57 protein-coding genes (2 of these 57 running past the window's edge) are annotated in these 57,671 nt (G+C 33.3%); 30 read left to right on the top strand and 27 right to left on the bottom strand.

All coding sequences use genetic code 11. The annotated features are described in order from the left end of the window. Positions 1-450: the 5' portion of a pyridoxal phosphate-dependent aminotransferase gene (locus tag WHC90_RS03680; protein WP_188599350.1), read on the bottom strand. It extends 741 nt beyond the left edge of the window; only the first 450 of its 1,191 coding nucleotides appear in the window; it begins with the start codon at positions 448-450; its stop codon lies beyond the left edge, outside the window. 200 nt (positions 451-650) lie between these two features. Here WHC90_RS03680 and WHC90_RS03675 point away from each other — a divergent pair, with 200 nt between their 5' ends. Further along, complete coding sequence (locus WHC90_RS03675; RefSeq protein WP_229664943.1) at positions 651-1,964, top strand: retropepsin-like aspartic protease; 1,314 nt, start codon at positions 651-653, stop codon at positions 1,962-1,964. On the opposite strand, the gene WHC90_RS03670 is transcribed toward WHC90_RS03675, so the two are convergent. Then, positions 1,965-2,351 (bottom strand): DUF1573 domain-containing protein, encoded by a 387-nt coding sequence (locus tag WHC90_RS03670; RefSeq protein WP_188599352.1) that lies wholly within the window; start codon positions 2,349-2,351, stop codon positions 1,965-1,967. It lies immediately after the preceding gene. A 124-nt stretch (positions 2,352-2,475) separates the two neighbouring features. Here WHC90_RS03670 and WHC90_RS03665 point away from each other — a divergent pair, with 124 nt between their 5' ends. Beyond that, the gene (locus tag WHC90_RS03665; protein WP_188599353.1) at positions 2,476-5,112 is read left to right on the top strand and encodes a valine--tRNA ligase; all 2,637 of its coding nucleotides are present in this window, start codon (positions 2,476-2,478) and stop codon (positions 5,110-5,112) included. A gap of 3 nt (positions 5,113-5,115) precedes the next feature. Here the strand turns inward: WHC90_RS03665 and WHC90_RS03660 are convergent, their stop codons facing one another. The 3 genes from WHC90_RS03660 to WHC90_RS03650 form a co-directional block, all read right to left on the bottom strand. Then, complete coding sequence (locus WHC90_RS03660) at positions 5,116-5,508, bottom strand: hypothetical protein (protein ID WP_340820260.1); 393 nt, start codon at positions 5,506-5,508, stop codon at positions 5,116-5,118. Positions 5,509-5,633: 125 nt separating this feature from the next. After that, positions 5,634-8,549 carry an FAD-binding and (Fe-S)-binding domain-containing protein gene (locus tag WHC90_RS03655; protein ID WP_188599355.1) on the bottom strand — a complete coding sequence of 972 codons (2,916 nt, stop codon included), beginning with the start codon at positions 8,547-8,549 and terminating at the stop codon, positions 5,634-5,636. Between the two features lie 6 nt (positions 8,550-8,555). Continuing rightward, a complete protein-coding gene (locus tag WHC90_RS03650; protein ID WP_188599356.1) occupies positions 8,556-9,218 on the bottom strand; it encodes a diphthine--ammonia ligase in 663 nt (220 codons plus the stop codon). Between the two features lie 152 nt (positions 9,219-9,370). On the opposite strand from WHC90_RS03650, the gene WHC90_RS03645 reads away from it, so the two are divergent. Together WHC90_RS03645 and WHC90_RS03640 are read left to right on the top strand one after the other, a co-directional pair. Then, positions 9,371-11,869 carry a M14 family metallopeptidase gene (locus WHC90_RS03645; protein ID WP_188599357.1) on the top strand — a complete coding sequence of 833 codons (2,499 nt, stop codon included), beginning with the start codon at positions 9,371-9,373 and terminating at the stop codon, positions 11,867-11,869. Between the two features lie 148 nt (positions 11,870-12,017). Then, complete coding sequence (locus tag WHC90_RS03640) at positions 12,018-12,176, top strand: YqaE/Pmp3 family membrane protein (RefSeq protein ID WP_188599358.1); 159 nt, start codon at positions 12,018-12,020, stop codon at positions 12,174-12,176. On the opposite strand, the gene WHC90_RS03635 is transcribed toward WHC90_RS03640, so the two are convergent. From WHC90_RS03635 to WHC90_RS03595, 9 genes are all read right to left on the bottom strand, one after another. Continuing rightward, positions 12,173-12,511, bottom strand: a complete 339-nt coding sequence (locus tag WHC90_RS03635) for a tRNA-binding protein (protein ID WP_188599359.1) — start codon at positions 12,509-12,511, stop codon at positions 12,173-12,175. The genes WHC90_RS03640 and WHC90_RS03635 overlap by 4 nt on opposite strands. A 10-nt stretch (positions 12,512-12,521) precedes the next feature. Next, positions 12,522-12,986 (bottom strand): DUF962 domain-containing protein, encoded by a 465-nt coding sequence (locus WHC90_RS03630; protein ID WP_188599360.1) that lies wholly within the window; start codon positions 12,984-12,986, stop codon positions 12,522-12,524. A gap of 34 nt (positions 12,987-13,020) precedes the next feature. Further along, a complete protein-coding gene (locus WHC90_RS03625) occupies positions 13,021-13,551 on the bottom strand; it encodes a YfiT family bacillithiol transferase (protein WP_229664944.1) in 531 nt (176 codons plus the stop codon). A 1-nt stretch (position 13,552) separates the two neighbouring features. After that, on the bottom strand, positions 13,553-14,230 hold the full coding sequence (locus WHC90_RS03620) for a tetratricopeptide repeat protein (RefSeq protein ID WP_188599361.1): 678 nt from the start codon (positions 14,228-14,230) through the stop codon (positions 13,553-13,555). Between the two features lie 137 nt (positions 14,231-14,367). Next, positions 14,368-15,411 carry a M28 family metallopeptidase gene (locus WHC90_RS03615; RefSeq protein ID WP_188599362.1) on the bottom strand — a complete coding sequence of 348 codons (1,044 nt, stop codon included), beginning with the start codon at positions 15,409-15,411 and terminating at the stop codon, positions 14,368-14,370. Positions 15,412-15,483: 72 nt separating this feature from the next. Continuing rightward, positions 15,484-16,284: an ABC transporter ATP-binding protein gene (locus tag WHC90_RS03610; protein WP_188599363.1), complete on the bottom strand. Its 801-nt coding sequence runs from the start codon at positions 16,282-16,284 to the stop codon at positions 15,484-15,486. 19 nt (positions 16,285-16,303) lie between these two features. Beyond that, entirely contained in the window at positions 16,304-17,338 is a 1,035-nt protein-coding gene (locus WHC90_RS03605; protein ID WP_188599364.1) for a FecCD family ABC transporter permease, read from the bottom strand. A gap of 13 nt (positions 17,339-17,351) precedes the next feature. Continuing rightward, a complete protein-coding gene (locus WHC90_RS03600) occupies positions 17,352-18,995 on the bottom strand; it encodes a phosphoethanolamine transferase (protein ID WP_188599365.1) in 1,644 nt (547 codons plus the stop codon). Then, complete coding sequence (locus tag WHC90_RS03595) at positions 18,995-19,576, bottom strand: non-canonical purine NTP diphosphatase (RefSeq protein ID WP_188599366.1); 582 nt, start codon at positions 19,574-19,576, stop codon at positions 18,995-18,997. Before WHC90_RS03595 ends, WHC90_RS03600 begins: the two co-directional genes overlap by 1 nt. 94 nt (positions 19,577-19,670) lie before the next feature. Between WHC90_RS03595 and WHC90_RS03590 the strand changes: the two genes are divergently transcribed. Further along, positions 19,671-20,546 carry a hypothetical protein gene (locus tag WHC90_RS03590; RefSeq protein ID WP_188599367.1) on the top strand — a complete coding sequence of 292 codons (876 nt, stop codon included), beginning with the start codon at positions 19,671-19,673 and terminating at the stop codon, positions 20,544-20,546. A gap of 135 nt (positions 20,547-20,681) precedes the next feature. After that, complete coding sequence (locus WHC90_RS03585; protein ID WP_229664945.1) at positions 20,682-21,485, top strand: helix-turn-helix domain-containing protein; 804 nt, start codon at positions 20,682-20,684, stop codon at positions 21,483-21,485. Positions 21,486-21,487: 2 nt separating this feature from the next. Here the strand turns inward: WHC90_RS03585 and rlmH are convergent, their stop codons facing one another. Further along, complete coding sequence (rlmH, locus tag WHC90_RS03580) at positions 21,488-21,961, bottom strand: 23S rRNA (pseudouridine(1915)-N(3))-methyltransferase RlmH (protein ID WP_188599369.1); 474 nt, start codon at positions 21,959-21,961, stop codon at positions 21,488-21,490. An 18-nt stretch (positions 21,962-21,979) separates the two neighbouring features. Then, on the bottom strand, positions 21,980-22,420 hold the full coding sequence (locus WHC90_RS03575) for a DoxX family membrane protein (RefSeq protein WP_188599370.1): 441 nt from the start codon (positions 22,418-22,420) through the stop codon (positions 21,980-21,982). A gap of 90 nt (positions 22,421-22,510) precedes the next feature. On the opposite strand from WHC90_RS03575, the gene nadC reads away from it, so the two are divergent. From nadC to WHC90_RS03535, 8 genes are all read left to right on the top strand, one after another. Beyond that, on the top strand, positions 22,511-23,371 hold the full coding sequence (nadC, locus tag WHC90_RS03570) for a carboxylating nicotinate-nucleotide diphosphorylase (protein WP_188599371.1): 861 nt from the start codon (positions 22,511-22,513) through the stop codon (positions 23,369-23,371). Then, on the top strand, positions 23,371-23,943 hold the full coding sequence (locus WHC90_RS03565) for a pentapeptide repeat-containing protein (protein WP_188599372.1): 573 nt from the start codon (positions 23,371-23,373) through the stop codon (positions 23,941-23,943). Before nadC ends, WHC90_RS03565 begins: the two co-directional genes overlap by 1 nt. 96 nt (positions 23,944-24,039) lie before the next feature. Continuing rightward, the gene (locus tag WHC90_RS03560; protein WP_188599373.1) at positions 24,040-24,984 is read left to right on the top strand and encodes a YihY/virulence factor BrkB family protein; all 945 of its coding nucleotides are present in this window, start codon (positions 24,040-24,042) and stop codon (positions 24,982-24,984) included. 111 nt (positions 24,985-25,095) lie between these two features. Further along, the gene (gene hisS, locus WHC90_RS03555) at positions 25,096-26,463 is read left to right on the top strand and encodes a histidine--tRNA ligase (RefSeq protein ID WP_188599374.1); all 1,368 of its coding nucleotides are present in this window, start codon (positions 25,096-25,098) and stop codon (positions 26,461-26,463) included. 87 nt (positions 26,464-26,550) lie between these two features. Beyond that, positions 26,551-27,246 carry a GTP cyclohydrolase I FolE gene (gene folE, locus WHC90_RS03550; RefSeq protein WP_188599375.1) on the top strand — a complete coding sequence of 232 codons (696 nt, stop codon included), beginning with the start codon at positions 26,551-26,553 and terminating at the stop codon, positions 27,244-27,246. A 145-nt stretch (positions 27,247-27,391) separates the two neighbouring features. Continuing rightward, a complete protein-coding gene (locus WHC90_RS03545; RefSeq protein ID WP_188599376.1) occupies positions 27,392-27,955 on the top strand; it encodes an RNA polymerase sigma factor in 564 nt (187 codons plus the stop codon). Further along, the gene (locus WHC90_RS03540) at positions 27,924-28,532 is read left to right on the top strand and encodes a HEAT repeat domain-containing protein (protein WP_188599377.1); all 609 of its coding nucleotides are present in this window, start codon (positions 27,924-27,926) and stop codon (positions 28,530-28,532) included. The genes WHC90_RS03545 and WHC90_RS03540 overlap by 32 nt, the downstream gene beginning before the upstream one ends. 2 nt (positions 28,533-28,534) lie before the next feature. Further along, positions 28,535-29,494 (top strand): hypothetical protein, encoded by a 960-nt coding sequence (locus WHC90_RS03535; protein WP_188599378.1) that lies wholly within the window; start codon positions 28,535-28,537, stop codon positions 29,492-29,494. Between the two features lie 65 nt (positions 29,495-29,559). On the opposite strand, the gene WHC90_RS03530 is transcribed toward WHC90_RS03535, so the two are convergent. From WHC90_RS03530 to WHC90_RS03510, 5 genes are all read right to left on the bottom strand, one after another. Continuing rightward, positions 29,560-29,769, bottom strand: a complete 210-nt coding sequence (locus WHC90_RS03530; protein WP_188599379.1) for a hypothetical protein — start codon at positions 29,767-29,769, stop codon at positions 29,560-29,562. Positions 29,770-29,771: 2 nt separating this feature from the next. After that, positions 29,772-33,110 (bottom strand): preprotein translocase subunit SecA, encoded by a 3,339-nt coding sequence (secA, locus tag WHC90_RS03525; protein ID WP_188599380.1) that lies wholly within the window; start codon positions 33,108-33,110, stop codon positions 29,772-29,774. Positions 33,111-33,274: 164 nt separating this feature from the next. Beyond that, the gene (locus tag WHC90_RS03520; protein WP_188599381.1) at positions 33,275-33,496 is read right to left on the bottom strand and encodes a DUF2795 domain-containing protein; all 222 of its coding nucleotides are present in this window, start codon (positions 33,494-33,496) and stop codon (positions 33,275-33,277) included. A gap of 90 nt (positions 33,497-33,586) precedes the next feature. Beyond that, the gene (locus tag WHC90_RS03515; protein ID WP_188599382.1) at positions 33,587-34,162 is read right to left on the bottom strand and encodes a cob(I)yrinic acid a,c-diamide adenosyltransferase; all 576 of its coding nucleotides are present in this window, start codon (positions 34,160-34,162) and stop codon (positions 33,587-33,589) included. A gap of 59 nt (positions 34,163-34,221) precedes the next feature. Beyond that, a complete protein-coding gene (locus WHC90_RS03510; protein WP_188599383.1) occupies positions 34,222-34,998 on the bottom strand; it encodes an O-methyltransferase in 777 nt (258 codons plus the stop codon). Positions 34,999-35,087: 89 nt separating this feature from the next. Between WHC90_RS03510 and WHC90_RS03505 the strand changes: the two genes are divergently transcribed. Continuing rightward, complete coding sequence (locus WHC90_RS03505; protein WP_188599384.1) at positions 35,088-35,891, top strand: polysaccharide biosynthesis/export family protein; 804 nt, start codon at positions 35,088-35,090, stop codon at positions 35,889-35,891. Positions 35,892-35,894: 3 nt separating this feature from the next. Continuing rightward, entirely contained in the window at positions 35,895-38,384 is a 2,490-nt protein-coding gene (locus tag WHC90_RS03500) for a GumC family protein (RefSeq protein ID WP_188599385.1), read from the top strand. 76 nt (positions 38,385-38,460) lie between these two features. Here the strand turns inward: WHC90_RS03500 and fumC are convergent, their stop codons facing one another. Next, positions 38,461-39,858: a class II fumarate hydratase gene (gene fumC / locus WHC90_RS03495; RefSeq protein ID WP_188599386.1), complete on the bottom strand. Its 1,398-nt coding sequence runs from the start codon at positions 39,856-39,858 to the stop codon at positions 38,461-38,463. 156 nt (positions 39,859-40,014) lie between these two features. Between fumC and WHC90_RS03490 the strand changes: the two genes are divergently transcribed. Continuing rightward, a complete protein-coding gene (locus WHC90_RS03490) occupies positions 40,015-40,188 on the top strand; it encodes a hypothetical protein (RefSeq protein WP_188599387.1) in 174 nt (57 codons plus the stop codon). A gap of 77 nt (positions 40,189-40,265) precedes the next feature. On the opposite strand, the gene WHC90_RS03485 is transcribed toward WHC90_RS03490, so the two are convergent. The 3 genes from WHC90_RS03485 to prfB form a co-directional block, all read right to left on the bottom strand. Continuing rightward, positions 40,266-42,722 carry an outer membrane beta-barrel family protein gene (locus WHC90_RS03485; RefSeq protein ID WP_188599388.1) on the bottom strand — a complete coding sequence of 819 codons (2,457 nt, stop codon included), beginning with the start codon at positions 42,720-42,722 and terminating at the stop codon, positions 40,266-40,268. A gap of 114 nt (positions 42,723-42,836) precedes the next feature. Beyond that, positions 42,837-43,178: an arsenate reductase (glutaredoxin) gene (gene arsC / locus WHC90_RS03480; protein WP_188599389.1), complete on the bottom strand. Its 342-nt coding sequence runs from the start codon at positions 43,176-43,178 to the stop codon at positions 42,837-42,839. A 20-nt stretch (positions 43,179-43,198) separates the two neighbouring features. Further along, positions 43,199-44,290, bottom strand: coding sequence for a peptide chain release factor 2 (gene prfB, locus WHC90_RS03475; protein ID WP_188599390.1), 1,092 nt, complete (start codon positions 44,288-44,290; stop codon positions 43,199-43,201). A gap of 97 nt (positions 44,291-44,387) precedes the next feature. Here prfB and WHC90_RS03470 point away from each other — a divergent pair, with 97 nt between their 5' ends. Together WHC90_RS03470 and WHC90_RS03465 are read left to right on the top strand one after the other, a co-directional pair. Then, the gene (locus tag WHC90_RS03470; protein WP_188599391.1) at positions 44,388-46,781 is read left to right on the top strand and encodes a zinc-dependent metalloprotease; all 2,394 of its coding nucleotides are present in this window, start codon (positions 44,388-44,390) and stop codon (positions 46,779-46,781) included. 22 nt (positions 46,782-46,803) lie between these two features. Further along, a complete protein-coding gene (locus WHC90_RS03465; RefSeq protein WP_188599392.1) occupies positions 46,804-47,823 on the top strand; it encodes a threonine aldolase family protein in 1,020 nt (339 codons plus the stop codon). A gap of 33 nt (positions 47,824-47,856) precedes the next feature. Here WHC90_RS03465 and WHC90_RS03460 read toward each other — a convergent pair whose 3' ends face one another. Then, positions 47,857-48,498: a hypothetical protein gene (locus WHC90_RS03460; protein WP_188599393.1), complete on the bottom strand. Its 642-nt coding sequence runs from the start codon at positions 48,496-48,498 to the stop codon at positions 47,857-47,859. A 2-nt stretch (positions 48,499-48,500) separates the two neighbouring features. Next, the gene (locus WHC90_RS03455) at positions 48,501-48,995 is read right to left on the bottom strand and encodes an RNA polymerase sigma factor (RefSeq protein WP_188599394.1); all 495 of its coding nucleotides are present in this window, start codon (positions 48,993-48,995) and stop codon (positions 48,501-48,503) included. 122 nt (positions 48,996-49,117) lie between these two features. On the opposite strand from WHC90_RS03455, the gene WHC90_RS03450 reads away from it, so the two are divergent. From WHC90_RS03450 to WHC90_RS03400, 11 genes are all read left to right on the top strand, one after another. Further along, entirely contained in the window at positions 49,118-50,008 is an 891-nt protein-coding gene (locus WHC90_RS03450) for a MerR family transcriptional regulator (protein ID WP_188599395.1), read from the top strand. 54 nt (positions 50,009-50,062) lie between these two features. Continuing rightward, positions 50,063-51,532, top strand: coding sequence for a phytoene desaturase family protein (locus WHC90_RS03445; RefSeq protein ID WP_188599396.1), 1,470 nt, complete (start codon positions 50,063-50,065; stop codon positions 51,530-51,532). Further along, entirely contained in the window at positions 51,529-52,371 is an 843-nt protein-coding gene (locus WHC90_RS03440) for a phytoene/squalene synthase family protein (RefSeq protein WP_188599397.1), read from the top strand. The genes WHC90_RS03445 and WHC90_RS03440 overlap by 4 nt, the downstream gene beginning before the upstream one ends. Beyond that, positions 52,371-52,817, top strand: a complete 447-nt coding sequence (locus WHC90_RS03435; RefSeq protein WP_188599398.1) for a sterol desaturase family protein — start codon at positions 52,371-52,373, stop codon at positions 52,815-52,817. The genes WHC90_RS03440 and WHC90_RS03435 overlap by 1 nt, the downstream gene beginning before the upstream one ends. Continuing rightward, complete coding sequence (locus WHC90_RS03430; protein ID WP_188599399.1) at positions 52,818-53,522, top strand: lycopene cyclase domain-containing protein; 705 nt, start codon at positions 52,818-52,820, stop codon at positions 53,520-53,522. Further along, positions 53,506-53,976, top strand: coding sequence for a TspO/MBR family protein (locus tag WHC90_RS03425; protein ID WP_188599400.1), 471 nt, complete (start codon positions 53,506-53,508; stop codon positions 53,974-53,976). The genes WHC90_RS03430 and WHC90_RS03425 overlap by 17 nt, the downstream gene beginning before the upstream one ends. Positions 53,977-53,984: 8 nt before the next feature. After that, positions 53,985-54,530 (top strand): glutathione peroxidase, encoded by a 546-nt coding sequence (locus WHC90_RS03420; protein ID WP_188599401.1) that lies wholly within the window; start codon positions 53,985-53,987, stop codon positions 54,528-54,530. Continuing rightward, complete coding sequence (locus WHC90_RS03415) at positions 54,527-55,006, top strand: SRPBCC family protein (protein ID WP_188599402.1); 480 nt, start codon at positions 54,527-54,529, stop codon at positions 55,004-55,006. Before WHC90_RS03420 ends, WHC90_RS03415 begins: the two co-directional genes overlap by 4 nt. Next, on the top strand, positions 55,006-56,289 hold the full coding sequence (locus WHC90_RS03410; RefSeq protein ID WP_188599403.1) for a cryptochrome/photolyase family protein: 1,284 nt from the start codon (positions 55,006-55,008) through the stop codon (positions 56,287-56,289). Before WHC90_RS03415 ends, WHC90_RS03410 begins: the two co-directional genes overlap by 1 nt. Positions 56,290-56,428: 139 nt before the next feature. Next, positions 56,429-56,851, top strand: coding sequence for a DUF2141 domain-containing protein (locus tag WHC90_RS03405; protein ID WP_188599404.1), 423 nt, complete (start codon positions 56,429-56,431; stop codon positions 56,849-56,851). 34 nt (positions 56,852-56,885) lie between these two features. Beyond that, positions 56,886-57,671, top strand: partial view of a 2TM domain-containing protein gene (locus WHC90_RS03400; RefSeq protein ID WP_188599405.1) — the 5' portion only. The gene runs 579 nt beyond the window's last position; only the first 786 of its 1,365 coding nucleotides appear in the window; it begins with the start codon at positions 56,886-56,888; its stop codon lies beyond the right edge, outside the window.

Raw genomic sequence — 57,671 nt, 5'->3', positions numbered from 1 at the left:
CAATGCAAAGTTGTCTTCAATTTTAGAAACAACAGGAACTACTTTTACTCCTGAGGCTACAGAAAATCCGTTGTAGTTTGCGTAAAAAGGTTCTGGAATAATCACTTCATCATCAACATCCATAATGCTTCCAAAAGCAAAAAGCAAGGCTTCACTTCCACCAGTAGTAACAATAATATCTTCTTTTGTTACATCAATTTGATGTTTGCTATAATAGTTTGCTATTTTACTTCTATAAGCATCAGAGCCTTCAGAACGAGTATAAGCAATAGTAGTTAGTGAGTGCACAGCGACAGCGTCTAATGCTACCTGCGGTGTTTTAATATCTGGTTGGCCAATGTTTAAATGATAAACAGTCTTGCCTTGTTTGTATGCGTTTTCTGCATAGGGTACCAATTTTCTAATCGGTGATTCAGGCATTTCAAGTCCTTTCTTAGAAATAGACGGCATAGTGTAAATATTTAGTTGTTTATGTAGCGCAAATTTGCAAATTTATTTTCAAAATACGCTTTTACTAACAAATTCTTTTTAAAGCTGTCAGTTTTGAAAAATTTAAATATAGAAAAGTACTTTTCATTTAATTTTTGTATTTTACATAATCAAATATATATATGGTTTTTATAAAGAAATATTTTTACTTTTTGTTTTTCATGCTGAGCTCTTTTTTATTAAGCGCTCAAGAGGAAATCAGTTTTATTGATCCAACACAAAAAGTACAAAGTGTTCGATTTCAAGAAGTAAATAATCTTATTGTTGTGCCGGTTAATGTAAACGGCAAACAACTTTCGTTTATTTTAGATACGGGAGTTAATAAAACTATTTTATTTAATATAGTGCCAACTGATAGCTTAGAATTAAAAAATATTAAAAAGATTACTTTACAAGGACTTGGAGATGGAATGCCAATTGAAGCTCTAATTTCAAAAAACAACAATGTCGGCATACAAAATTATAAAGGCTCTAAAGAAGATATCTATGTAATTTTAAAAGACAGGTTTGACATCTCAGCAAAAATGGGTGTTACTATTCATGGTATTATTGGTTACCGTTTATTAAAAAACACAATTGTACACGTAAATTACAAGTCAAAAAAAATTAATTTTTACAATCCAGCGCATTTTAAATATTCATCGTGTAGAAACTGTGAAGAATTTCCTCTTCAGTTTTACAGAAACAAACCCTATATTGATGTAACTATTCAATTAGATACCATTGGCAATGAGAAAACTCCTGTTAAATTATTAATTGATTCTGGTGGCTCAGAGGCTGTTTGGTTGTTTGAAGGGACTAAAGATGTTATTCGTACACCTAAAAAGAGTTTTAAAGATCTTTTAGGTGAAGGTTTAAGTGGCTCTATTTTTGGTAATAAAAGTAGGCTTGAAGAAATTGCAATTGGTAGGTTTAAGATAAAAAAGCCTACGGTTTCTTTTTTAGATTCTACAGCGACTTTTAATGCACGTCAATTTAGAGGCAGAAACGGAAGCATTGGAGGTAATATTTTAAAACGATTTAAGCTTTGGATAGATTATCCAAATAAGAAAATAGTTTTTAAAAAGAATGGCTCTTTTTTCGGTGGCTTTGAATATAATATGAGTGGAATTGATGTAGTCTATGATGGACAAGTATTGATCAAAGAAAAGCTAAGAGATTACACTAGAGGAGGTCAATTTGAGCTCAATGAAGACAATATGGATTTGAGTACAGTTTCAGTTTTTGTAAACTACAAATACATGTTTAAGCCATCGTATAAGATTAATAAGATTGTGCCTGGTTCTCCAGCGGATTTAGCAGGCTTAAAAAAAGGTGACCTTTTTTTAGAAATTAATGGAAATAAGGTGCATAATTTTACCTTGAAGCGACTGTTGGGGAAGTTTCAGGAAAGAGATGGTAAACGCATTCGTTTAAAAGTAGAAAGGAATGGAGAAGTTTTAAAATTTGACTTCCGTTTAAGGAAAAGAATTTAATTATTTTTTTGCTACAAAACCTTTTATTCTCAACATTACTCTGCCGTTTTTGGCATTAGAAAAAATAGTAATCACTTTTGAAAAACCACCAGATTTACTCGTGTCATAAACCACTTCAATGCTGCCTTTTTCGTTAGGCATAATTGGTTTGTCTGGTTTGCTAGGCACCGTACAATCACAAGAGGTTTTAATATCTGTTATTATAATAGGTTCTGTTCCAACATTTTTAAAAGTAAAAACTCTTTTTCCTTCAGATTTGTAATCAACCTTTCCGTAATTTATGAGTTCTTTATCAAACTTAAAAACAGGACCTGTCAATTTTTTCTCTTGAGCGAAAAAAGAGAAAGTACAAAAGTAAAAAATACTTAGAAAAATTAATTTTTTCATGTTTTGTGAGTTTTGTGTAAAAGTAGTGTTTCTTTAAAGTATTTAAAAACTTCTATACTACTTTTTAGTTCTTAGATATAGTTGTATTTTTGTCGATTATATAGCTCAAAAACTAAGCCAAAGTATGACAATTCCATCAAAATATGATGCTAATCAAGTAGAGAATAAATGGTATGCCTATTGGATGAAAAACAATTATTTTCATTCAACACCAGACAGTAGAGAACCGTATACTATTGTGATTCCACCTCCCAATGTAACGGGAGTCTTGCATATGGGTCATATGTTAAATAATACGATTCAAGATGTTTTAATTAGACGTGCTCGTTTGCAAGGAAAAAACGCTTGTTGGGTACCTGGAACGGATCATGCATCTATTGCTACAGAAGCAAAAGTAGTAGCGAAGTTAAAAGAGCAAGGAATTGATAAAAACGATCTAACTAGAGACGAGTTTTTAGCACATGCTTGGGAATGGAAAAATGAATACGGAGGTATTATTTTAGAGCAATTAAAAAAATTAGGTTGTTCTTGTGATTGGGATAGAACGGCATTTACGATGGATCCAGCAATGTCTGAATCTGTTATCAAGGTATTTGTTGATTTGTATAATAAAGGCTTAATTTATCGTGGATACAGAATGGTAAATTGGGATCCAGAAGCTAAAACAACACTTTCTGATGAAGAAGTTATTCATGTAGAAAAACAAGGTAATTTATATTATTTAGAGTACAAAATAGAAGGGAGCACAGATACCTTAACAATTGCTACGACAAGGCCAGAAACAATTTTTGGTGATACGGCAATTTGTATCAACCCAAACGATGAACGTTTTACACATTTAAAAGGAAAAAGAGCCATAGTTCCTTTGTCTAACCGAAGCATTCCGATTATAGAAGATACCTATGTGGATATCGATTTTGGAACAGGTTGTTTAAAAGTAACACCTGCCCATGACGAGAATGATAAGGTTTTGGGAGATAGGCATCAATTAGAGGTAATTGATATCTTTAATGACGATGCAACTTTAAACTCTTTTGGATTGCATTATGAAGGGAAAGATCGTTTTGTAGTCCGTAAAGAAATTGCTAAAGAATTAGAAGAAAAAGGATTTTTAGTTAAAATAGAGCAGCATTTAAATAAAGTAGGAACTTCAGAAAGAACAAAAGCCGTTATAGAGCCAAGGTTATCAGATCAGTGGTTTTTAAAAATGGAGGAGCTGGCAAAGCCAGCAATCGAAGCTGTTTTAGGTGAAGATGCCGAAATCAATTTATATCCAAAGAAATTCGAAAACACTTACCGTCATTGGATGGAAAACATCCGTGATTGGAATATCTCTCGTCAATTGTGGTGGGGGCAACAAATTCCTGCTTACTTCTATGGTGATGGTAAGGAAGATTTTGTTGTGGCAGAAAATATTGAAGCTGCATTAGTTTTAGCGCAAAAGAAAACTCAAAACTCAAAACTTACAACTCAAAATTTACGTCAGGACAATGATGCCTTAGATACATGGTTCTCTTCTTGGTTATGGCCTATGTCTGTTTTTGATGGTATTCGCAATCCTGAGAATGAAGAAATTAAGTATTACTATCCTACCAATGACTTGGTAACAGGTCCAGATATTTTATTTTTCTGGGTAGCAAGAATGATTATTGCAGGATATGAATATAAAGACATGAAACCTTTTAATAATGTCTATTTAACAGGTTTGGTACGTGATAAAGAGCGTAGAAAAATGTCAAAATCATTAGGGAATTCTCCTGATGCTTTAAAACTAATTGAGGATTATGGTGCTGATGGTGTTCGAGTAGGATTGCTCTTGAGTTCTGCAGCAGGAAATGACTTAATGTTTGATGAAGCTTTGTGTCAACAAGGAAAACAATTTGCAAATAAAATTTGGAACGCCTTTAGGTTGATCAAAGGATGGGAGGTAGACCCTAGTATTCCTCAACCAGAAACTGCAAAAATTGGTTTGGCTTGGTACGAGGCTAAATTTCAAAAGACCCTTGCAGAAATAGAAGATCACTTTAGTAAATACCGTTTGTCAGATGCTTTGATGGCGATATATAAATTAATCATGGATGATTTTTCTTCATGGCTGTTAGAGATTGTAAAGCCTGCATATCAAAAACCTATTGATAAAACTACCTTTGATGCGATCACCAAAGTTTTAGAAAACAATTTAAAAGTATTGCATCCTTTTATGCCTTTTCTATCAGAAGAAATTTGGCAACACATTACAGAGCGTTCTTCTGATGAAGCATTAATTGTAGCAAGTTATCCAGTTCAGAGTTCTTTTGATGCTAACATTATTTCAGATTTTGATTTTACGGCAAATGTTATTTCTGGAGTTAGGACCATTAGAAAAGATAAAAATATTGCATTCAAAGATGCTGTCGAAATTTTTGTAGTAAACAATGAGAATGCACCAAAAACTTTGGATACTGTTGTCCAAAAAATAACCAATGCCTCTTCAATTACGTATGTAACTGATAGTGTTGATGGCGCTTCGTTTAGAGTAAAATCAAATGAGTATTTTGTGCCGATTTCTGTCGATAATATTGATGTAGAAGCAGAGGTAGAAAAATTAACTGCAGAGTTAAAAAGAGCTGAAGGCTTCTTGTTTGGGATCTCAAAGAAACTATCAAATGAGCGTTTTGTAAGTAATGCACCAGAACAAGTAATTGCCCTTGAACGCAAGAAGGAGGCTGATACCTTAGCTAAGATAGAGACTATAAAAAACAGTCTTTTAAATTTGAAGTAATTTTTAGTCTTTAAAGACTTGTTTTTTCCAATAGAGCATCAATAAGGCACTGATAAGGATTGATGCTAAGATGCCCTGTATAAAAAGTACAATAAGAATCAATGGAAAGCTAAAGTTGTTTTGCCAGAAGAAGAATGTGTTTTGTAAAACTTCTATAAAACTCGGTTGGATATAATTTACATAAAATATTAAAAATATTAAAGCAAAAACGATGGTAACCAAACCTGTTTTAATACCAAAAATAAGGTTGTTGCAATAGATATCTTCGTTGTTTAATAAAATATTGCTTCGAAGGGCATTGTTAATTCCAATTACAAAAAAAAGAGCATTGACAATTCTTAGTCTAGGTTGGTCGTCAAACCCAAAACCTCTTAAAAAAAAGAAATATGCAATCATGCAAGCCGTTATAAGTAACGAATTTTTAAGTAAGATTTTTGTGCGATTCATGTTTGTTTTTTCTAAGCTTTTGGTTTTGCTAATTTATAAAATAAAATAATTCTTGTAAAGAAAACACTTCTATATTAATTAGCATCTATAAAGGCCTCTTTTAATATTGAAATAGGGTGTTTTGCAATTCGTTTTGTTCCGTCAAAGATCTGATGTCTACAACTTGTTCCAGAAGCAGCAATGTCTGTTGTACTGCTGCATTTGCGTACCTTAGGAAAAAGGCTGTCTTCACCAACTTGCATACTCAATTGATAATGTTCTTTTTCGTAGCCAAAACTACCAGCCATTCCACAACAACCAGTGTTTAAAATAGTTACTGAGTAGTTGGTTGGAATATTTAACATGTCAAAACTTGCAGAGGTGCTTGATTGCGCTTTTTGGTGGCAGTGTCCATGAATTTTAAGCTCCTTTACATTCTTGGTAAACAACGCAGTATTAATCTGTCCTGCTTTTAATTCTTTTTGAATAAACTCTTCAATTGTAAAGGCATTTTTCGCAATATTTTTTGCTGCTGTTTGATTATCAGTAAGCCTTATATATTCATCTCTAAAAGTTAAAATTGCAGAGGGTTCAATGCCGATTAATGGCGTATCATCAGTAATCAGGTCTTTAAAAATGCGAATATTGTCATTGCAAACTTGTTTTGCTTCTTTTAAAAAACCTTTCGATATAAAACTTCGACCACTCTCTTTGTGATCTAAAACAGTAATACTATAGCCTAGTTTCTCTAAAACTATAATGGCATCTTTACCGATTTCAACATCGTAGTAATTGGTAAACTCATCGTTAAAAAGATATACTTTTTTAGTAGGTTTTTTATTTAAATTGATACTTCGTTTGTCAAACCAGTGCTTTAATGTTTTAGAAGCTAATTTAGGTACTGATCTTTTTTGTGAAATTCCCATTAGAGCCTTCGCCAAATTTGTACTCAAAAGAGCATTGGTTATTGAAGGAGACATACTGCCAAGCTTGTTGTACTTTACATTATTGGCAAATAACTTGCTTCGAAATGAATAACCATTGGTTTCTTGGTATTGATATAAAAACTCAGATTTTAAAGCAGCAACATCAACATTACTAGGGCATTCAGAAGCACAAGCTTTACAACTTAAGCAAAGATCAAAGACCTGTTTTAATTCAATATGATTAAATTTATTTTGTTCTTTAGAGTTGGTTAAGAACTCTCTTAGCGTATTGGCTCTTGCGCGAGTGGTGTCTTTTTCGTCTTTGGTAGCTCTGTAGCTTGGACACATGGTTCCACCTGCTTCAACTGGTTTTCTGCAATCTCCAGATCCGTTGCATTTTTCAGCGAGTTTAAGAATTCCGTCATTATCAGAAAAATCTTGCAATGTTTTAATTTGGGGTTCTTTTCTATCAACTTTATAACGAAGGTTCTCGTCCATCTTAAAAGCATCCGTAATCTTTCCTTTATTAAAAATACCCTTAGGGTCGAAGCTCTTTTTTATACGACGTAATAATTGATAATTAGCTTCACCTATCATTAATGGAATAAACTCGGCTCTTACAATACCATCTCCATGTTCTCCACTAAAAGAGCCCTGGTATTTTTTTACCAATGCAGCGGTCTCAGTTGTAATTTTTCTAAATAATACAACATCGGCCTGTTTTTTTAGGTTTAAAATTGGTCGTAGGTGTAATTCTCCAGCACCAGCATGCGCATAATAGACTGCTTTTTGCTGATATTTTTCCATGATTTTTGAGAACTCATCAATATAGCTAGGCAAATCCTTTAAGGCGACCGCAGTATCTTCAATACATGCAACTGCCTTTTGGTCTCCAATCATATTTCCTAGTAATCCCAAGCCAGCTTTTCTTAGTTTGTGAACCTTTTCTATATCAGCCCCATACACTTTAACATGATGATAACCAAAGTTGTTTTTTTCTAAATCTGCTATTAAATTATTGGCTAAGGTCTCTACATCTTCTTCTGATTCAGAACTTACTTCTAACATTAAGATAGCCTCTGGATCACCCTGTAAAAAGAACCTGTTTTGCGCTTGTTCTCTATTGTTTTTTGTGCAATCTAAGATTACTTTATCCATTAACTCACAGTTGTATAACTCGTGGTTCATGGCAGTCAAGGTTGCCTTTAAGCTTTCTTCTATGCTTGTAAAGTGCGAGCAAACCATAATGCTCTTTGAGGGTGCTACTACATCTAATTGTAAGGTGATCTTAGTAGAAAAAGCCAAGGTACCTTCACTACCTGCTAAAAGTTTAGCTAGGTTTATTGTAGGCTCTTTTCCTCCAAATAAATCAGAGTGAAGCAGTTCATCAATTGCATAGCCTGTATTTCTTCTGTGGATTTGAGCTTTCGGGAATTCTTTCTTTATCTCTTCTTGAACAGAATCGTAGATTAATTCTTTATAGATACTCCCGTATATAGTCCCTTCTAGCGTTTCTTCTTGAGTTTTGTTTATAAAATCTTCTGAACTAATCTCAGTAAAATTTACCAAAGACCCATCGCTTAAAATAGCATCAATAGCAATCACCTTGTCTCTAGTAACCCCATAGCGAATAGAAGTACTCCCAGAAGAATTGTTACCCACCATTCCACCAATCATACAACGGTTAGAGGTAGATGTGTTTGGTCCAAAAAATAGCCCATAAGGTTTTAAAAATCGATTTAGATCATCTCTAATTACACCTGGTTCTACCTCAATGGTCTTTGCTTCTAAGTCTAAGTGTCCAATCTGTGTAAAATGTTTTGAAACATCTACCACGATACCATCACCCACACATTGCCCCGCTAAAGAAGTCCCAGCAGTTCTCGGAATTAATGTACTATTATTGCCGCTTGCATAGGCAATCAACTTCTGAATATCAGTTATGTTTTTGGGGTAAGCAACGGCCAAGGGAGTTTTTCTATATACAGAAGCATCCGTTGCGTAGATGGCTTTATGCAGTGCATCAACATGCAAAGCTCCCTCAAGTATTTGTCTTAAATCGTCTAATGTGTCTTCTACCGTCATTGATGATTATTTTTCTTCTAATTTTGTGCTTTGTATACAAAGATATGCATACTCATTGTCTTCTTTTATAGTAGATGTAAGCACTATTTTTTTAGTAAAAAAAGGTGCGTTAAGCGTCATAGTATGATAGGCTCCGTTCTCCCCACAAAGATCTATGTTTTTATTTTTTTTAAGCTGATCAATTTGGTCTGTTGTAATTCTATGTCCTAGAAAATCAGTTAAATCTAAATCTTTTTTAACCAGGCTAAAAATCACTTCAAAATTATTTGAGATCAATTGGTCTAAGATACTTTCGCGTTCAAGCTTCCAAAGAGGCTTGTGTACAAGCATTCCTGATGGTTTACAACAATCTTCTATCCAATTGTTGTGATTGTCTATTTGATCGATATCACCTGTAATTAAAACATCAATATGGTGCTGCTGTTTTAAAAGTGAAATATTTTTTTGATAACTGTCTCTTATTGGTTGATCAATGACGATACTAAGATGTGGAAGATCAATAGCTTTTGCTTGTAATTTTATAAGCGCCAAAGAATGTGCTTTAAAAACAGGGTTTTTGGGAGTAAAAGTAACAAGTAACTTAATATTGTGACCCTCTAATTGACTCTTGTAAAAGGCCAAAGCACAGTCTTTTCCTCCTGTCCATAAAACAGCTGCATTCTTACTCATTTATCATTTTATCATTGATTGGTGACTACAAGTAAAATTAAGCTAAATATTAGAAACTTGTGGGTGTTTTGTTGAATAAAAATAACCCTTTGAAGTTCAATATTGTTTTTATAACTTGTGGGTTTATTTTTATAAAAATTAACAAACAACCAATGAGAAAATTTTTAGTATTAATTGCATTTTTTACTGCAAGTCTTTCTGCTCAGCAAATAGATTTGTCGTATTACCTTCCACAAAACATTAGTTACAATCAGCAAATCCCAACACCGAAGTCTGTCATAGGCCATGAAGTAGGTGAGTGGCATATTACTCATGATAAGCTAGCTGAGTACATGAAGGCTTTAGCGGCTTCTTCTGATCGTATTTCTATAGAAAACAGAGGGACCACTTATGAGGGCAGACCTTTATTGTTATTAACAATTACATCGCCAAAAAATCATCAAAACCTTGAAAATATTCGCAAGCAACACTTGGCGCTTACAGAAAATCCAAACATGGATGTGTCTAATTTGCCTATAGTGGTAAATCAAGGGTTTTCTATTCACGGAAACGAGCCAAGTGGTTCTAACGCTGCTTTAGCAGTTGCTTATTATCTAGCTGCTGGCCAAGGTAAAGAGATAGAGGACATGTTAGACAACACTATTATCTTATTTGATCCTTCATTTAATCCTGACGGATTACAGCGTTTTGCTTATTGGGCAAATACCAATAAAGCAAAAAACATCAATCCAGATCCAAACGATAGAGAGTATAGTGAAGTTTGGCCAGGAGGTAGAACCAATCACTATTGGTTTGATATGAATAGAGACTGGTTGCCTGTACAATTGGCAGAAAGTCGTGCACGTATTGAGACTTTCCACAAATGGTTGCCAAATATTTTAACAGATCACCATGAAATGGGAACCAACTCAAGTTTCTTTTTTCAACCAGGAATTCCTTCAAGAACCAATCCTTTAACTCCACAGCTTAATCAAGACCTTACTAAAGAAATTGGTAATTATCACGCAAAAGCGTTTGATAAATTAGGATCTATGTATTATTCTGAAGAAAGCTTTGATGATTTTTATTATGGTAAAGGATCTACTTTTCCAGATGTAAACGGAAGTATTGGAATCTTATTTGAACAAGCGAGTTCTAGAGGACATGCTCAAGAAAGCGTTAACGGAATTATCACATTCCCTTTTACAGTTAGAAATCAATTTACTGCAGCCTTGTCTACTTTGGCAGCTGCTCAAGCAATGCGTGTAAAGATTTTAAAGTATCAACAAGATTTTTATAAGCAAGCCTATAAAGAAGGGTCAAAAGCAAAAGCTATTGTTTTTGGAGACGAAAAAGATGCTGCAAGAACCTATCACTTAGCAGAAATCTTAAAAAGACAACATATTAAGTTTAATGAAGTAAAATCTGATTTTACATCGAAGGGAAAAACTTACAAAAAAGGATATAGTTTTATTATCCCAATGGATCAAAAAAACAACCGATTGGTAAAAGCGATGTTCCAAAAAACTACCAAATTTACCGATAGCTTGTTTTATGATATTTCTGCTTGGACATTTCCATTAGCGTTTAACTTAGATTATGAAGAAGAGGTTTCTACAAGTAGAATTGGAAAAGAAGTAACCAATTTAACTTTGCCAACTGGTAAGGTGTCAAAAATTAGCAACTACGGATATTTAATGCCATGGAACGAGTACTATTCACCAAAGGCATTAAACATGATTTTGGAAAAAGGAATCCGTGCTAAAGTTGGTTTAAAGCAGTTTAAAAACGAAAATAAAAAATACGATTACGGAACTATTTTTATTCCTGTTCAAAATCAGAGCTTAAATTCTGGTGAGTTGTATGCCTTTTTAAACAAAGTTGCCAAAGAAAGTTACTTAGATATATTTGGAACTAGCACAGGATTAAATGATGGTGTTGATTTAGGAAGTAATAATTTTAGTGATATCAGTAAGAAAAAGATTGCTGTATTAGTAGGAAGCGGAATCTCTAGTAGTGATGCAGGAGAAATCTGGCATTTGTTTGACCAACGATTTGATATAACAGTAACTAAATTAGATGTATCTCGTGTTGGAAGAGTTAATTTAAGCAAGTATTCTACAATTATCTTCCCTAGTGGAGGTGGTATTAGTAAAGCTGGAGCTGATGATTTAAAGGCTTGGGTTAGAAACGGTGGAGTTCTAATTGGTTATAGAGGAGCTGTTAGATGGTTATCATCTAATAAGTTTATGAATTTGGAGTATGTATCATCAAAATCACCAAACATTCCTGTTTCTTTTGAGAATAGAAGTTTATTGTCTGGAGCGCAGGTAGTCGGAGGTGCTATCTTTAATACAAAGTTAGATTTGTCTCATCCTATTAACTTTGGATATAAGAATGACGAATTGCCAATGTTTAGAAATTCGACAACTTTTATCAAGGCAAATTCAAGAAATTACAACAATCCAATTCAATACACAGCGAATCCTTTATTAGCTGGGTATATTTCTAAAGAGAACTTAAAAGTGATTGGTAATACTGTGCCTTTTCAAGTGCAAAGATCTGGTAGAGGAAGAGTTATCGCTTTTACAGATAACACTAACTTTAGAGCATTTTGGTTTGGAACCAATAAATTGTTAATGAATGCTATTTATTTTGCTGATAAAATGTAGTGAGCACTAGTATTCTTGTTAAGAATATAAAAAGGCAGCGTTGATCTAAACGCTGCCTTTTTTACTTTAATTTTTTAAAAAAATAGACCTAGAGGTGTAACAAAAACTAAAACTTACCGTCTTTTAAGTATATAAATATTAGAAAGCGATGAGTATCTTTAGAGTGTTGTTGGCAATAATTTTCCCACCCTTATCAGTAATAGGTAAAGGCTGTGGTTCTTTTATCATTATTTGTTTGCTTACGCTTTGCGGATGGATTCCTGGCGTTATCGGAGCTTTGGTAATCTTAAACAATCCAGATCGTTAGGATATTTGCTCACCATTTTTAATTGGTGCAGAAGCTTCAAGCAATACAACTTCATTGTTCTTGTTGTAGACTCCTAAAACCAAACACTCACTCATAAAATTTGCTATTTGACGAGGCTTAAAATTAACAATGGCACTTACTTGTTTGTTAAGCAAATCTTCTTTGGTATATAGATCTGTAATTTGAGCACTCGATTTTTTGATTCCCAAATCACCAAAATCTATTCTTAGTTGGTAGGCGGGTTTTCTTGCTTTAGGAAAATCATTGACTTCTATAATAGTACCAACTCTAATATCTACTTTTAAAAAATCATCAAAGGTTATGCTTTGTTTCATGCTAACACATTTAGTTGTTTCGTCCAATTTTTTGAAGCACCCAAAGTGGACCAATCAATAAAAATTGTAAATCCTTGATAAATGAAGGCTTTTTACCTTCAATCTTATGTCCATAAAATTGTCCAATCCAAGCAAGAACAAAAATTATTAAAGATGTATAAAACAAAGAAGTTTGCTGGCTAAGCCAATAATTTCCTGCAATTGCCAGGCAGGTAAAAAGTAGCATGTTTACAAAATGCCAAAAACCCAACCTAAGGTAAAAAAGGAGCATAAAAACAGCTACCATCGCAGCCCAGTTTTCTAAGAGAGGATTGTACAAGCCAAAACGCCCTTCTAAAAAGCTTGTAGGGATGCTCATTAACAAACCAAAGATGCTAAAAAATATTGCAGGCACACAGATAAAATGGATCGTTTTATTGGTTTGGTTTTGATGACTTACTGCATATTCATCAAACCATTCTTTTGCTGTTTTCATTAGAATAGGCTATTTTAAAACTTAAAGATAGGTATTATTTCCAATTTTTTCGAATGCAAAGCTGTTCAATATGCGCATAGTGGTGATTGCAATGCCAATGGTATACACCAATAGTTGCTTTTAAACTGTTTTTTTTGCCTGTTTCTGGATGGATAAACATCTTGTTTAAATCTGTTTCATTTAAACCTTTTAAAAGATAAGTCCATTTTGCATGTAAAGCTATAATCCCATTAATTGACAATGAGATAGGAGCTAATTTAGAGTCAAACAATTCTGCCCAGCGATCTTCATAATAGGCTTTGATTAAAGGTTGCTCTTCTGTAAGTGCCCATTTAAAACGTGTATAGCTATTGTGGTGACTATCATAGCAATGATGTACTACTTGTCTAATTGACCAACCTCCTTGTCTATACGGAGTATCTAATTGCTCTTCTGATAAATCATTTGTAAGATTTTGCAATCTTGTCGGAAAATGTTCGATTGTCGAAATCCAATTTTCTAAATCTTTTTCAGAAATATCCGTAGGGATATTTACCTGTCCAATAGGGTATTTTAAATGCTTCAAGCTATTCAAATTTATGTTTCTTCAAAAAGCGACTTGCTTCACTATTTTCTGGGTTGATAGAAAGGGCTTTTTTATATGCTTTAACGGTGTTGCTTGTGTCTTTTACTCTCCAATATGCGCTTCCTAAACGGTTAAATCCATTCGATTGTGTAGGGTAAAGGACAGTGTTAATTTTAAATATATTAATAGCCAGGTCCATTTTCTTCTCATTCATGGCTTCAAAACCATAGGTAATAAGTGTTCTTTGACTAATTGTTTTGTCTAGTGAGTCTTTTTGTTGAATTGCTAAGTACCCAGCTAAGGCATTTTTATATTCATTGTTTAATAAATATTCTAGGGGTGTTTTTTGTCCGTCAGGTAATTTTTCAAACAGGTATTTTTTTCCTTTGTGTTCTCTTTTTTCTGCAAGAACTATATGTGTTTTAGGCTTTAAAACAAATACGATTTTTTCATTCATCTCTTGGACGTAAAAAGTACTGTCATTTACTTTTAAAGGGCTAATGTTATCATTGCCTCTCCATTTTACCTTTAACTCATTATCTAAAAAGTAAATTTCTATTGATTCGTTAGAGTTAAACAGGTATTTACCTGTCACCTTTTCAATAAAATTAGGAGAGTTTTTAGAATTAGAACAAGCAAAAAAACATAAAAAAGATAGAAAAAAGAAGCTGCGTTTCATAAGATCAATAAATTAATTAGGTAAAAATAAGTATTTAAAAAATAAAGCTGCCTATAAGACTCTTGTAGTTGTGTATTTGTTACAAGCAAAACAAAAAAAGCCGAGCAATCTGCTCGGCTTTTCTGTTTAATAAGATCTTATTTTTTAACTTCTACTGGTTTGTCTACGACAAGTCTAGCATCTCTGTTTGCAACTTCCCAAGCTGTATGGAAAACCAAACGAGCTCTTTGTTGTAACATTGGGTAGTTAATTTTATCTGGTGTGTCAGATGGTTTGTGGTAATCTGCATGGGTTCCGTTAAAATAGAAAATAATTGGAACATTGTATTTTGCAAAGTTATAATGATCAGATCTGTAGTAAAATCTGTTAGGGTCGTTTTCGTCATTGTATTTGTAATCCAAATCGATTTTGGTGTACTTTGTGTTTACAGCTTCAGAAATGTTGTGTAAATCAGTACTCAATTTATCAGATCCTATTAAGTATACAAAATTAGGATTGTCTTTATGTCTATCATCAACTCTTCCTACCATATCAATATTTAAATCACAAACTGTATTTGCAATAGGGAATATTGGGTTTTCAACATAATATCTAGAGCCTAATAAACCTTTTTCTTCACCAGTTACGTGTAAAAATAAAACTGAACGTTTTGGACCTTTTCCTGCTTTTACCGCTTTCTGAAATGCTTCAGCAATTTCTAAAATAGCGACAGTTCCAGAACCATCATCATCAGCTCCGTTGTAAATTTGTCCATTTTTAATCCCTTCGTGATCTAAATGAGCAGAAATTACGACAATTTCATCTGGCTTTTCAGAACCTTTGATAAAGGCAACTACATTTTCAGATGCTTTTAAAGGAACTCTCCTTTTTCTGGCATTTAAAAATTCAGCAGGTACTGGCTGAAAATAATCATCACCTCCTAATGGTGAAGCAATTCCTTGTTGAACATAAAAGTTCTTTAAGTATTCAGCTGCTTTCTTTTGTCCAGGCTCACCTGTGTTTCTTCCTTCAAATTCATCACCAGCATAGATAAATAAATGTTTCGCTAAATCTTTGTCTGTTATACTAGCCGCAAATTTTTCAGCGTAGTCAACATTGGCATCCGTATCATTGGTTGCGCTTTTGCTAGTGCTACACGCTATAAAAGCGAGTAAACTAGCAGAGAGGAGTAGTTTTTTCATTGGATTTTATAATTTAATTTAGGTTAGTTGTTCTTAATAATTTTTAGACTAAGAGATTCAAATATAGACAAACTAATTGTCTTTGTTGATTGAGAATTGTCGTAATTTTTTGTTAAAATTTATGAATTCTTTAGGAAATAAGCTGCTTAAAACATCCTTTTCAATCAGTTGGTCAGTGGCGCCACTCTGTATGCCTTCTTCATTCATTAAGATGAGTTCATCTGCTAATTCTACAGCGAGGTTGATCTGATGAGTAGAGATGATAATGGTCTTGTTGGTATTGGTTACCAATCGTTTTAACAAGCTAAAAACCTTAAAAGTGTGATGCATGTCTAAATGCGCAGTAGGTTCATCTAAGATGATGATTTCTGTATCCTGAGCTAAGGCTCTAGCAATTAAAACACGTTGTAGTTGTCCGTCACTTAACTCGTAAAAATGATGATCTTTTAAATGAGCTACTTCTGTTTGCTCCATGGCCCACAGTATTTTTTGCAAATCGTGTTTGGCAAGTTTGTCAATCCAGTTGGTGTAGGGTTGTCTTCCTAAGGCAACCAATTCTATGACAGTTAGTTGGCTTTCTGGTAAGCGCTCTGTTAAAACCAAACTCAAAAGAGTTGCAAGTTCTTTATCTGTGTGTTTTGTAAGGCTTTTCTGATTTAATTCAATAAGCCCATTTAGTGGTTGTTGAACTTTAGAAAGTGTCCGTAATAAGGTCGATTTTCCAATTCCATTTTTACCCAACAAGGCTACAAATTTTCCCTTTTGAATGCTAAGGTTGATATTGCTTGCAATAATTTTTTCTTGCTTTTTTTGCCGGTAACCTATAGTCAGTTCTTTGGTGCAGAGTACGATATGTTCTTCTTTGGTTTTCAAATTTCTATCTTATAAGTGGCTACACGTAGATTTTCTTTTTCCTTACCAAGAGCCAAATAACGATTGGTGCTCCAAATAAGGAGGTTATCGCGTTTATCGGCAAGGTAAATTCACTGGTTGGTAATTGAGCAATGATATCACAAATTAACAAAATAATACCGCCTAAAATGGCACTGGCCGGAATTAAAATTTTATGATTTGAGCTATTAAAAATCATTTTAGCGATATGCGGTACAGCCAAACCAATAAATGCAATTGGTCCAGAAAAGGCAGTGATCACACCTGTTAATAAACTGGTGATAATCAAAATTATGAGTCTTACTTTTTTGACATTCATCCCCAAACTCTTTGCGTAATGCTCTCCTAATAAAAAGCTGTTTAGCGGTTTTATAATGGTAAAAACAGAAGCGATTCCCACAAAATAGATGCTGGCAAATACACCTATTTCATTCCAGCTAAGGTTGCCTAAGCTTCCAAAACTCCAAAACATGTATTGCTGTATTTGTGCAGCTTCACTAAAATAAGCCAACACACTAATGATTGCAGATGTTAGGCTACCAAACATAAGACCTATAATTAAAATAGACATGGTGTTTCTAACTGTTTTTGCAGCAATTAATACAGCAAACAACACCAAGGCAGCCCCTGCAAAAGAAGCTATCGCCAAAGCCCAGCTAGAGTAGGTTAGGCTTACAAAAACACCGCCAAATACACTGGCTCCTAAAATTAATAATGCCACACCCAGACTCGCTCCAGAAGAAATACCTAGTACAAATGGTCCAGCCAATGGATTCCGAAATAAGGTTTGCATTAGTAAACCACAAATAGAAAGGCCAGAGCCCACTAAAACAGCAGTGATAGCTTTTGGAACTCTAAAATTGATGATGATGGTTTTCCAGCTTTCTTTTGTTACTTCTCCACCAAAAATGGAATTTACTAGGTCTTTTAAAGGTATGGTTACCGATCCTAAACTAATATTGATAAAGAACAAAACTACTATCAATAAGAGGAGTATAGAAAAATGCTTCGTAAAGCGTTTGTTTTTTTGAATCATTTTAATTGAATGCTTATTCAGTGTCTCTTGTGTATGTTTTGTAACTTCCATTTAAATATAGAAGCCTAAGTGTTGGTTCGATGTATGAAGAACTAGAAATACTTAAATTACTTTTATAACCTTCATATTTTATCTCAGCCATATCTGCCAATGTATAAAATAAATTATCATTAGTTGTTAAAAAATTTTGATGCCTTTGCAATGAGCTATACTTTTCTCTATACTGATTGATAAATTGATCTGATGACCAGATAAAAAGAGGGACATTTGTTTCTTTTTCTGTAGGGTTAGATGAGCCATAACCAAAAATATTGGTGTGATTATCGTCAAACAAATTAGTTCCATGATCTGCAGTGTATATTAAAAAAGATGATTTTTTCTGTTTTGCTGTAGATGAAATTAATTTACCTAAAACAAAATCCTGTAGAAAAATCATATTGTCGTATTCGTTGACAAGTAAGGTCCTATTATCTTTGTTTACTAATTTCTCTTGGGGTGAATCAAATGCTTTAAATTTATGAAATTCTTCAGGAACCTTGCCGTGTCCACCAGCTAAATTTACTACTATTAGTTTTTTTCTATTTGTTTTTAATTGAATTATTGAGTCAAATACAGGTATTACATCTAAGTCTGTGTGGTTTTTGTTCTTAAAAAGATTGATAAATACATCTGGCTCTTTATCATGTTCAATATAGTCAAAAATAAACTGATTTGAAATCCAATACGTTTTATAATTTGCCTCCTTAAATAGAGTAACTATTGTTTTTTGTGAGTAAACTAATTCATGAGTTTTTGGAGTCGCCTGTGTTAATATTAGAGGAATAGATCCAGCAGTAGTCGCAGCATTTGAATGATTGTTTTTAAAAGTAATTAAATTAGTGAATTTGTTTAAATTTGGACTTGTTTCTTTATTATAACCATTAATAGTCCAATTCTGAGCTCTTGCTCTTTCTCCAATAACAAAAACAACCGTTTCAGGCCTTATGCTATCTAGAGCATTATTACTAACATTAAATTTAAAATCTTCTTTCTTTTTAGAATATTGGTTGTATCGTTTTCTTGTAAGAACAAACTCATATGTTCTATAATAAAAACTAAAAGGGTGTTGTTTTAAAAAATAGGTTTTAAACGTGTACTTAGTTAAGTTTTTTCCAGAAAAACTAAAAGGAGTTTGCGAAAGTAAGATCCCAGAAATAAAAATAGAACTTATAAAAAGAAGTGCTGAGACAATCAGTGTTCTTCCTCTTTTTTGATATGTCATTTTTTTAGATAACCATAATAAAACAAAATATAAAACAGCAATTAATATTGGTATAAATGCATAAATATAAAAAGTTTTAGTAAATTCTTCTATTTCATTTGTTCTAATAAAAAAGAGTGCTTTAATATGATCTAAGGTAGAGTATTCCTTAAATAGGATACTGATTATTATTTCTGAAAAAGAAGAAAATAAGTAAAATCCACCAACAATTAAGTACGATTTAAAATACGATTTTGTAAAGTATAAAAAAAGAGATCCTATAGCCAAAAGTAAAAATACTTTGTAGGTAAACGTTAATATAAAAGCAACAAACGTTAATTTGCTCGCTATTATTAAATCAGGAACTAGTAGAACAGCTGCTGAAAGAATATAAATTAATATTTTTTTAAAATTCATTAAATCTTATTTTCAATTAAAAAGGAGACTAATTTTTTTATTGCCAATCCTCTATGGCTAATACTGTTTTTTTCTTCTGATGTCATTTGAGCAAAAGAAGAATTGAATCCTTCAGGTTTAAAGATTGGATCATAACCAAAACCTTTTTCACCTTGTTTTGATGTTAAAATCTCACCTTTACAAATACCCTCAAAAAGATAGTGTTTACCTTCTAAGTGTAAAGAGATGGCCGTTCTAAATTGAGCACTTCTATCGGTTTTGTCTTTAAGTTCATTGAGTAATTTTTGCATGTTTTTTTCTGAATCATTTTCTTTCCCCGCAAAGCGAGCAGAATACACTCCAGGTTCTCCGTTTAAAGTGTTAACTTCGAGTCCAGTATCATCAGCAAAACAATCAAAACCGTAGTTGTTTTTTATAAAAGTAGCCTTGATATTTGCATTTCCTTCTAAAGTACTTGCGGTTTCTTCAATATCATCAAAACAGTTGATATCATTTAAACTTAAAAGTTCTATAGACTTGGGTAACATTTTCTGAACTTCGGCCAGCTTGTTTTTATTGTGGGTAGCAAATACGAGTTTCATTAGTATACTAAGGTAGTTTTGACAAATATAAACAAAGAAGAGCGTAGGAAAAAAGAAAAGAGTACTTTAGTAAACTACTTGTTTTTTTAGATAAATGAAGCATTGGAACCTCCTTTTTTTAGTGATCATCTTTTTCTCATGCTCTAAGCAGTTAAGTGATTCTGATGAGCGTCCGCCTATTGAAAAAGGTGAATTTGTAAACGATTGGGAGTATCGTTTTTTTATGCAAGAACCCGATCAAAACGCTTTTAAAATGTGGATCCCAGAAGGGGTTTCTCCAAGAGCAATTTTAGTGCTCTCTACGGGAGGAGCAAATGACGGGCGGTATTTAGCCGATGATGAAAAATGGCAGGCCTATGCTACAAAAGAGCGCTTAGCTATAATTGGTACCTATGTAAGATCAACAACATCAGAAGCTTCGTTTAATTTATTATACGCACTTGATGAAATTTGTAAAAGGAACACAATAGAAGAAGTGTCCAAATTGCCAATTTTAATCAATGGTTTTTCTCATGGAGGAGTTTTCAGTTATCAATTTTCATTACAGCATCCAGATAGAACACTTGCTTTTTCGAATATCAAAGGCAGTATGTCTCCTTCGTCTTCTGCATCTCCACCAGGTTTGTTGATTGTAGGGGATAAAGATCTTGCTTCAAGAAATGCAACTATAAAAAACACATTTTTGTCATTGAGAAGTCAAGGAAGTATAGTTTGTTATGCTGCTGATCCAAACGGTTATCATTCTGTTGATGATAAAACAAATGATTTGGTCAGGTCGTTTTTTACAGCAATATTAAAAAAACGATTGGTCAATAATAAGATTGTTACTATTGATAAAACAAGTTTGTATTTAGGTAGTTTAAGCACTTTTAAAACCTATCCGTATTCAGCGTATCCAGAAGATAGAGCCACAGCAAGCTCTCTAATTGATGAAGATTTTACTACTGCTTGGATAAATTTCGTAAAATAAATGAATATTGAATCTCTCTTGCAGCTATTGATTTTACTAGGAAGTCGTAGAAATGTCGGGTTAAAAATGAACAAAAAAATTTGTAAACTTAATTGGGTAAACTAACATTGCATGGAATTTAAAAACATACTTGTTATGAAACAACCAGAACTAGGAAAAAAGATTTTAGAGCTTCGCAAGCAAAAAGGATTTACTCAAGAAGAATTAGTAGAAAAGTGCAATATCAATGTTCGTACAATTCAGAGAATAGAAGCAGGAGATGTGTCTCCGAGGAGTTTTACCATCAAAGCAATTTTAGAAGTATTAGGGTTTAATTATGAAGAAGTTCTTGGAGATGAATACGTTCCTGGGAAATTCGATAAACTTTTAAGAATTAATCCCAATACGGTAAACAAACAATTAAACACTGCTTGGGTGTTTGGTATTGTCTATTTTATGGTAGGCTTTGTTGAGTTTGCTTTTGAATTTATGCAAGGATATTTTGAAAATCGATCGCTTTATATAATTTTTTATACGGTTACAAAATTAATAACAATTAGCTCTTTGTTTTTCTTTATTAGAGGATTTGTGATTGCAGGTTCTTTGTATAAAAATCATTTGTTACAAATGAGTTCATTTTTATTGTTGTCGGTTGCGGTATTATCAACCATAGCAGACATCACAACCTTGTTTGCCTTTGAAGAATTTTCTGGACTTATTACCGCATCAATTTTTATGTCGATGGGAGTTTTGATGGTGTTTTTTGGAGTTGCAATTTTAAGATTGAAAAATCAATTAGGAGATATTGCAAAGTATACTGGGGTTTTAGAAATAGTTACTGGAATTTGCTTTTTCACAATTTTATTATCACCTATAGGGGCATTTACACTAATCGTTGTTGAGATTTTAGAAATAATTTTGATTTACAAAGTAGCTTTAAGGTTAAAGAAAGTAGCCTAAAACTATTCATGATGATAGGGTTCATTTTTTAAAATGGTAAACCCACGATACAATTGTTCAACAATAAATAAGCGAATCATTTGATGGGAAAATGTCATTTTTGATAAAGAGATTTTCCCAGTTGCTTTTTTATAAACCGCATCAGAAAAACCATAAGGACCGCCAATGACCAACACCAATTGTTTGATACCCGCGTTCATCTTTTTTTGTAAATACTCAGAAAACTCCATAGATGTAAAATGCTTTCCTTTGTCATCAAGTACAATTAATTGATCAGTGTTTTGCAGTTTGCTTAGGATCAATTCACCTTCTTTTTCTTTTTGCTGTTCTTCACTTAGATTCTTTACATTTTTAATGTCAGGAATAAGCTCCAGTTCAAATTTAATATAGTGTTGCAGGCGCTTTTGATAGACCTCAATCAATTGATGTAAGTTTTTATCATCCGTTTTTCCGATGGCAAGAAGTTTAATTTTCATGACTGCAAAAATAGTTTTTTACTTTTTTAATAAAACAGAAAGTATTGCATTTGTTTTTTTATAGTCCCAAACCAATAAATAGATATTTGCTAAAAGCATCAAACTTGTTATAATCGGAGTGCCTTTAAAGCTCATAGAAATAACGATAAAATTAATGTTGATAATGATAGGCAGGTATAGTACTGCAGCTAAATAGGTGGTTCTTGGGATTAAAATTAATAGCGAGCATAAAAGCTGCATAAAGCCAAGATAATTCCAATAAAATCCACTTTGATATAAGGCTTCAAAGAAAAACCCAACTGGGTCATCCACTCCAATATTGGTAAAACGTTCTCCTAGTAATTTTTTTAGTCCAGAAGGAATAAAAGCAATGGATAAAAGAATTCGTGTAAACCAAGTAAAAATTTTATAAAACAACTTGTTTTTGATGCTATCTATAAAAATGGTTGCTGGTTTCATAAACTTTGGTTTCTAAATAGACGATTCATAATATATTTTGTTTCAATTGCTAAAAGGAATTGTTATTTTAGCACAACTAATTTAGTATAAATGATATCACAAGAACAATTTCAGACAGAATTAAAAATCATCATAACCAATGCGCTTAGAGAAGATGTTGGAAACGGAGATCATACCTCTTTGGCTTGTATTCCTGTTGAAGCAAAAGGAAAAGCAAAACTATTGGTAAAAGCTGATGGTCTAATTGCTGGTGTAGAATTTGCAAAGATGATTTTTAAACAGGTAGATGCTGATTTAAAAATTGAAACCTTGATTAACGACGGAGAAAAAGTGAAATACGGTGATATCGTTTTTTATGTCTCAGGACGTTCACAATCGATTTTAAAAGCAGAGCGATTGGTCTTAAACTCAATGCAACGTATGAGTGCTATTGCAACCAAAACTGGTTTTTTCGCCAATTTATTAGCAGGTACAAAAACCAAAGTATTGGATACTAGAAAAACCACACCAGGTATTCGAGCCATTGAAAAATGGGCTGTTAAAATTGGAGGAGGGGAGAACCATCGGTTTGCCTTGTATGATATGGTAATGATTAAAGACAATCACATTGATTTTGCTGGAGGAATTACAGCGGCAATCAATAAAACGAAAGCGTATTTAGCAGACAATCAGATTGATATTAAAATTATTGTTGAAGCGAGAAATTTAGAAGAAATTCAAGAGATTTTAAATTGTGGCGGTGTGTATAGAATCTTAATTGACAATTTTAATTACGAAGATACACGCAAAGCAGTTGCCTTAATTGGGGATAAGTGTTTAACAGAGTCATCAGGTGGAATTAACGAAGAAACCATTAGGAAATACGCAGATTGTGGTGTTGATTATATTTCTTCTGGAGCCTTAACACACTCGGTTTATAATATGGATTTGAGTTTAAAAGCAGTAGATTAATGACAGACAATTTCTTTGACAGTGAAACCTATTCAAAAGTTGATTTTATCAAAACCACTATTAAAAAAGGTGAATATGACAACTGTACATTTACCAATTGCAATTTTGAAAATGTACATGCGTCAAATATAGAATTTGTAGCCTGTGAGTTTATTGACTGTAACTTTAGCAATACTATTGTAAAAAATAGCGCTTTTAAAGATGTTCGGTTTGTACGATGTAAAATGATCGGTGTTAAATTTAATGAATGTGATCCTTTTTTGTTAGAGCTGGCTTTTAAAGACTGTCAATTAAATTTTTCATCTTTCTACCAGTTAAAAATGCCAAGGACTAAATTTAGTCACTGTAATTTACAAGAGGTAGATTTTACAGAATCTGATGTTGGTTTGGCTTATTTTGATACCTGTGATCTAAAACGAGCTATTTTTGAAAAAACCAACTTAGAAAAAGCTAACTTTATCACATCTGAAGGTTTTTATATTGACCCGGAAAATAACCGCATAAAAGGAGCAAAGTTTTCTAAAGAAAATATTGCTGGTTTGGTTATTAAATATGGAGTTGTGATTGAGTGATTAGGTTTTTAAGAGGTCACAGATTTAAAAACAATTTTTTTTAACATAAATTGAACTTTTGCAACTACCTTAAACTTTGCAACTCAGCAACAAAAAATGACAAAAGAAATAGAAGACAAACTAGAGAAGATCCCCATTATTAACATTGTGGTGCGATTTGGTAAAAAGATTAAGATTCCTGGCTTGCAAGGAATGTCTCTCTATGATGTGTTAGAAATGTATGTGATTGGGATTGTCAAGGGAGCGCTTACCACTAGAGCAGGAGGGATTGCCTATAGTTTCTTTATGGCAATTTTCCCATTTTTGCTATTTGTACTAACCCTTATTCCGTATATTTCTATTGATGGTTTTCAAGAAGGTTTAATGTCTTTGATTTCAGAAATCTTACCTCCCAAAACTTTTGAAGCCAGTCAGTTAGTTATAGAAGATATTATGAAGAATCAACAAGCAGGCTTGCTGTCTTTTGGTTTTTTAGTCTCAATTTTCTTAATGACCAACGGAGTCAATGCCATCTTTGGAGGCTTTGAATATTCGTATCATGTTAAAGAAGTTAGAAATGTTGTGAGAGCTTATGTCATTTCATTAGGCGTGTCTTTGGTCATGGCTTTTTTCTTAGTGGTTACTGTGGCTCTGATTATCTTTTATCAAATTGGCTTGGGGAAATTAATAGAAAATGGTTGGCTGGACGATGACATTTTTTGGCTGCAAGTAGGCAAAGGATTTTTGTTTGTAGCCATGGTTTTTACCATCGTTTCTATGTTGTATCATTTCGGGACTAAATCTGGCAAGCATTCTAGCTTCTTTTCGCCGGGTGCCATTTTTACCACCATCTTATCTATTTTTACTTTTTATTTGTTTAGTATTTATGTAACTGAGTTTTCTAAATACAATGAGTTGTACGGTTCAATCGGGACCTTATTAATATTGATGTTGTTTGTTTGGCTAAACGCCATTATCCTTTTGTTAGGTTTTGAGCTCAATGCGAGTATTTACAGTTTACGACGAAGAAATAAAACATTTACTCCACCTAAAAAATTGTAAGTTTTTCACGATATTTGTCGCGACAATTAACAATTATCAATTAACATGTATCAATGAGCAATACTAATTGGTAAATGATTACTGAACACTGAACACAGAACACTGATTTATATGAAACCAAGCATCCCAAAAGGAACCAGAGATTTTTCACCTACAGAAATAGCCAATCGGAACTATATTTTTAATACGATCAAGGCGGCTTTTGAAACCTTTGGATTTCAACCCATAGAAACCCCGAGTTTTGAAAATTCTTCTACGTTGATGGGAAAATATGGCGATGAAGGAGATCGTTTGATTTTTAAGATTTTAAATTCTGGTGATTTTTTGGCTAAAGCCGATGAAAAATTGTTGTCAGAAAAAGCTAGCTTACAAGTAACTTCTCAAATATCAGAAAAAGCGCTTCGTTATGATTTAACAGTACCTTTTGCACGTTATGTTGTGCAGCATCAAAACGAAATAACCTTTCCGTTTAAACGCTATCAGATACAACCTGTTTGGAGAGCAGATCGTCCACAAAAAGGACGTTTTAGAGAGTTTTATCAATGCGATGCAGATGTGGTGGGTAGCAAATCTTTGTGGCAAGAAGTTGAGTTTATTCAACTCTATGATACTGTTTTTAGTAAGTTGAGCTTGGCTGGAACGACTATTAAAATAAACAACCGTAAAATACTTTCTGGAATTGCCGAAGTGATTGGCGCCAAAGACAAATTAATAGATTTTACTGTGGCTTTAGACAAGCTTGATAAAATTGGTAAAGAGGGTGTTGTTAAAGAAATGATCTCAAAAGGAATTACAGAAGACGCTATAGAAAAAGTAAGTCCGCTGTTTGATTTTTCTGGATCAAATCAAGATAAAATAAGTTCATTAGAGAACATGTTGCAAGCCTCTGAAGAAGGGCTAAAAGGTGTAGAAGAATTGCGTTTTGTTTGCAATACAGTAGAAGAATTAGGGTTGCAAACAGCAAGCCTAGAAGTAGATGTAACTTTGGCAAGAGGTTTAAATTATTATACTGGTGCCATTTTTGAAGTTGCTGCACCTAAGGAAGTAAAAATGGGTTCAATTGGTGGCGGAGGTCGCTATGATGATCTAACAGGAATCTTTGGAATGCCAGATGTTTCTGGTGTTGGTATCTCATTTGGCTTGGACAGAATTTATTTGGTATTAGAAGAGTTAGGTTTGTTTAAGGCCGTTGAATTGCCAAAACCAAAAGTATTGTTTGTTAATTTTGGAGCAGCAGAAGCCTTGTTTTCTATGAAGGCAATTGCAGCACTGAGAAAAAACAATATCAAGTCAGAATTGTATCCAGACGATGCAAAAATGAAAAAGCAGATGAATTACGCCAACAAACGCGAAATAGAGTTTGTAGTGATTGTAGGATCACAAGAAATAGAAAAAAATGAATTCACTTTAAAAAACATGAAATCTGGAGAACAGGACACCTGTTCAATCTCAGAATTGGTTGCTAAATTGAGCTCGTAAAAAATAATACATCCATAGTTTTAATTTATAGAGAAATTAAAATAATACGTTGCAAACACGTAAATTTGCAAACTAATTAAGAAAGAAATGTTTGAAGTGAATAGCAAAATGAATGACGAAAGAGTTGAAGAAATAGGAGAAAACCACGTGGGTACATCGGCAAAAACGCCTTTGCGTGCGGATGCGTTTGATATTTCTAACGAAGAAAAAATTAATAGAATTCAAGAAAGTGTAAAAGATATTTTACAAACTTTAGGAATGGATTTAACAGACGATAGCCTACAAGGGACTCCTAAAAGAGTAGCTAAAGCTTTTGTCAATGAATTGTTTATGGGTTTAGATCCAGCAAACAAACCAAAGGCATCTACCTTTGAAAATAATTACAATTACGGAGAAATGTTGGTAGAAAAGAATATCGTTGTGTATTCTACTTGTGAGCATCATCTATTGCCAATTATCGGGAGAGCCCATGTGGCTTATATTTCTGATGGCAAAGTAATAGGTTTGTCAAAAATGAACAGAATTGTTGAGTATTTTGCCAAAAGACCTCAGGTGCAAGAGCGTTTAACCATGCAGGTGGTACAAGCTATGCAAGAAGCTCTAGGAACTGATGATGTTGCTTGTGTGATTGATGCAAAACACTTGTGTGTAAACTCAAGAGGAATAAAAGATATAGAAAGTAGTACGGTAACTGCAGAGTACGGTGGAAAGTTTAAAAACAAAGAAACCAAACAAGAGTTTTTGGATTATTTAAAATTGAATACAGATTTTAAGAATGTTTAAAAGGATATTCTTTTAAAAATAAAAAACGCCATTACGAAAGTAGTGGCGTTTTTGTTTTTATATAAAAATCTTTTCCTATTTTTTGAGACACAATACATTTTCTTACGTTATAAAGATGTAAGCTTAACCAAACAGTATCTTTTTTTTGAATCAAAAAGACATCATACAGAAATGCAAACAGAATGATTATGCAACTCAAATTGAGGTGTATAATGAATATAAAAACTTGCTGTATAATAGTTGTTATCGGATTTTAAAGAATAGAGAAGATACTGAGGATTTGGTACAAGATGCATTTATAAAAGGATTTGAAAAGATACATCAAGTTAATGATGATATGAATTTAGCAGCCTGGTTTCGGCGCATTGCAATTAATTTATGTTTTGATGAAATCAGAAAAAAGAAACATGTTTTCTCTATGGATGATTCAAAACAAATAGAAGCAGAGACAGAAGAACTTGAATTTGAGAATGCAGAAACCATTTCGATTGATTTTATCAAAGATTGTATTAGTAAATTAAAAGAAAAATATAGAGTAATAGTGGTATTGTACATGATTGAAGACTATACGCATAAAGAGATTGCTCAGATTTTACAACTAAATGAAAGCACGGTTAGAAACCAATATGTTAGAGGGAAAAATCAATTGATATCCATGTTACAAAAACAGCAAAAAAATGAATTTAAAAGAACACATTCAGCAACATAAAAACCAATTTGATTCGGAAGAAATGTCAGCAAGATCAGAAGTTCTTTTTAAGGAGAGACTTCAAACAAGCAGGCAGCAACCTAAGAAATCAAAAGTAGTGTATCTGCGTTTAATTGCTGTTGCAGCAAGCTTTGTATTAGTTCTGTCTATTTTCTTTTGGAATCAAAATTCAGTAGCGAATTCTAAAACATCAGAAGTGTTGGCTTTTTTAAATAATGAATCAGCCGGAAAACGCTTAGAAGGTGTGTATAAATTTGACGATGAATTTAAAAATGAAGATTCAAAAATAATAAACACCCTGATAGATATTTTACACAACGACGCCAATGCAAATGTAAAAATAGCTACGATAGACGCCTTGTTAAAATTTCCATCCAATGATACTGTAAGAACCAATTTAATAGCAGCTTTAAAAAAAGAGAAAACCCCTTTAGTACAAATAAAAATCATTAAATCATTAAGCTTTTTAAGAGAGAATCGTGCACAAAAATCTCTTGAAGAACTTATTGATAATGAACAAACATTTCCAATTGTTAAGAGCAATGCACTCTTAGCTATGAACCAATTAAAAGAATAATCATGAAACATATAAGCACCCTACTAATCATCGCATTTTTAACTGTTTTAACCTTAAATGCTCAGGAAAAGAAAATTAAATTTAATAAAGGAACCTTAAAAATATGTTCTACTAAAAACTTCACCATTGAAGGTTATGATGGAAATGAGGTGATCATAAAAAGCCTACATGACACGAAAACTACATTTACCAATGCTAGAAATTTGAATACAGGAGTTGTTTTTAGCACAGGAGTAAAATTAAATGGGAATGCATCCCAATCTAATAGAAATAATATTCCTGTTGTTACTAACATAAAATCAGATTCTCTTCGAGCTAGTTATGTCTTTTTTTCAAATAGAAATGAGAGTAAAAAAGAAGGCTTAAAAAGACTAGGAAAAAAACAAGAAAATAAAGACTTAGGAATATATTTTACCATTGAACAAAAAGATGGCGAATTGGTTTTTAAAGACGCAGCCTCTGGTCAGTTTGTAATGCTAAACAATGAGCGTTATTTAATTAAGATTCCAAATTCAATCAAGCTAAATTGGGATACTAGTAATTGTAAAAGTGAGAACTCTAAATATGCTGTTTTTTATTCAAATAAAGCATCTTCATTGTCTAATTTTAATGGAGAAGTTGAATTAACAACATCGTTAAATAATTTTAAATTAACCGATGTTACAGGGCCTGTATCGATCAATTCAATAGGAGGTAATGTTACCGTAGTATTTGATAAAAAAGCTCCTTTAAAACTATATTCTGTTTATACCAATAATGGCTTTATTGATGTTACAATGCCTGCTAACTCTGATGTAAATGTAGAAGCAAATGGATCTGCAATTTATAGCGATTTAGATTTTAATATTTTACAGGAGAGTGAGGCTGATGGTCAACAACAAATGAAGTTAAAGCTTAAGCGCGGAAAAGTAAAAATGAAACTCGAAGCTAGTCTGGGAACGGTGTATTTGAGAAAAAAATAATAATATTTATGCATAAAAAAGCCGATACAAATTGTATCGGCTTTTTCTGTTTTATAAAGAAGCGATTACTCTTTTAAACTTTTTAGTCTTCTAATTCCGGTGTACAAAATCAATCCGCCAAAAAATAAATTAAATAAAATATAGATCCACTTGCTTTCTGTTTGTAGGGAGAAAATCAAATAGTAAATTTCTTGTTCATTAAAAAGGGCGTAAAAACCTTTAACAACAAAACTGATTCCTATTATAAAGTAGATATATGGGATTATTTTTTTCATGATTATTTTACTAATACCCATTCTCCTTTTTCTATCAAAGGAATGGCTTGTTTGTATTTTAACTCTTGTTCTTCACCGCTCATTACATTTTTAATTGTAACACGCTCGTTTCTACCAATCTTTGGTTGATCTCTAGTAATGGTTTCTACAGGTGCTTGCTCTTGCTGTCTAGAGTTGCTTATAGCTTGCTCTGTGCTGTTTTGTACATCAGCCTTACTAACGTTTAAGCGCTCTCTTTTTTGTTGGTGAGCTTCAGAAATTTGTGAATTTCCTTGATTTGGAATTTCTCCTTTAAATAAGAATGACAACACTTCTTTATTTACAGAGTCGATCATTTGTTTAAACAATTCAAAAGCTTCAAACTTGTAAATTAACAAAGGATCTTTTTGCTCATAAGATGCGTTCTGAACAGAACTCTTTAACTCATCCATCTGACGTAAGTGGTTCTTCCAGTTTTCATCAATTATGGCTAGGGTAATGTTCTTTTCAAAATCTTTAATCAGCTCTTTACCTTCTGATTCATAAGCTTTTTTAAGGTTTGTAACGACCTGTAAGCTTTTAACACCATCAGAAAAAGGGACTACAATTCTTTCATAACGATCTCCTTCATTTTCAAATACATCTTTAATTACAGGATAAGCTGCAATCGCGCTATTGGTAATTTTATCTTGATAATGTTTGTAGATAGCCTCGTACAATGTATCAATCAATTCTTGCTCTGGTAATTTTTTAAATTCCTCTTCAGTAAACGGTGAAGTCATAGAAGACAAGCGAATCAATTCAAATTCAAAATTTTGATAATTATTGTCGATTTTATTTTCATTAATCAACGCCTGACAGGTATCAAAAATCATGTTTACGATATCAATTTTTAGGCGATCTCCATCCAAAGCATGACGTCTGCGTTTGTAAACAAACTCACGTTGTGAATTCATAATATCATCGTACTCTAACAAACGTTTACGTATGCCAAAGTTGTTTTCTTCTACTTTCTTTTGTGCTCTTTCGATCGATTTGGTAATCATAGAATGCTGAATCACTTCGCCTTCTTTTAAGCCCATTCGATCCATCATTTTTGCAATTCTATCCGATCCAAAAATACGCATCAAATTGTCATCCAAAGCAATATAAAACTGAGAAGAACCAACATCACCTTGTCTACCGGCTCTACCTCTTAACTGTCTGTCTACTCGACGAGAATCATGTCTTTCTGTACCGATAATTGCCAAACCTCCAGCTTCTTTAACTTCTGGACTAAGTTTAATATCAGTACCACGACCAGCCATGTTGGTAGCAATGGTTACTACACCAGGCTTACCAGCTTCGGCAACGATGTCTGCTTCTTTTTTATGCAATTTTGCATTTAAGATATTGTGAGGAATGTTTCTCATTTGTAACATTCTACCAAGTAGCTCAGAAATCTCTACAGATGTAGTTCCGACCAATACTGGACGTTTCTGATCAACTAGGGTAACAATGTCATCAATCACTGCATTGTATTTTTCACGAGTAGTTTTATAGACTAAATCTTCTTTGTCATCTCTTTGAATTGGACGATTTGTAGGAATCTCTACAACATCCAATTTGTAAATTTCCCAAAGCTCACCAGCTTCGGTAATCGCAGTACCTGTCATCCCTGAAAGTTTTCGGTACATTCTAAAGTAATTTTGAAGTGTTACCGTTGCAAAAGTTTGAGTAGCGTCTTCAATTTTTACATTTTCTTTAGCTTCGATAGCTTGGTGTAGTCCATCAGAATAACGACGTCCATCCATAATACGACCTGTTTGCTCATCGACAATCTTTACTTTGTTGTCCATCACCACATACTCCGTGTCTTTTTCAAACAATGAGTAGGCTTTAAGCAATTGGTTCATGGTATGAATTCGTTCACTCTTAATACTAAAGTCTCTGTAAAGTTCTTCTTTGTGTTTTGCTTTAATTTCGGCAGCTTCTTGGCTGTTGTCAATCTCACCAATTTTTACACCGATATCTGGTAGGATAAAGAAATTATCATCACTGGTTTTTCCTGATAAATGAGCAATTCCTTTGTCTGTTAAATCAATAGAGTTGTTTTTCTCTTCAATGGTATAATACAATTCTGCATCAACTTCTGGCATTAACTTATTGTTATCAGCCATATAGTGATTTTCTGTCTTTTGCAACAGAAGTTTAATCCCTTCTTGAGATAAAAACTTAATCAGTGCTTTGTTTTTTGGGATTCCTCGGTATACTCTAAGTAATAAGAAACCTCCTTCTTTGGTGTTGCCCTCAGAAATTAATTTTTTAGCCTCTGCAAGTACTCCTACTAAATAGTGACGTTGTAAGTTTACAATATCATTTACTAAAGGCTTTAGTTCATTAAACTCATGTCTATCACCTTGAGGTACTGCACCAGAAATAATTAAAGGAGTTCTGGCATCATCAATCAAAACAGAGTCAACCTCATCAATGATTGCATAATTTGGTGCTCTTTGAACCAATTCTTCTTTGGTATGAGCCATATTGTCTCTCAAATAATCAAAACCAAACTCATTATTGGTTCCGTATGTGACATCAGCATTATATGCTTTTCTACGTGCGTCAGAATTTGGCTCATAGTTGTCAATACAGTCAACACTAAGTCCATGGAACTCTAATAATGGTCCCATCCAAGCAGCATCACGTTTTGCCAAGTAATCATTTACTGTTACCAAATGCACTCCTTTACCTGTTAAGGCATTGAGGTATACAGGTAGGGTAGAAACCAAAGTTTTACCTTCTCCAGTCATCATTTCGGCAATTTTCCCTTGATGCAATACAGACCCTCCAATTAATTGAACATCGTAATGGACCATATCCCAAGTAACTTCTTGTCCAGCAGCATCCCAAGAATTAGACCAAATAGCCTTATCATCTTTTAAGGTTACCAGATCTTTCTTAGCAGAAATTTCTCGATCAAAAGGAGTTGCTGTAACAACTATTTCAGAATTTTCTTTAAAACGTCTTGCTGTTTCTTTCATGACAGCAAATGCTTCTGGCATGATCTCGTTTAAGATAGCTTCTGAAGCTTCGTAAGCGCGGTCTCTTAAGGAATCGATTTCGCTATAAATACTCTCTTGTCTATCAATCTCTGCAGCCAACGCTTCTTTTTCTAAAACCTCGATTTGAGAATCGTAGGTAGCAGTTGCCTCTTTGATTTTTAATCTAAACTCATCTGACTTTGCCCTTAGCTCATCATTAGATAAAGCTAAAAAAGCATTTTCAAAAGCATTTGTTTTTGATACAATAGGTTGTAGTAATTTTAAATCTTTTTGTTGTTTGTCTCCTACAAATATTTTTAAGACAGAGTTAAGTAAGCTCATTGTTAATGTGTTATGTATAATTCAATTTGTTAAAACCGAAAGTAATTGTCTAGATTTCTTGAAGAATATTATGTTTTTTTTACTGACTAATATGCCCGTTTTATAGAGATTAAATATACACAAAAAAAAAGCCTCAAATGAGACTTTTTATTGTTAATATTTTTCTAATATTCATCTTCATTCCAAAGATAATCTTCTTCAGAAGGATAGTCGGGCCAAATTTCCACTATAGAATCATAAGGTTCTCCTTCATCTTCAATGTCTTGCAGATTTTCTGCGACTTCTAATGGAGCTCCTGTTCTAATAGCGTAATCTATCAATTCGTCTTTAGTTGCTGGCCAAGGGGCATCTGCTAAATAAGATGCTAATTCTAGAGTCCAATACATTTTTAATCGTTTAAATTTTGTGCAAAAATAAAATTAAAATTGATATAACCAAGGTTTATTTGATAAATCTCTGTCAATAAAATAAAGAACTTAATTTTCTTTTTTAGGAATCCAAGGAATTTCCTTTGCTGATAAGTCTTTAGTCAACTTTCGTGCCAATACAAAAAGGTAGTCAGAAAGTCTGTTTAAATAGGTTAATATGTCTGAGTTTATTGTTTCTTCTTCATTTAATTGTGTAACCAGGCGTTCTGTTCTTCTACAAACACAGCGAGTAATATGACAGAATGACACCGTTTGATGTCCTCCAGGTAAGATAAAGTTGGTCATAGGTGGAAGCTCTTCATTCATGCGGTCAATTTCGTCTTCTAAAAAAACAACGGTCTCGGGTTGTATTTTAGGAATGTTTAAACGCTCCTTTCCGTTTTTTAGAATTTCTTTATCTGCAGGTGTGGCTAACATGGCACCTAAAGTAAATAACTCATTTTGAATTTTAAGCAAAGCGTCTTTTTGTTCTTCAGATATATTTTGGTCTCTAATAAGTCCGATGTATGAATTTAATTCATCGACAGTTCCGTAGGATTCAATTCTTAAATGATGTTTCGGTACTCTTGTGCCACCAAATAGGGCAGTGGTTCCTTTATCACCGGTTTTAGTGTATATTTTCATGGTATAATTTCTCTTTTCAATTCAAAGTTACAAAGGTTCTTTTAATAAAAAGCAATCGCTTAGACTCTAATTGTAAAATGTTCTTTTTCTTGTTCTTTTCTAAAGAAAACGAGCCCCCACTGAAAGGTGTCTATAGTAACTTTAACTTTTGGGTGCTCTTTGATATACCGCCAAGCTTTTTCCATTTCTGGACTCCAATGAATATCATCAAAAATAAAAACACTATCGTTATGAGCTGCTTGTAAACACTGTTCAAAATAGTTTATGGTTGGCTTTTCTTGATGATTTCCATCAAAATAAATGAAATCAAAAGTATTGTTTAGTAGAACTGCGTTAAGGGTTTCTTTAAAATCACCAATAACAATGTTAATGTCTTTAAATTCAAAATCAGTCAATTGTTGTTCTGCTATTCTTGCAGTTTCTGGGCAGCCTTCTAAACTTGTGATGATTGCTTTAGGTGCTCCTAGTTTCATTGCAGCCGTGCTCAAACCTAAAGATGTACCAATTTCTAGAATTTTTGTTGGCTTTAGATAGTTGGTTAGTTGCATTAAAAGTGCCGCTCTTTTGTTTGAGACTCCAGCATATTTTGCAATCAAAGAGATTGGTCTTGCTGAGCTTGTAAAGACTTTAGAACCAGCTCCGAAATCTGTTACATTGATTATAGACTTGTTCCTTTTTAAGCTTTTTTTATATTCAACAAAAACACTAAACTTTTCTTGAAGCTGTTTTTGGTACAGGCATTTTGTTGTTAAATCAAAAACAAAAGGCGAGTGAACACCATGCTGATTGGTTGATTTTAATAAGAAAATAAGGTACGCTTTAATTTTAAAAAACATAATTCAAGTTATTAATGGCGAAAATAATAGAAAAATTACAAGAATAAACTTAGAAAAATTATATTTGTGAAATCAAATGAGATTTTGTTATGTTGAAACGCTTTTTATTACTTGCCTTTATAATTTTATTTGCTTCCTGTGTTCCCCAAAAAGATTTAGTGTATTTAAATGGCGACCCAACAACTAAAACTACGATTAAAAAAATAAATGACGCCCCATACAGATTGCAGGTTGATGATGTTATTAGTATAGATATTAAATCTGAAAAAAACGAGAAACTAGTCGCGTTCTTTAAGAAAAATGTAAGAACAACAAATACAGTGAATAACAATACAGATCAAGGGTATTCAAATCAAGATGAAAGAATAGAAGGGTATAGTGTTAGCAAACACGGAACCATTCGATTGCCTTATATTGGAGAAATGAACGTTCTGGGGTATACCACTAAGGAAGTACGATTAAAGTTAGAGCAAGAAATTTTAAAATATTTTAAAGACCTAGGAGATATTTTTGTTTCTGTTGATTTAACAGGGATTAAATATACCATTATAGGTGAAGTTGAATCAACGGGGCCTAAAGTTATTTTTCAGAACAGAATTACTATTTTTGATGCTGTTTCTTTTGCTGGAGACATTCCCTTGACTGGAGATAAAAAAAATATTGAGGTTTGGAGGAATTCTCCTTCAGGACCTAAACGTTACCTTATTGATCTAACAGAAGCTTCTGCATTTGATTCTGAAGTTTTTTACATTTTACCAAATGACATTATCAATGTAAAACCGCTAAAGCAAAAATCTTGGGGTACTGGAACAACAGGTTTACAATCCTTAACGACCATTATCTCTGTTTTCTCTTTGGTGACAACAACTATTTTATTGGTTCGAAATCTATAATTTATGAACAAAAAATCTTCTTTAGATACCAACTCACAACATAGTATAGACATTAAGTCTTATGTGTATAAGATCCTTGCCTATTGGAAACTTTTTACAGTAACCATAATCATTGGTTTTATCATCGCCAATTTTATGAATGGTTTTAAAGAAAAAAAGTATAGTTTAGATACGACACTTAGTGTTAAAGAAGAAAATAATCCTTTGTTTTCAACAGGAACCAATATTGCCTTTAACTGGGGAGGAGAAAGCAATGCGATAGGGACTGTAAAGGTAATTTTAGGATCCAGAACTCATAATGAAAAAGTTGTAGATAGTTTGCAATTTTATGTAAGTTACTTAATTGATGGCAAATACCGTCTTGAAGATGTCTATGGAAAAACACCTTTCAAAGTTATAGTTCAGAAAAATAAACCTCAATTGTACGGAAAGCTTATTCAAGTTGATGCTATAGCAAAAGATAGAGTGCGGTTAACTACTACTTTTAATGAGTCCAATATCAATAAATTAATAACCTATACTGATAGTGAATCTATAAAAAAGTCTGGAAATATTTATTCAGAATATGTGTCTACTGATCTAGAATATTCGGGAGAATTTGATACAAATGAATCGATTAATATTCCCTTTTTAAATATTTATTTAAACACAAAAAGAGACTTAGTTCCAGGTGAGTCCTATTATATCCGTTTTGATAGTTTTGACGGCACAGTAGCTTCTTATAAAAACATTCGAGTATCTGATGTTGGAGACGGTGCCTCTATCTTAAAATTACAGTTAGAAGGTTCTAATACAAATAGAATTGTCGATTATTTAAACGCCTCTGTTGCAGTGTTGGAGAAAGACAAGATGCAGCAAAAAGTTGCCTATGCAAAAAACACAAAAAAATATATAGATGAACTATTCCTCAAAGAAGCCGATAGCTTAAAGAAAATTGAGACAGCTTTAAGAGATTTTAAGGAGCAAAATAACACCTATGATTTAAGTGAAGAAGGTACTTTGATTTTTGATAAAATAACTGAATATGATAGGCAAAGAATTGATTTAGAGAACAATATTCAAAATTTAGATTCTCTGAGAAATTATGTGGTAAATAGAAAAAAATATACTTCTTCTATTCCAGTACCGGCGATCACAGAAATGCCAGATGGTAAAATATCATCTCAGATCACCAATTTAATTCAAAAATCAGTACAAAGGGAGTTGTTTTCTGAAGTTGCAAAAGATAATCACCCAGAAATGATTGCTTTAGACAATGAAATTAAAAGAATTAAGCAAGTACTGCTAGAAAATATAAGCACCCTAAGATCAAAATTTTCCACGGCTCTTCAAAAGGTAGATGTACTTTTAAATGAATCTGAAAGCTCTTTAAAGGTATTGCCATTTATACAGCAAAACCTTATTAAGTTTCAAAGAAATTTTGAAATATCTGAAGCCAATTATAATTATTTGAAGCAGAAGAGTTATGAAGCAGGTACAACCATACAGGCTACAGTATCTGATATTAAGGTTATTGATACAGCAAAGGATTTAAACAGTGGGCCTATTTACCCAATTCCTACTTTTAATTATTTGGTGGCTTTTATGCTAAGTGTAGTTCTCCCTCTTTTTTATATCATTGTAGTGGAGGTATTGGATAACAAGATTCACAGTGTAGAGGAGATAGAGAATAATTACAGTATCCCTGTTCTTGGGGTTGTTGGAAGAAACAATTGGAAAAATAATTTAGCTGTTTTTGAAAAACCAAAATCTACTGTAGCAGAATCGTTTAGAGCTTTGCGATCAAATATTCAATTTTTGTTTAAATCGACTAGCGCTGATTCTAAATCAAAAACCTTGATATTAACATCTTCTGTTAGTGGGGAAGGAAAAACCATGATTTCTATTAACATGGCTTCTGTTTTTGCCTTAGGAGGTAAAAAAACAGTCTTAGTAGGTATGGATTTAAGAAAACCTAAAATTTTCAATGATTTTGAATTGTCTAATGAGCTAGGTGTTGTGAATTACTTGATTAATCAAAATTCTATAGAAGAGATTATTCATAAGACTCAGGTTCCGAATTTAGATTTGATTTTAGCAGGTCCTATCCCTCCAAATCCTTCGGAGTTGCTTTTGAGTGAGAATACTGACAGACTAATTAAACGTTTGCAAGAAGAATATGATTATGTAATTATTGATACACCTCCTGTTGGTCTAGTATCTGATGCGCTAGAATTATTTAAATATTCTGATGCGATTATTTATGTTATTCGTCAAAATTATTCAGAAAAAGGAATGATGAAAATGATTGATGACAAATACGGTAATAAAGAAGTAAATAACGTAAGTTATGTCTTAAATGACTTCTCTGTTAGTAATAAATATGGTTATGGCTACGGTTATGGCTATGGCTATGGCTATGGTTATGGAAACTACAGCAGTGGTTATCATGAAAACGATAAGCCTAAAAATATATTTAGCAAGCTGTTAAGCTTAATTGTTCCTAAGAAATAAAATACTAATATATTCTATAAAAAAAGTCCTTATCAATATTGATAAGGACTTTTTTTATGCGATTCTGATTGCTGTACTATTTTAGACCGCCAATCATTTCTTCTGGTTTTACCCATTCATCATATTGCTCTGCTGTTACATAGCCCAACCGAACTGCTTCTTCTTTTAAAGTTGTTCCGTTTTGATGTGCAGTATTTGCAATTTCTGCCGCTTTATAATAACCTATTTTAGTATTTAATGCGGTTACTAACATTAGCGAGTTGTTTACTAGTTCTGTGATTCTTGTGTGATTTGGTTCGATTCCAGATGCACAGTGCAAATCAAAAGATACACAAGCGTCACCAATTAATTGAGCAGACTGTAATAAGTTGGCTGCCATCATTGGTTTAAAAACATTTAACTCGTAATGTCCTTGTGTTCCACCAACAGTAATTGCAACATCATTACCCATTACTTGTGCACAAACCATAGTAATAGCTTCTGCTTGAGTTGGGTTTACTTTTCCGGGCATGATAGAGCTACCTGGTTCATTTGCGGGGATAATGAGTTCACCAATCCCTGAACGTGGTCCAGAGGCCATCATACGGATGTCATTGGCTATTTTGTTTAAAGATACCGCAAGTTGTTTTAAGGCACCGTGAGTTTCTACCAAAGCATCATGAGCAGCCAAAGCTTCAAATTTATTTTCAGCGGTAACAAAAGGAAGACCTGTAAATTTTGCTATGTACTTTGCAACGAGAACATCATAGCCTTTAGGTGTATTTAGTCCTGTTCCGACAGCAGTTCCACCAAGTGCTAATTGAGAAAGGTGTTCTAAAGAATTATTCAAAGCTTTTAGACCAAAGTTTAATTGCGCTACATAGCCTGAGAATTCTTGACCAAGCGTTAATGGGGTTGCATCCATTAAGTGAGTTCTTCCTATTTTAACCACAGATTTAAAAGCCTCTGATTTGGCCTTTAAGGTGTCTCTTAATTGAGTGATTCCTGGGATTGTAGTCTTTACGATTTTCTCGTAAGCTGCAATATGCATTCCTGTAGGAAAGGTATCATTTGAAGATTGTGATTTATTTACATCATCATTGGGTTGGATGGTTTTTTCACCTTCACCAATAACCTTTCCTGCAATCTCATGGGCTCTGTTAGCTATAACTTCATTGCAATTCATGTTAGATTGTGTACCTGAGCCTGTTTGCCAAATAACCAAAGGAAATTGATCGTTGTGTTTACCAGCTAATATTTCATCACAAACCTGAGCGATTAAATCTCTTTTTTCTTCAGCTAAAACGCCAAGTTCACAATTTGCATAGGCTGCTGCTTTTTTTAAATAGGCAAACCCATTAATAATTTCTATTGGCATAGAAGCAGGAGGGCCAATTTTAAAGTTGTTTCTAGAGCGCTCTGTTTGTGCACCCCAATATTTGTCAGCAGGGACTTCTACTTGTCCCATGGTGTCTTTTTCGATTCTAAATTTCATGGTATGGATTCGTTTTTTGATACCACAAATTTACTAAAAGTATCACAATGAGCTATCAACAAGCTTTAAAATACTAGTATAAATTATTTTTTATTTCTTTCGATAACTAAAAAATATGTATTATTTTTGTTTCATATTAATTTTATAGAATTTCAAATGTTAGATTTTTCAGAATTTTCAGGATTTTTATTGTTCATGTTTATTTTTACGGCAGGTTTTTGGCTTTTAATCTTCCTTTTAACATTTGTAGTGCCTTATTGGATCGGCGGAACTATTATGGAAAACATCAAATTGAAAAAAGAAGCTAGAAAAGCAGCTGAAAAAAAATAATATTTTTTTAAAAAATAGATCATAAAAAAAAGCATCCAATTTTAATTGGATGCTTTTTTATTGCTTGTTGGTTTTGATTATTTACCAAAACCTTCTCCTCCACCAAAATCATCTTCTTGCTGTTGAGGGGCTCTATCTTTCTTTTGGCTACTGTTTTGTTGATTAAATCTATAGGTAAAACTCAAGGTAATTTGACGTTGTCTCCACTGATATTCTCCATATGTTTCTGAATTTGGAGTGTATGAGGTTGATTGTCTTTTTCTAGAGTTAAATAGATCGCTGATATTTAATACCAAAGTTCCATTGTCTTTCATTAAGTCTTTACTAAATGCAAGATTGGTAGAAAACATTCCTTTGCTTTTGCTCTGAGCACCCTCTTGTGGTCCATTATATTGGAATCTTGTTTGCCATTGAATGTCAGATGGTAGGGTTACTTTTGCATTTAAACGCGTAAACCAACTGGTGTTTTGAGCTCCAAAATCTTGGGTAATAACTTGATTGTTTGAATTGGTGTATTCAAAAATACCTTCGGTTTTAAATCCAAAGTAGTTAAAACTTCCAGAAAAATTAACCTTCTTAGAAAGTGTGTAGTTGGCAGTTAATTCAAAACCATATCTATCTTCTTGTGCTAAGTTAATTGGGGTTCTTAATAAAACAGGCACTCCATTTACAAAATCACCTCTTTCTTGAGTTACAAACTGAAAAATATCTGTTGAATGATTAAAGTATACTGATGAGTTTAAAGTCATGTTTTCCCATTTCTTTAAATATCCAAAGTCGTATGAAGTTGTGTATGTTGGGTTTAAATCAACATTTCCTTTAAAGATGTTGGTTTCTGAGCTTCTAGATTCAAAAGGATTTAAAAACCTTGATCTCGGTCTTCTTAGACGCTTACTTACTCCTAAGGTGAAACTTTCACTGTCGTTTAATTCATACCCAAAGTTTACAGTTGGGAAGAATTTAGAGTAGTTCTTCTCATAGTTTACATTGGTCGTTAAAAGGTTGATTTTAATATCTGAAATTTCATTTCTCACTCCTACTAAAAATGAAAATTTTTCAAATTTTCTACCGTATTGACCGTAAAGAGCATACACATTTTGTTCAAAAATTAAATTGTTAGAAGGGTCATATGTAGCAGGAACATTAGGTAAATTTTTGTAATCAGTATTAGATTTTTCTAAATCACCTTTAAAACCAAACTCTAATTGAGATCCTTCGCCAAAAGGATATACATAATCAACTTGAACCAGCTTTTTGGTAGATTCATCTACAGTTATATTATCTTCTACAAATGCTGAATTTTGAAAGATGTTTCCAAATTCATCTTGATTGCTCTTACTGTATTGAAAATCAACACTCAACTGATGACCAATGGTGTTAAATTTATTGGTGTAATTTAATGAATATTGAATAGTATTTGAGTCTTGATTCTCATTTTCTATTCTCAAACGATTTGAAGTAACCGTTCTGTTAATGTCGAAAATATCTACATTATTACTAGAAAAACTTTCATTACTAGATTTTCTATAGACAATGTTTGCTAAAATCGAGCTGTTGTCCGTTAAATAATATTCAACTCCAAAACTGGTGTTAAACCCTTTGTTTAAACGATTGCTTTCTCTTACTTCTTTTAAATACCCTGTGGTATTACCATTTGCATCAAAATAAGTTACATCATTAAATGAACTTCCTGGTCCATTTCTATAGTTGTATCCAGTATTGTTAAAAATATTGAACTTTTTTGTTCTGTAATTTAGGTTTGCAGAAATCCCATATTGCTCAGGATTTCCAATTTTTGGGTTGATAGACCCATTAAAACCAGTTACTTTTCCTTTTCTTAAGATGATGTTTAAGATTCCTGCAGTACCTTCAGCATCGTATCGAGCAGATGGAGATGTTATCAATTCAACACGCTCTATTGCATCAGCAGGTAATTGACGTAAAGCACTTGCTCCATCTAATCCAACCAAGGCAGAAGGTTTCCCATCAATCAAAATTCGTACGTTTTCATTACCGCGTAAGCTAACATTACCTTCGACATCAACACTTACAGAAGGGATATTGTCAAGTACATCACTAACATTACCTCCTTTAACGGTAAGATCTTTACCAACATTGTATATTTTTTTATCCAAACGAATATCAACTGTAGATTTCTCTGGCATAATATTAACTTCTTCTAACATCTGACCATCTTCTACTAAGGCGATCGTTCCTAAGTTCAAATCTTTGTCTACAACTCTGTTTTTATATGTAACGGTTTTGAAAGAAATAAATTCGATACTGATATCGTAAGTTCCACTTGGGGCAGTAATGCTAAAATCTCCACTGCTGTCTGAGATTCCACCAGATATTTTTTGTGTTTTGACGTCTTTTAAAACTACTGTGCCGTATTCTAATGGTTCTTTAGTTGCAGCATCAATAATTTTTCCAGTTATTTTAATTGTTTTGGCTTGATCTAGCGGTTTTTGACCTTGGGCAAGCATTGAAGTAATGCTAAAAAGGTAAATAAATACAAAAGTTAATCTTCTCATTAGTCTGTTTTAAATAATTCTTATAAATATTTATGACTGCAAAGGAACAGTTTAGTTTAATAAGGAAATAGTTAAAGTTCTGTTAAAGAAAAAAAAGCACCGAAAAGTGCTCCTTTATAAAATATCATTAATTCGTTCTGTAGGCCTTCCAATTACTGCTTTTTTATTGTTTACAACGATAGGTCGTTCAATGAGTTTGGGGTTTGTTACCATGATGTTCAAAAGCTCATCTTCAGTGTGATTTTGACCTTTAAAATTCTCCTTCCAGGTTTTCTCATTTTTACGTACTAAATCAATCGCGGGGATGTCTAAAAGTAGAAGTATTTCTTTTAATTCATCTATAGTAATCGGAGTTTCTAAATACTTAATTACTTCAAAGGGTTTTCCAGAGGCTTCTACTAACGCTAAGCCCAATCTAGATTTACTGCATCTATTGTTATGGTAAATTTTAATCATCGTATTGTGTGAGTTTTTGTTTATTTTTTTTGACCGTTGACCATCAAGAAAGCTTTTAAAAAAGCATCAATATCGCCATTCATAACAGCTTCTACGTTTCCTGTTTCATAGGCTGTTCGTACATCTTTGACTAGCTTATAAGGATGCATTACATAGTTTCTGATTTGACTTCCCCATTCATTTTTTAATTTTCCAGCTTCGATGTCAGCTCTGGCTTCTTGTCTTTTTTTAAGTTCAATCTCATAGAGTTGAGATTTAAGCATTTGTAGAGCAGTAGCTCGGTTGTCATGCTGAGATCTAGAGTTGGAACACTGAATTTGAATACCAGTAGGTTTGTGAGTTAATTGCACCTTTGTTTCTACTTTGTTTACATTTTGCCCACCAGCTCCACTAGAACGAGCGGTTGTAATTTCTATGTCTGCTGGGTTAATTTCAACTTCAATTGAATCATCAGCAACAGGATAAACATATACAGAAGCAAAAGAGGTATGTCTTTTTGCATTGCTGTCAAAAGGAGATATTCGAACCAGGCGATGTACGCCGTTCTCTCCTTTTAGCCAACCAAAGGCATAATCACCATCAAACTCTAAAGTAACGGTTTTAATACCGGCTGTATCACCTGTCTGATAGTTAAGTTCTTTTATTTTAAAGCCATTTTTTTCTGCCCACATCATATACATTCTCATGAGCATCTCAGCCCAATCACAACTTTCAGTACCACCGGCACCTGCAGTAATTTGTATCACAGCACTTAAATCATCTCCTTCATCTGAGAGCATATTTCTAAACTCAACACTCTCTAAATAATTGATGGTTTTTTCAAACTGAGCATCTATCTCTTCTTCGGCAACTTCACCTTCTTTGTAGAACTCTAGTAAAACAGAAAGGTCTTCAGACATGGCTACAAGTTTATTGTAATCATTAACCCACTTTTTTTTAAAACGCAGCACTTTCATAAAAGCTTCCGCTTCTTTGGGTTTGTTCCAAAAATCTGGGTCGACAGTTTTTTCTTCCTCATTGCTTATCTCAATGAGTTTTTGATCGATGTCTAAATAGTCTTTGAGTTTGCCTATTCTATCAGCAACATCTTTAATCTGTTCTTGTGTAATCATAATTAATTACAAAAATAAGGGTTTTATTGATATTTATTATTTTAATCAATCTAAATTCTCGTTGCTTTTTTATAGTTTTATAAAAAATATTTACACCATGAAAAAAATCACCTTAATCATTCTTTTTGTCTTTAGCTGTCAAGTAGGTTTTGCCCAGTTTTTTAAAGACAGTAAAACAGTAACAAAGCATCAAGGCTATGTTCCTTTTTATTACGATTCAAGCACCGATAAAATTTACTTAGAAGTCAAAGATTTAAACAAGGAGTTTTTATATGTACGGGCCTTATCAGAAGGAGTTGGTTCTAATGACATCGGTTTAGACAGAGGTCAGCTTGGAAGTGGTGTCGTTGTTTACTTTCAAAAGGCAGGAAATAAAATCTTATTGGTTCAGCCCAACTTAAAGTTTAGAGCTATTACTGATAATGAAGAAGAAAAAAAATCAATAAAAGAGGCTTTTGCCAAATCTGTATTACACGGTTTTGTAATTAAAGAAACTAAAAACAAGACGTATTTGGTTGATGCAACTTCATTTTTTATGAGAGATGCACATGGGGTTGCAAAAACCTTGGCCAATAGCAATAATGGGTCTTATAGTTTAGACAAGTCAAGAAGTGCATTTAATATGGATAGAACCAAAGCCTTTGAGAAAAATGTTGAGTTTGATGTTTTGCTTACTTTTAAAGGAACTCCAAGAGGTAGAAACATCAACAGTGTTACACCAGATGCAACTGCTGTAACAGTCTATCAGCATCATTCTTTTGTAGATTTGCCAGATGGAAATTACAAACCTAGAGTTTTTGACCCGCGTTCTGGTTCATTTGCGATGTCATATATGGATTATGCTACGCCAGTAGATCAGTCTATTACCAAACGATTTATTTACCGCCACAGATTGGAGAAGAAAAACCCAAATGCAGCCATTAGTGAGCCGGTAGAGCCAATTGTTTATTATTTAGACCCAGGAACTCCAGAGCCAGTTAGATCAGCCTTATTAGAAGGTGCTAGATGGTGGAATCAAGCTTTTGAAGCTGCTGGATATAAAAATGCTTTTCAAGTAAAAATGTTGCCTAAAGGAGCAGATCCATTAGATGTACGCTATAATGTAATTCAATGGGTGCACCGTTCTACCAGAGGATGGAGTTATGGAGGAAGTATTTCTGATCCTAGAACTGGAGAAATTATAAAAGGACATGTAAGTTTAGGTTCGTTGAGAATTCGTCAAGATTTTTTAATAGCCCAGGCTTTGCAAGCACCTTATGCTACAAGCACAGCTAAGGACAAATTTGCACTTGATATGGCTTTGGCTAGAATTCGTCAGTTGTCAGCCCATGAGGTAGGGCATACCTTAGGCTTTGCACATAATTTTGCTGCAAGTACTAATAATAGAGCCTCTGTGATGGATTATCCACACCCTAAGTTTACGTTAAAAAACAATCGAATCGATTTTTCTGATGCCTATGCTACAGGTATTGGAGCTTGGGATAAAGTAATTGTTGCCTATTCATATCAAGAATTTAAAAATAATGAAGAAGCTCAATTGCAGAAGATCTTAAATAGTGCTTCTGAAAAAGGATTGCGCTATATGACAGATCAAGATGCTAGATCAAAAGGAAGTGCACATGCTTATGCTCATTTGTGGGATAATGGCACGAGTGCTTCTGAAGAATTGGAGAATTTATTGTCAATTAGAAAAGCAGCCATCTCAAAGTTTTCTACAGATAATATAAAAACAGGTGAGCCTTACTCTGTATTAGAAGATGTTTTTGTGCCTTTGTATTTCTTGCATCGTTTTCAAACCGAGGCTGCATCAAAATTGATTGGAGGTTTAGATTATACTTATGCAGTGAAGGGAGCTAATCAAAAAATAGTAGAGAGAATCTCAGGGAAAGTAGAAAGAGCTGCATTAAAATCACTACTGCAAACCATTGATGTAAACACCATTGCAATACCAGTTTCAAAATTGAATTTATTTCCACCAAGAGCTACAGGGTTTGGAAGGTCAAGAGAGTCTTTTAGTAGTAAGGTAGGTTTGGAGTTTGATCCTTATGGTGCTGTAGAAACCGCTTCAGAAATGACCTTAGAATTGTTGTTTCATCCACAGAGAGCATCGAGATTGGTTTTGCATAAAAGCATGGATAAGTCTCAATTGGGTTTGGATGAGTTAATTGATCAAGTGGTTGCAAATAGCATAAAAAAATCACACGCTGATAGCTATTTACAAGAATTGCAAAACGTGGTGAACAATCAGGTCTTAAATCAATTGTTCTATTTGGCTGCAAATAAAAGTTTGTACAAGCAGGTTACTGCCATAGTCTATTATAAATTAGATGAAATAAAGGCGTATTTAAGAGGAAACAAAACTAAAGGGACTCAAAAAATGTTTGAAGCAGAATTGATAAAAAGCATTGATGCATTTAAGAAATCTCCAGATAGTTATAAAAAAGTAAGTTCACCAAAAATCCCAGATGGATCTCCTATCGGGATGGATTAAGTAAAGACAGTTATAAAGTATTATGGAAATTAATTTAATTAGCGATACAGTTACAAAGCCAACCAAGGGTATGTTAGATGCCATGTTTAAAGCAGAGGTAGGGGATGATGTTTTTAAAGCCGATCCCACCGTTAATGCTTTACAGGCTAAAGCAGCCGCTCTTTTCGGAAAAGAAGCAGCACTGTTTTTTCCTTCTGGAACCATGGCAAATCAAGCAGCAATAAAATTACACACGCAACCCGGTGATAAAATGTACTGTGATAAATGGGGACATGTATACAATTTTGAAGGAGGAGGAGCTGCATTTAACTCAGGGGTAACAAGTCATTTGATTGACGGAGAGCGAGGAATGTTTACTGCAAATCAGTTAGAAGCAGCGATTTCTGGTCGGTCAGATATTCACGTTCCTTATAGTCGTTTGGTTTGCATAGAGAATACAACAAACAAAGGAGGTGGAGCTTGTTGGGATTTTGAAGAATTGAAGAAAATACAAGAGTTATCAAAGACTAATGATTTGGCGTATCACTTGGATGGTGCGCGTTTGTTTAATGCACTTGTGGCTAAAAATGAAACACCATTACAATATGGAGCTTTGTTTGATACCATCTCAATTTGTTTGTCTAAAGGATTAGGAGCTCCAATAGGATCCATCTTATTAGGCTCATATGAGGATATGGAAAAAGCTTTGAGAATCCGAAAATTATTTGGTGGAGCAATGCGCCAAGCAGGTTACCTAGCCGCTGCAGGGATTTATGCATTGGATCATCATATAGATCGCTTGGAAGAGGATCATCAAAGAGCTATTCAGATAGGTATTGCTTTAGAGGCTTGCTCTTTTGTAAAGAAAGTAGAACCGATAGAAACCAATATTGTTATATTTTATACACAAGACGGTGTAGATGAGGTTGATTTTGTGACTAAAATGAAGGCCAAAAATATTCATTTTATTTCTATGGGTGATGGCAAGTTGAGAATGGTGACACATTTAGACTTTACAGATGCAATGCTCCAAAAATTACAGAAAGAATTAAAAGAGTTTTAAAAAAAAGCTCCAGAGTTGTCTCTGGAGCTTTTTTTAATTAAGATGTTCTAAAGAGTCTAGCTCTTTATAGTTTTTATTAAGCTTCTTAAGTAGTGTGCCGTAGGTTATTTTATAAAATAACCATAAGATCAAAAGCATTACGAGTAAAGAGGCTATTTGTAAGATTAAAGTAACTGACAATAATTTGCTTGCACTAATCTCTAAATGATCAGGATTCATGGTTTCTATCAAAGTGTCTGGGTGAGAAAACATTACAATATTAATAACGATAGTAGTTACAACAAAGCCAATTAAGTTGTAGTACACATAAAATTTAACCGTTTTACGAACCTTTAAGATTTTGTTCATCAATTTCTTGGTGCTCTCATGGATAGCTACTGCAGTATAGTTCTTGTAGAATAATACCAAAAATAATACAACTACCACATAATGTAGTATGGTAAAATAGTATACAAACCCTGTAAGGTTAAAGTCTTTATAGACTTCTAAAAAGCTATCTGGGACTATTAACCCTAGGCCAGACCAAAATAAAAGTTCTAAGATTCCAATGATTAGGATCCATTTTACGATAGATGACGATTTTGAATGCGCCATTTTATAGATATCAACTTTAGAAACCTTATTGGTTTCTTCTGGTTGATTTTTCCATGTTGATTTTAATTTGTCTAAATCCATATTTATGGGATTAACACTTGTCTTAATTTGTCTTTTGCTCTATTCATTTTAACTCTTGCGTTTACTTCGCTAATCCCAAGAGTGTCTGATATTTCACGATAAGATTTTTCTTCTAAGTATAAAAAAATTAACGCCTTGTCGATATCATTTAATTGTCTAATCGCACCATATAGCGCTTTTAATTGCAATTCTTCAGTGTCATCATACTCTGAAGCTTTTATCCTGTACTCAAAATCACTAATGTCTTGAGTTTGTATGCTTTTCTTTGTTTTTCTGTATAAAGAGATAGCGGTGTTTAATGCCACTCGATACATCCAGGTACTAAATTTAGAGTCACCTCTAAAATTTTTGTAATTCTTCCAAAGCTGTATCGTTACTTCTTGAAACAAATCATTGTGTGCGTCTTGGTTATTTGTGTATATCCTGCATATCTTATGAACAATATTTTGATTTTCCTCAAAATCTGCTAAAAATTTATGCTCTAACTCTTTTTGCACTTTGTTTGGTTTAGTTTCAATAGTATAAGTAGCTCAAAAATACAGATTGTTACATAAATATGTCAAAAAGTTTTTATGTTTAATGAAAATGCGTACCTTTGTTTAATCAAAACCAATATAAGTTGAACAATATTAAATCTGAGTTTACGATTAAGGACCTTGAAAATTTATCAGGGATCAAAGCGCATACCATTAGAATTTGGGAAAAGCGATATAGTTTGTTACATCCAGAAAGAACGGATGGTAATATCAGGTTTTACGATCTTGAGAATTTACAAAAATTACTCAATGTTGTTTTTTTAATAGAGCAAGGGCACAAAATTTCAAAAGTAGCTAGTTTGTCAAATGAAGCCATCGTTTTGTTGGCTAGAGAATATGTTAATGCTAAGGCGATTAACGATAATGCGGTAAATGCACTAAAGATTTCGATGTTTAGTTTTGATGCGGTTTTGTTTAATAAGACTTACAATCAATTGTTGCTCAATAAGACCTTTGGTGATGTTTTTAAAAATGTCTTTATCCCTTTTTTAAATCATATCGGTTTTTTATGGCAAACACAAACTATAAACCCTGCAAATGAGCATTTTGCGTCAAATTTGATTGCTCAGAAAATTCATATAAATATTGAGCGATTACAGCAGAATTCACCAACAGATACATCAAAAACCTTCGTGTTGTTTTTGCCAGAAGGCGAGATTCATGAATTGGGCTTATTGTTTTTGTATTATGAGTTGTTGTTAAGAGGCCATAAGGTAGTGTACTTAGGGCAAAGCATTCCAATGGATAATATTGAGAGCTTATTAGAAATTGATTCTCAAGTTAATTTTGTATCTTCATTTACAGTTGTGCCTATGCACAATCAGTTTGAGACTTATTTAGATGGCATGCAAAAGCTTCTATCTAACAGTTCACACGAGTATTGGATTTTTGGATTTAAGGTAGTTGGTTATAATAAAGAAAAATACCCATTTAAGTTTTATGATGGTCTTTTAGATTTGCTAAAAGAACTATAATTTTTTTTAAATAGTATTTTTTTGTTTAATTATATTGTATATTTGTTGAACAAAATGAAAAATAAAATTTACATCATCGGTTCTGGGTTTTCTTCGCTATCTGCATCGTGCTATTTGGCCAAAGCAGGGTATGAAGTTATTGTACTAGAAAAAAACAGCACCCTTGGAGGTCGTGCTAGACAGTTAAAAAAAGAAGGTTTTACCTTTGATATTGGTCCAACCTGGTATTGGATGCCAGATGTTTTCGAAAGATTCTTTGCAGATTTTGACAAAAAACCAGCAGATTATTACCAATTAGAAAGGTTAAATCCAGCATATCAAGTATATTTTGATGTCTTAGATTCACTAACCATTTCTGGTGAGTTGGAAGAGATTTACGCACTGTTTGAAAAAGAAGAAAAAGGGAGCTCTAAGCATTTAAAAGATTTTTTAGCTGCAGCAAAGTTTAATTATAATGCTGCCATAAAAGAACTCGTTTACCGTCCGGGAGTGTCTCCTTTAGAGTTGGTAACTACTGATACCATTAGTAGAGTTTCTCAATTTTTCTCAACAATTAGAAAGCAAGTTAGAAAGCATATAAAGAGTGATAAATTAATTCAGATATTGGAATTTCCTGTACTCTTTCTTGGAGCAAAACCAAGCAATACACCTGCCTTTTATAATTTTATGAATTACGCAGATTTTGGTTTGGGTACTTGGCATCCCAAAGGAGGGATGTATAAGGTAATAGAAGCAATGACTACCTTAGCTACCAGTCTAGGTGTTCAATTTAAAACCAATGCTAGTGTAGACGAACTTTGTGTAAATGATCAAGGAGCTATTGAAGGGGTAGTTGTGAATGGCGAAAAACTAGAAGCAAATCTGGTTTTAAGTGGAGCTGATTACCATCATACAGAAACTTTGTTGCCTAAAAAATTTAGACAATACTCAGAGTCGTATTGGGAGAGTAAGGTGTTTGCTCCATCTTCTTTGTTGTTTTATGTAGGTCTGGATAAAAAGCTTAGCAATGTATGTCATCATACCTTGTTTTTTGATACAGATTTTGATGCGCATGCGGTGACAATTTACGACACGCCTAGTTGGCCAGAAAAACCTTTGTTTTATGCTAGTTTTTCTAGTATCACAGATGATACTTTAGCACCTAAAGGAAAAGAAGCCGCAACATTTCTTATTCCTTTAGCTCCAGGTTTAGAGGATACTCCAGAATTAAGAGAGCAGTATTTTAATCTTATAATTAACCGATTGGAGAAATTAACAGGTCAAGATGTAAAAGATAGCATATTGTTTAAAGAATCTTTCTGCGTCAATGATTTTGAAAAAGACTATAATTCATATAAAGGAAACGCCTATGGTCTGGCGAATATTTTAACTCAGACTGCTTTTTTAAGACCAAAAATTAAAAGCAAAAAAGTGAAGAATTTATTTTTTACAGGGCAACTAACGGTTCCTGGTCCGGGTGTACCACCTGCCTTAATTTCAGGTAAAATAGCATCCGATTTAATTTTTAAAACAGCTTTAAAATGAAACAAATATTCGATGAGGTTTCATTCAACTGTAGTAGGTTGGTGACCAAAAGTTACAGCACTTCATTTTCATTGGCCGTGAACATGTTGTCTCCTAAAATTAGAAAAGACATCTATAATGTGTATGGTTTTGTTCGTTTGGCGGATGAAATTGTCGATTCTTTTCATGATTATGATAAAGAAACGCTGCTGCGATTGTTTGAAGAGGATTATTACAGAGCAAAAAAAGACGGAATTAGCTTAAACCCAATTCTTAATGCTTTTCAGCAAACGGTCAAAGCCTATGATATTCCTGATGAGTTGATTCAGTCCTTTTTAAAGAGTATGAAATTTGACCTGCATAAAAACAATTATGCAACCAAAGAAGAATACGATGCTTATATCTATGGATCAGCAGACGTTGTGGGTTTAATTTGTTTAAAGATTTTTGTAGGTGGTGACCAATCAAAATACGATGAATTAAAAGATGCAGCCATGCATTTGGGATCTGCTTTTCAAAAAGTTAATTTTTTAAGAGATCTTAAAGATGATGTAGAGCTGTTAAACAGATCGTATTTTCCGATGGTTGATTTTAAATCATTGAGCGATGCATCTAAGAATAGCATTATTCAAGATATAGAAAATGATTTTGAAATTGCTTTTAAAAATGGTATATTGAAACTGCCAATAGAAGCTAAATTTGGTGTGTACATAGCATATCGATATTATAAAAAGCTTCTTAAAAAGTTAAAAAACACGCCATCGTCAAAAATTTTAGAAACGAGAATCAGGGTTTCAAACCCAATGAAAATAAACTTATTGGCTAGAAGTTATGTGAAATACAAATTAAATATCATCTAATGAATTTTGCACTCACTACACTGTTAACGTTTTTACTCATGGAAGGGATTACTTGGTGTACTCATAAATACATCATGCATGGCTTTGGTTGGTTCTTACATGAAGATCATCATCAGCCTGGCTATCCACATGTTTTTGAAAAAAATGACGCTTTTTTTGTTGTTTTTGCAGTACCGAGTATCCTGCTTTTTTACTTTGGAATTCGACCAGAGTTAAATGTGTTGTTTTTTATAGGTTTAGGGATTCTGTTCTATGGAATCGCTTATTTTTTAGTACACGATGTGTTAATCCATCGAAGATTTAAGTGGTTTAAAAATACAAATAATCAATATTTAAAAGGCTTGCGCAAAGCACATAAAATTCATCACAAGCATCTAGGGAAACCTGACGGAGAATGTTTTGGGATGCTGTTTGTGCCTTTAAAATATTTTAAAAAAGTGCAATAAATGAGTCAGTATTTATACCTCAGTCTTACACTTGGTAGCATTTTTATACCCATGCTGTATAGCATTTTTGAAAAAAAGTTTCACTTTATTCAATATGCTAAAATAGCCTTTGCCAGCATTGTGTTGGTAGCCATTCCATTTTTAATTTGGGATGCTCTTTTTACGCATTATGGTATTTGGGGATTTAATACAACCTATCACCTGCCTAAAACGTATTGGGGAATGCCGGTAGGTGAGTGGTTGTTTTTTATATGCATTCCGTATGCTTGTTTGTTTACCTCAGAGGTTTTGAAGTATTTATATCCAAAATTTAAAATTTCAAAAGGACTTGTGGTATTGATTAGTTTGTTTTTATTGTTTTTGATAGCTTATTTACTTTTGTTCAATTTTGGTAAATGGTATAGCACTGTAAATTTTATTGTTTTTATACTGCTAATTTTACTTGCTTTATATAAATATCAAGAGGCTTTACAGAGTTTTTACCCTATTTTTTTGGTGCTGTTAATTCCTTTTTTTCTTGTCAATGGAATTCTTACCGGTAGTTTTATAGATGAACCTGTGGTCTGGTACAATAATGAAGAAAACCTTGGGTTTAGAATTTTTACCATTCCCTTTGAAGATATTTTTTATGCCTTTACCCTGTTGTTTTCATCTCAGTTGATTTTTAATCATTTAAAAAGAAAATACCATGGAGAAAAAAGCTAGTCGATTTGTTCTTTTTTTAATTTTCAATTTTTTGGCCTTGTGGATTGGAACAATGTTAATGAAAAACGGACCTCAAGACCCTTGGTACTTAGCTCTAGAGAAAGCACCTTGGACACCTGCGGGCTGGTTTTTTGGAGCTGCATGGACAAGTATTATGGTTGCTTTTTCCTTTTATATGATGCAATTGAGCTTTCAGTTTAAGTGGTTAAATACCAAATTGATTTTGTTATACGGATTTCAATGGGTTTTAAATGTCGCTTGGAATTATGCCTTTTTTAATCAACAGGAAACATCCATAGGTTTGATAGTGATCATTGCGCTCTGGCTGCTTGTTGGCTTTTTTACTTTTAACTATTTAAAAAGACTCCGTTACCAAACCTTATTAATCGCACCTTATTTAATTTGGTTGACCATTGCAACGAGCTTAAATGTATATATCGTACTCTATAATTAACAAACACTATGAAACAGCTAACAATTATTTTTTACACTTTTTTATTTACAGGAATACTAAATGCACAAACTATGAAAACAGCACTTTATGATATTAAAATTAAAGGAGCAGATGAGAAAGAGATAGACTTTAAGCAATTTAAAGGAAAGAAAATACTTTTTGTTAATGTAGCTTCTGAATGTGGTTTTACCCCACAGTATGAAGGCTTGCAAGAGTTATATGATACATATAAAGAGAACTTGATGATAGTAGGAGTTCCTTGTAATCAATTTGGAGGGCAGGAGCCAGGGACTTTAGCTCAAATACAGTCTTTTTGCAGCACTAATTATGGAGTTACTTTTTTGCTGACAGAAAAAGTTGATGTAAAAGGTGCTGATCAGCATCCTTTGTATCAATGGCTAACCAACAAAGAGCTTAATGGAGTTAAAAATTCTTCAGTAAAATGGAACTTTCAAAAGTATTTGGTCGATGAGCAAGGACAGTTAATAGATTATTACTTTTCTATTACCAAGCCGATGAGTAAAAAAATAACCAAACACCTGGCAACTAAATGATCACGTTTAGAAAGCATTCAGGTATTTACACCTTAGAAGCCCAGCAAGAACTGCCTATTTCTATAGAAAAGGCCTGGGATTATTTTTCATCGCCAGAGAACCTAACAGAAATCACGCCTCCTAAAATGCAATTTAAGATTAGCTCTAAGGTTGATAGGCCTGCATATCAAGGGCAAATTATCACCTATAAAGTTGTTCCTTTTTTAGGGGTAAAAACCAATTGGGTAACAGAAATAACCTCAGTAAAAGAGCAGGAGTTTTTTATTGATGAACAGCGTTTCGGACCTTATAAAATGTGGCATCATGAGCATTTTTTTGAAAGCCTTGCCAACGGAAACACCTTGATGAAAGATAAAATTTCTTATAAAATCCCTTTTGGTTTTTTGGGAGCCATTGCTCAGAGTTTGTTTATAAAATCACAATTAACGGAGATTTTTAGTTACAGAAAAAAAACATTAGATAAACTCTTTTACTAATGGTGTTTTTTTGGTTTCGACGAGATTTGCGCCTTCAAGACAATGTGGCTTTGTTTCACGCACTGATTGAGAATGCAGAGGTTGTTCCTGTTTTTATTTTTGATGATCAGATACTTTCTGAGTTGCCAAAAGATGATGCCCGTATAGGGTTTATTTATGACACCTTAAAAGAGTTAGATCAACAGTTAAAAAGTCTTGGGTCTTCGCTCCTGATCAAAAAAGGTAGCCCTTCTGATGTTTGGGCTAAATTATTTGAGGAGTATGCCTTTTCTGCACTTTATTACAATATCGATTATGAGCCCTATGCAACACAACGAGATGCCCAAATACAGAAGTTTTTAGAAAGCAAACAAGTGTTGGTCCAAGCGTTTAAGGATCAGGTAATTTTTGATACCAATCAGGTGGTTAAAGACGATGGTCTTCCTTATACTGTATTTACACCTTATAAAAATAAATGGCTAAAAAAACTAAAACCAGATAAGGATCTTAAACAGTATGATGTTGATCAGAAGCATGGAAGTTTTTATCAGTTTTATGCTGCTTTTCCTACTTTAAACTCGCTTGGCTTTACCCTAAGTACGATTAAAGTGAAGCCTTATAATTTGGAGTATTTAAATGTGTATGATCAAATTAGAGATGCTCCATTTGATGACAAAACAACTTATTTATCACCTCATCTTCGATTTGGATTACTTAGCTCAAGAAGTATGGTTAAGAAGGCTTTGGCTAGCAATGCTACTTTTTTAATTGAATTAATTTGGCGAGAGTTCTTTATGCAAATTCTTTATCACTTTCCTAAGGTTGTCACCCAAAATTTTAAGCAGAAATACGATGCAGTTCCTTGGCGTAATAATGAACAAGAATTTGAACGCTGGTGCACAGGAAACACAGGCTATCCAATGGTTGATGCAGGAATGCGACAATTAAATACCACAGGGTATATGCACAATAGGGTTCGCATGATTACAGCAGGTTTTTTGTGCAAGCATTTGTTAATTGATTGGCGTTGGGGAGAAGCCTATTTTGCCAAAAAATTATTGGATTATGATTTGTCTGCTAACAATGGTAATTGGCAGTGGGCCGCAGGGACGGGTTGTGATGCAGCACCTTATTTTAGAGTTTTTAATCCAACAGCACAGCAGCAGAAATTTGATAAAGACGCGCGCTACATCCGTCGTTGGGTTTCTGAATTTGACACCTTAGACTATGCTTTACCAATGGTAGATCACAAAATAGCCAGAGAACGTGCCATTAACACCTACAAAACGGCGCTTCAATCTTAGTTTATATTCAGCTTTTTACAGTTCATCCGTAAATACTTACAGTTCGGTTTTATTTAGTTTTCCTAAGGCAATTCTTGATGCATCTTTGTATCATTATTAACAGACAATCTAATAAGTTGTCATTAAAACCAAACCAATCATGAAACTATTAGCAATCATTTTTAGCATCGTATGTATTTCACAATTTAGTGCAAATACCCAAGAGTTAGCAGATAAGAGAAAAATTACGGTAACAGTACCAAATGTTACTAGTGATAAAGGAGCTGTACATTATGCCTTGTACACTAAAAAAACTTTTATGCAGGTTCCGATTCAATCAAAAATAGCGGCAATTAAGAACAAGAAGAGTGTTGTTGTTTTTGAAAATGTTCCAGAAGGAGAATATGCAATAATTTGTTTCCACGATGCGAACGGCAATAAGGAAATGGATTTTAGCGAAAGAGGAATGCCAATAGAAGACTATGGAATGTCAAACAATTCTACTAGTTTTGGCCCTCCACAATTTTTAGATGCAAAATTTGTAGTTGCTGATAAAAATGTAACTTTAGAGATTAAATTCTAAGAAGTAAACACCACTAATAAAAACAACGAAGCGAATGACACCTACAGATAAAAGCAGTTCTAAAAAACGTTTGACAAAAGACTTTTGGCTGTGCGTTAAAATGACATTGATTTTTGGTGTGATTTTCGTAGTCATCAACCAGCAATTTACCCTAGAAGGAGTAAGTACTATCTTTTTGTTTTCTGCCTTGTATTCATTTAGTTTAGGTCTGGGAAATGGAATAATCAACGAGTATTTAAATGGCAAATGGGATTGGGTTGAAGAAACCAACCAACGTGTTGCTGCGGGTATTGTTGCAACAGTAGTCTATACTGTAAGTGCCGTATTGGCTAATCATTATCTAATGTATGTAGTTATTTTAGGGTATGACAGCAGTTTGTTTTTTGAAGGGAGCTTGTTACAGGTACATATTTTTACAATTATTTTTGCTTTGGCAATTGCTGCTTTTTTCCACGCAAGAGGTTTTATGGTTAACTGGAAAGCTTCGATGTCTCAAAAAAGCACTAAACAAGAATTTGTAGCTAAAACGGAGACCGCCAAGTTTGAGTCTTTAAAGAGTCAAATAGACCCGCATTTTTTATTTAATAGCCTCAATGTGTTGACCTCATTAATTAGTGAAAACCCTAAGCAAGCAGAACGGTTTACAACCAAATTATCTAAAGTGTATCGCTACGTTTTAGAACAAAGAAATAAAGAGTTAATCCCCTTAGAAGAAGAATTAAAATTTGCCAGAACCTATATGGAGTTATTGCATATGCGTTTTGAAGATGCTATTCAATTTGAGATACCAACCCAAGCAAGTAGCGATGAATTAAGAATC

The sequence above is a fragment of the Polaribacter pacificus genome (genome assembly GCF_038024035.1).
Lineage (GTDB): Bacteria > Bacteroidota > Bacteroidia > Flavobacteriales > Flavobacteriaceae > Polaribacter > Polaribacter pacificus.
The sequence above is the reverse complement of the archived record's forward strand: the minus strand, read 5'-3'. Positions and strand labels throughout refer to the sequence as shown.

What these genes read in the sequence shown, in the direction of transcription:
- WHC90_RS03640 (WP_188599358.1), top strand. Translation starts at nt 12,018, where the DNA reads ATGAGTATCTTTAGAGTGTTGTTGGCAATAATTTTCCCACCCTTATCA.
- prfB (WP_188599390.1), bottom strand. Translation starts at nt 44,290, where the DNA reads ATGATTACACAAGAACAGATTAAAGATGTTGCTGATAGAATAGGCAAA.
- WHC90_RS03440 (WP_188599397.1), top strand. Translation starts at nt 51,529, where the DNA reads ATGAAACAAATATTCGATGAGGTTTCATTCAACTGTAGTAGGTTGGTG.
- WHC90_RS03665 (WP_188599353.1), top strand. Translation starts at nt 2,476, where the DNA reads ATGACAATTCCATCAAAATATGATGCTAATCAAGTAGAGAATAAATGG.
- WHC90_RS03540 (WP_188599377.1), top strand. Translation starts at nt 27,924, where the DNA reads ATGAATTTAAAAGAACACATTCAGCAACATAAAAACCAATTTGATTCG.
- WHC90_RS03675 (WP_229664943.1), top strand. Translation starts at nt 651, where the DNA reads ATGCTGAGCTCTTTTTTATTAAGCGCTCAAGAGGAAATCAGTTTTATT.
- WHC90_RS03645 (WP_188599357.1), top strand. Translation starts at nt 9,371, where the DNA reads ATGAGAAAATTTTTAGTATTAATTGCATTTTTTACTGCAAGTCTTTCT.
- hisS (WP_188599374.1), top strand. Translation starts at nt 25,096, where the DNA reads ATGAAACCAAGCATCCCAAAAGGAACCAGAGATTTTTCACCTACAGAA.
- WHC90_RS03415 (WP_188599402.1), top strand. Translation starts at nt 54,527, where the DNA reads ATGATCACGTTTAGAAAGCATTCAGGTATTTACACCTTAGAAGCCCAG.
- WHC90_RS03560 (WP_188599373.1), top strand. Translation starts at nt 24,040, where the DNA reads ATGACAAAAGAAATAGAAGACAAACTAGAGAAGATCCCCATTATTAAC.
- WHC90_RS03485 (WP_188599388.1), bottom strand. Translation starts at nt 42,722, where the DNA reads ATGAGAAGATTAACTTTTGTATTTATTTACCTTTTTAGCATTACTTCA.
- WHC90_RS03410 (WP_188599403.1), top strand. Translation starts at nt 55,006, where the DNA reads ATGGTGTTTTTTTGGTTTCGACGAGATTTGCGCCTTCAAGACAATGTG.
- WHC90_RS03505 (WP_188599384.1), top strand. Translation starts at nt 35,088, where the DNA reads ATGTTGAAACGCTTTTTATTACTTGCCTTTATAATTTTATTTGCTTCC.
- WHC90_RS03530 (WP_188599379.1), bottom strand. Translation starts at nt 29,769, where the DNA reads ATGAAAAAAATAATCCCATATATCTACTTTATAATAGGAATCAGTTTT.
- WHC90_RS03510 (WP_188599383.1), bottom strand. Translation starts at nt 34,998, where the DNA reads ATGTTTTTTAAAATTAAAGCGTACCTTATTTTCTTATTAAAATCAACC.
- WHC90_RS03590 (WP_188599367.1), top strand. Translation starts at nt 19,671, where the DNA reads ATGAAGCATTGGAACCTCCTTTTTTTAGTGATCATCTTTTTCTCATGC.
- WHC90_RS03585 (WP_229664945.1), top strand. Translation starts at nt 20,682, where the DNA reads ATGAAACAACCAGAACTAGGAAAAAAGATTTTAGAGCTTCGCAAGCAA.
- WHC90_RS03520 (WP_188599381.1), bottom strand. Translation starts at nt 33,496, where the DNA reads ATGTATTGGACTCTAGAATTAGCATCTTATTTAGCAGATGCCCCTTGG.
- WHC90_RS03630 (WP_188599360.1), bottom strand. Translation starts at nt 12,986, where the DNA reads ATGAAAACAGCAAAAGAATGGTTTGATGAATATGCAGTAAGTCATCAA.
- WHC90_RS03460 (WP_188599393.1), bottom strand. Translation starts at nt 48,498, where the DNA reads ATGGATTTAGACAAATTAAAATCAACATGGAAAAATCAACCAGAAGAA.
- arsC (WP_188599389.1), bottom strand. Translation starts at nt 43,178, where the DNA reads ATGATTAAAATTTACCATAACAATAGATGCAGTAAATCTAGATTGGGC.
- WHC90_RS03535 (WP_188599378.1), top strand. Translation starts at nt 28,535, where the DNA reads ATGAAACATATAAGCACCCTACTAATCATCGCATTTTTAACTGTTTTA.
- WHC90_RS03465 (WP_188599392.1), top strand. Translation starts at nt 46,804, where the DNA reads ATGGAAATTAATTTAATTAGCGATACAGTTACAAAGCCAACCAAGGGT.
- WHC90_RS03615 (WP_188599362.1), bottom strand. Translation starts at nt 15,411, where the DNA reads ATGAAAAAACTACTCCTCTCTGCTAGTTTACTCGCTTTTATAGCGTGT.
- fumC (WP_188599386.1), bottom strand. Translation starts at nt 39,858, where the DNA reads ATGAAATTTAGAATCGAAAAAGACACCATGGGACAAGTAGAAGTCCCT.
- WHC90_RS03620 (WP_188599361.1), bottom strand. Translation starts at nt 14,230, where the DNA reads ATGAAACGCAGCTTCTTTTTTCTATCTTTTTTATGTTTTTTTGCTTGT.
- WHC90_RS03600 (WP_188599365.1), bottom strand. Translation starts at nt 18,995, where the DNA reads ATGAATTTTAAAAAAATATTAATTTATATTCTTTCAGCAGCTGTTCTA.
- WHC90_RS03655 (WP_188599355.1), bottom strand. Translation starts at nt 8,549, where the DNA reads ATGACGGTAGAAGACACATTAGACGATTTAAGACAAATACTTGAGGGA.
- WHC90_RS03425 (WP_188599400.1), top strand. Translation starts at nt 53,506, where the DNA reads ATGGAGAAAAAAGCTAGTCGATTTGTTCTTTTTTTAATTTTCAATTTT.
- WHC90_RS03500 (WP_188599385.1), top strand. Translation starts at nt 35,895, where the DNA reads ATGAACAAAAAATCTTCTTTAGATACCAACTCACAACATAGTATAGAC.
- WHC90_RS03470 (WP_188599391.1), top strand. Translation starts at nt 44,388, where the DNA reads ATGAAAAAAATCACCTTAATCATTCTTTTTGTCTTTAGCTGTCAAGTA.
- WHC90_RS03515 (WP_188599382.1), bottom strand. Translation starts at nt 34,162, where the DNA reads ATGAAAATATACACTAAAACCGGTGATAAAGGAACCACTGCCCTATTT.
- WHC90_RS03490 (WP_188599387.1), top strand. Translation starts at nt 40,015, where the DNA reads ATGTTAGATTTTTCAGAATTTTCAGGATTTTTATTGTTCATGTTTATT.
- secA (WP_188599380.1), bottom strand. Translation starts at nt 33,110, where the DNA reads ATGAGCTTACTTAACTCTGTCTTAAAAATATTTGTAGGAGACAAACAA.
- WHC90_RS03405 (WP_188599404.1), top strand. Translation starts at nt 56,429, where the DNA reads ATGAAACTATTAGCAATCATTTTTAGCATCGTATGTATTTCACAATTT.
- WHC90_RS03650 (WP_188599356.1), bottom strand. Translation starts at nt 9,218, where the DNA reads ATGAGTAAGAATGCAGCTGTTTTATGGACAGGAGGAAAAGACTGTGCT.
- WHC90_RS03575 (WP_188599370.1), bottom strand. Translation starts at nt 22,420, where the DNA reads ATGAAACCAGCAACCATTTTTATAGATAGCATCAAAAACAAGTTGTTT.
- WHC90_RS03435 (WP_188599398.1), top strand. Translation starts at nt 52,371, where the DNA reads ATGAATTTTGCACTCACTACACTGTTAACGTTTTTACTCATGGAAGGG.
- rlmH (WP_188599369.1), bottom strand. Translation starts at nt 21,961, where the DNA reads ATGAAAATTAAACTTCTTGCCATCGGAAAAACGGATGATAAAAACTTA.
- WHC90_RS03605 (WP_188599364.1), bottom strand. Translation starts at nt 17,338, where the DNA reads ATGATTCAAAAAAACAAACGCTTTACGAAGCATTTTTCTATACTCCTC.
- WHC90_RS03445 (WP_188599396.1), top strand. Translation starts at nt 50,063, where the DNA reads ATGAAAAATAAAATTTACATCATCGGTTCTGGGTTTTCTTCGCTATCT.
- WHC90_RS03670 (WP_188599352.1), bottom strand. Translation starts at nt 2,351, where the DNA reads ATGAAAAAATTAATTTTTCTAAGTATTTTTTACTTTTGTACTTTCTCT.
- WHC90_RS03635 (WP_188599359.1), bottom strand. Translation starts at nt 12,511, where the DNA reads ATGAAACAAAGCATAACCTTTGATGATTTTTTAAAAGTAGATATTAGA.
- WHC90_RS03420 (WP_188599401.1), top strand. Translation starts at nt 53,985, where the DNA reads ATGAAACAGCTAACAATTATTTTTTACACTTTTTTATTTACAGGAATA.
- WHC90_RS03565 (WP_188599372.1), top strand. Translation starts at nt 23,371, where the DNA reads ATGACAGACAATTTCTTTGACAGTGAAACCTATTCAAAAGTTGATTTT.
- folE (WP_188599375.1), top strand. Translation starts at nt 26,551, where the DNA reads ATGTTTGAAGTGAATAGCAAAATGAATGACGAAAGAGTTGAAGAAATA.
- WHC90_RS03660 (WP_340820260.1), bottom strand. Translation starts at nt 5,508, where the DNA reads ATGATTGCATATTTCTTTTTTTTAAGAGGTTTTGGGTTTGACGACCAA.
- WHC90_RS03595 (WP_188599366.1), bottom strand. Translation starts at nt 19,576, where the DNA reads ATGAAACTCGTATTTGCTACCCACAATAAAAACAAGCTGGCCGAAGTT.
- WHC90_RS03430 (WP_188599399.1), top strand. Translation starts at nt 52,818, where the DNA reads ATGAGTCAGTATTTATACCTCAGTCTTACACTTGGTAGCATTTTTATA.
- nadC (WP_188599371.1), top strand. Translation starts at nt 22,511, where the DNA reads ATGATATCACAAGAACAATTTCAGACAGAATTAAAAATCATCATAACC.